Source organism: Halomonas sp. PAMB 3264 (assembly GCF_031954245.1).
GTDB lineage: Bacteria > Pseudomonadota > Gammaproteobacteria > Pseudomonadales > Halomonadaceae > Vreelandella.
On sequence record NZ_CP134866.1, the window covers coordinates 1,312,320 to 1,369,990 of the forward strand.

47 protein-coding genes (1 of these 47 only partly in view) are annotated in these 57,671 nt (G+C 61.4%); 32 read left to right on the forward strand and 15 right to left on the reverse strand.

Translation table 11 applies throughout. The annotated features are described in order from the left end of the window. The 3 genes from RN347_RS05900 to RN347_RS05910 form a co-directional block, all read left to right on the forward strand. On the forward strand, nt 1–1,948 hold the 3' portion of the coding sequence (locus tag RN347_RS05900; RefSeq protein ID WP_311960511.1) for a glycosyltransferase. Its footprint begins 1,463 nt before the window's first position; the window shows 1,948 of its 3,411 coding nt (coding positions 1,464–3,411); its start codon lies off the left edge, out of view; it ends in the stop codon at nt 1,946–1,948. A 73-nt stretch (nt 1,949–2,021) separates the two neighbouring features. Further along, complete coding sequence (gmd, locus tag RN347_RS05905) at nt 2,022–3,083, forward strand: GDP-mannose 4,6-dehydratase (RefSeq protein ID WP_311960512.1); 1,062 nt, start codon at nt 2,022–2,024, stop codon at nt 3,081–3,083. Nucleotides 3,084–3,115: 32 nt separating this feature from the next. Further along, nucleotides 3,116–4,036, forward strand: a complete 921-nt coding sequence (locus tag RN347_RS05910; protein ID WP_311960513.1) for an NAD-dependent epimerase/dehydratase family protein — start codon at nt 3,116–3,118, stop codon at nt 4,034–4,036. Between the two features lie 28 nt (nt 4,037–4,064). Here RN347_RS05910 and RN347_RS05915 read toward each other — a convergent pair whose 3' ends face one another. From RN347_RS05915 to RN347_RS05940, 6 genes are all read right to left on the reverse strand, one after another. Then, on the reverse strand, nt 4,065–4,988 hold the full coding sequence (locus RN347_RS05915; RefSeq protein WP_311960514.1) for a glycosyltransferase: 924 nt from the start codon (nt 4,986–4,988) through the stop codon (nt 4,065–4,067). 5 nt (nt 4,989–4,993) lie between these two features. Beyond that, complete coding sequence (locus tag RN347_RS05920; RefSeq protein WP_311960515.1) at nt 4,994–8,359, reverse strand: glycosyltransferase; 3,366 nt, start codon at nt 8,357–8,359, stop codon at nt 4,994–4,996. A gap of 25 nt (nt 8,360–8,384) precedes the next feature. Beyond that, nucleotides 8,385–9,311 carry a PIG-L deacetylase family protein gene (locus RN347_RS05925; RefSeq protein ID WP_311960516.1) on the reverse strand — a complete coding sequence of 309 codons (927 nt, stop codon included), beginning with the start codon at nt 9,309–9,311 and terminating at the stop codon, nt 8,385–8,387. 83 nt (nt 9,312–9,394) lie between these two features. Further along, a complete protein-coding gene (locus RN347_RS05930; protein WP_311960517.1) occupies nt 9,395–10,342 on the reverse strand; it encodes a GNAT family N-acetyltransferase in 948 nt (315 codons plus the stop codon). 3 nt (nt 10,343–10,345) lie between these two features. Further along, on the reverse strand, nt 10,346–11,626 hold the full coding sequence (locus RN347_RS05935; RefSeq protein WP_311960518.1) for an ABC transporter ATP-binding protein: 1,281 nt from the start codon (nt 11,624–11,626) through the stop codon (nt 10,346–10,348). Continuing rightward, on the reverse strand, nt 11,616–12,410 hold the full coding sequence (locus tag RN347_RS05940) for an ABC transporter permease (protein WP_311960519.1): 795 nt from the start codon (nt 12,408–12,410) through the stop codon (nt 11,616–11,618). The genes RN347_RS05935 and RN347_RS05940 overlap by 11 nt, the downstream gene beginning before the upstream one ends. Nucleotides 12,411–13,249: 839 nt before the next feature. Between RN347_RS05940 and RN347_RS05945 the strand changes: the two genes are divergently transcribed. The 4 genes from RN347_RS05945 (at nt 13,250) to RN347_RS05960 (ending at nt 20,599) form a co-directional block, all read left to right on the forward strand. Then, the gene (locus RN347_RS05945; RefSeq protein WP_311960520.1) at nt 13,250–15,175 is read left to right on the forward strand and encodes a hypothetical protein; all 1,926 of its coding nucleotides are present in this window, start codon (nt 13,250–13,252) and stop codon (nt 15,173–15,175) included. Nucleotides 15,176–15,357: 182 nt separating this feature from the next. Further along, nucleotides 15,358–16,140 carry a SapC family protein gene (locus RN347_RS05950; RefSeq protein ID WP_311960521.1) on the forward strand — a complete coding sequence of 261 codons (783 nt, stop codon included), beginning with the start codon at nt 15,358–15,360 and terminating at the stop codon, nt 16,138–16,140. Between the two features lie 367 nt (nt 16,141–16,507). After that, nucleotides 16,508–19,684 (forward strand): cadherin-like domain-containing protein, encoded by a 3,177-nt coding sequence (locus RN347_RS05955; RefSeq protein ID WP_311960522.1) that lies wholly within the window; start codon nt 16,508–16,510, stop codon nt 19,682–19,684. Between the two features lie 147 nt (nt 19,685–19,831). Further along, nucleotides 19,832–20,599 (forward strand): SapC family protein, encoded by a 768-nt coding sequence (locus tag RN347_RS05960; protein WP_311960523.1) that lies wholly within the window; start codon nt 19,832–19,834, stop codon nt 20,597–20,599. Between the two features lie 15 nt (nt 20,600–20,614). Here the strand turns inward: RN347_RS05960 and RN347_RS05965 are convergent, their stop codons facing one another. Together RN347_RS05965 and RN347_RS05970 are read right to left on the reverse strand one after the other, a co-directional pair. After that, nucleotides 20,615–21,241 carry a hypothetical protein gene (locus RN347_RS05965; protein ID WP_311960524.1) on the reverse strand — a complete coding sequence of 209 codons (627 nt, stop codon included), beginning with the start codon at nt 21,239–21,241 and terminating at the stop codon, nt 20,615–20,617. Between the two features lie 89 nt (nt 21,242–21,330). Continuing rightward, a complete protein-coding gene (locus RN347_RS05970) occupies nt 21,331–23,145 on the reverse strand; it encodes a beta-galactosidase (protein ID WP_311960525.1) in 1,815 nt (604 codons plus the stop codon). A 283-nt stretch (nt 23,146–23,428) separates the two neighbouring features. Here RN347_RS05970 and RN347_RS05975 point away from each other — a divergent pair, with 283 nt between their 5' ends. The 12 genes from RN347_RS05975 (at nt 23,429) to RN347_RS06030 (ending at nt 35,909) form a co-directional block, all read left to right on the forward strand. Continuing rightward, a complete protein-coding gene (locus tag RN347_RS05975; RefSeq protein ID WP_311960526.1) occupies nt 23,429–23,818 on the forward strand; it encodes a GtrA family protein in 390 nt (129 codons plus the stop codon). Nucleotides 23,819–23,864: 46 nt separating this feature from the next. Further along, entirely contained in the window at nt 23,865–25,214 is a 1,350-nt protein-coding gene (locus RN347_RS05980; RefSeq protein ID WP_311960527.1) for a DUF6056 family protein, read from the forward strand. Nucleotides 25,215–25,362: 148 nt separating this feature from the next. Then, a complete protein-coding gene (locus tag RN347_RS05985; protein WP_311960528.1) occupies nt 25,363–26,292 on the forward strand; it encodes a glycosyltransferase family 2 protein in 930 nt (309 codons plus the stop codon). Continuing rightward, entirely contained in the window at nt 26,285–27,628 is a 1,344-nt protein-coding gene (locus RN347_RS05990; RefSeq protein ID WP_311960529.1) for a hypothetical protein, read from the forward strand. The genes RN347_RS05985 and RN347_RS05990 overlap by 8 nt, the downstream gene beginning before the upstream one ends. A gap of 130 nt (nt 27,629–27,758) precedes the next feature. Next, nucleotides 27,759–28,817, forward strand: a complete 1,059-nt coding sequence (rfbB, locus tag RN347_RS05995) for a dTDP-glucose 4,6-dehydratase (protein ID WP_311960530.1) — start codon at nt 27,759–27,761, stop codon at nt 28,815–28,817. Between the two features lie 47 nt (nt 28,818–28,864). After that, nucleotides 28,865–29,761 (forward strand): dTDP-4-dehydrorhamnose reductase, encoded by an 897-nt coding sequence (gene rfbD / locus RN347_RS06000; RefSeq protein ID WP_311960531.1) that lies wholly within the window; start codon nt 28,865–28,867, stop codon nt 29,759–29,761. A 27-nt stretch (nt 29,762–29,788) separates the two neighbouring features. Continuing rightward, nucleotides 29,789–30,673, forward strand: coding sequence for a glucose-1-phosphate thymidylyltransferase RfbA (gene rfbA, locus RN347_RS06005; RefSeq protein ID WP_311960532.1), 885 nt, complete (start codon nt 29,789–29,791; stop codon nt 30,671–30,673). Next, nucleotides 30,673–31,224, forward strand: coding sequence for a dTDP-4-dehydrorhamnose 3,5-epimerase (rfbC, locus tag RN347_RS06010; protein WP_311960533.1), 552 nt, complete (start codon nt 30,673–30,675; stop codon nt 31,222–31,224). The genes rfbA and rfbC overlap by 1 nt, the downstream gene beginning before the upstream one ends. Nucleotides 31,225–31,366: 142 nt before the next feature. Further along, nucleotides 31,367–31,813, forward strand: a complete 447-nt coding sequence (locus RN347_RS06015; protein WP_311960534.1) for an MBL fold metallo-hydrolase — start codon at nt 31,367–31,369, stop codon at nt 31,811–31,813. Between the two features lie 9 nt (nt 31,814–31,822). Further along, nucleotides 31,823–32,806: an MBL fold metallo-hydrolase gene (locus tag RN347_RS06020; protein ID WP_311960535.1), complete on the forward strand. Its 984-nt coding sequence runs from the start codon at nt 31,823–31,825 to the stop codon at nt 32,804–32,806. Nucleotides 32,807–32,931: 125 nt separating this feature from the next. After that, a complete protein-coding gene (locus RN347_RS06025; protein ID WP_311960536.1) occupies nt 32,932–34,215 on the forward strand; it encodes an O-antigen ligase family protein in 1,284 nt (427 codons plus the stop codon). 185 nt (nt 34,216–34,400) lie between these two features. Beyond that, nucleotides 34,401–35,909 (forward strand): DUF4214 domain-containing protein, encoded by a 1,509-nt coding sequence (locus RN347_RS06030; RefSeq protein ID WP_311960537.1) that lies wholly within the window; start codon nt 34,401–34,403, stop codon nt 35,907–35,909. A 111-nt stretch (nt 35,910–36,020) separates the two neighbouring features. Here the strand turns inward: RN347_RS06030 and RN347_RS06035 are convergent, their stop codons facing one another. Both RN347_RS06035 and RN347_RS06040 read right to left on the reverse strand, forming a co-directional pair. After that, nucleotides 36,021–36,596 (reverse strand): FlgO family outer membrane protein, encoded by a 576-nt coding sequence (locus RN347_RS06035; protein ID WP_311960538.1) that lies wholly within the window; start codon nt 36,594–36,596, stop codon nt 36,021–36,023. A gap of 4 nt (nt 36,597–36,600) precedes the next feature. Continuing rightward, nucleotides 36,601–37,296 carry a hypothetical protein gene (locus RN347_RS06040; protein WP_311960539.1) on the reverse strand — a complete coding sequence of 232 codons (696 nt, stop codon included), beginning with the start codon at nt 37,294–37,296 and terminating at the stop codon, nt 36,601–36,603. A 136-nt stretch (nt 37,297–37,432) separates the two neighbouring features. Here RN347_RS06040 and RN347_RS06045 point away from each other — a divergent pair, with 136 nt between their 5' ends. Next, on the forward strand, nt 37,433–38,470 hold the full coding sequence (locus RN347_RS06045) for an OmpA family protein (RefSeq protein ID WP_311960540.1): 1,038 nt from the start codon (nt 37,433–37,435) through the stop codon (nt 38,468–38,470). A 69-nt stretch (nt 38,471–38,539) separates the two neighbouring features. Here the strand turns inward: RN347_RS06045 and RN347_RS06050 are convergent, their stop codons facing one another. Continuing rightward, nucleotides 38,540–38,968: a hypothetical protein gene (locus RN347_RS06050; RefSeq protein WP_311960541.1), complete on the reverse strand. Its 429-nt coding sequence runs from the start codon at nt 38,966–38,968 to the stop codon at nt 38,540–38,542. Here RN347_RS06050 and RN347_RS06055 point away from each other — a divergent pair. Continuing rightward, the gene (locus tag RN347_RS06055; RefSeq protein ID WP_311960542.1) at nt 38,967–39,902 is read left to right on the forward strand and encodes an HAD-IIB family hydrolase; all 936 of its coding nucleotides are present in this window, start codon (nt 38,967–38,969) and stop codon (nt 39,900–39,902) included. The two genes, RN347_RS06050 and RN347_RS06055, sit on opposite strands and share 2 nt — an antisense overlap. 47 nt (nt 39,903–39,949) lie before the next feature. Beyond that, on the forward strand, nt 39,950–41,170 hold the full coding sequence (locus RN347_RS06060) for a glycosyl transferase (protein WP_263584487.1): 1,221 nt from the start codon (nt 39,950–39,952) through the stop codon (nt 41,168–41,170). Nucleotides 41,171–41,220: 50 nt separating this feature from the next. Here RN347_RS06060 and RN347_RS06065 read toward each other — a convergent pair whose 3' ends face one another. From RN347_RS06065 to RN347_RS06080, 4 genes are all read right to left on the reverse strand, one after another. Continuing rightward, complete coding sequence (locus tag RN347_RS06065; protein WP_311960543.1) at nt 41,221–42,819, reverse strand: methyl-accepting chemotaxis protein; 1,599 nt, start codon at nt 42,817–42,819, stop codon at nt 41,221–41,223. Nucleotides 42,820–42,943: 124 nt separating this feature from the next. Next, nucleotides 42,944–43,717 (reverse strand): thiol:disulfide interchange protein DsbG, encoded by a 774-nt coding sequence (gene dsbG, locus RN347_RS06070; RefSeq protein ID WP_311960544.1) that lies wholly within the window; start codon nt 43,715–43,717, stop codon nt 42,944–42,946. Nucleotides 43,718–43,776: 59 nt separating this feature from the next. Next, on the reverse strand, nt 43,777–45,585 hold the full coding sequence (locus RN347_RS06075; protein WP_311960545.1) for a sugar phosphorylase: 1,809 nt from the start codon (nt 45,583–45,585) through the stop codon (nt 43,777–43,779). Nucleotides 45,586–45,726: 141 nt separating this feature from the next. After that, nucleotides 45,727–45,885 carry a hypothetical protein gene (locus tag RN347_RS06080; RefSeq protein ID WP_311960871.1) on the reverse strand — a complete coding sequence of 53 codons (159 nt, stop codon included), beginning with the start codon at nt 45,883–45,885 and terminating at the stop codon, nt 45,727–45,729. Here RN347_RS06080 and nrdR point away from each other — a divergent pair. The 10 genes from nrdR to RN347_RS06130 all read left to right on the forward strand — a co-directional run bounded on the left by nrdR (nt 45,859) and on the right by RN347_RS06130 (nt 57,666). Next, nucleotides 45,859–46,350 (forward strand): transcriptional regulator NrdR, encoded by a 492-nt coding sequence (gene nrdR / locus RN347_RS06085; protein WP_311960546.1) that lies wholly within the window; start codon nt 45,859–45,861, stop codon nt 46,348–46,350. The genes RN347_RS06080 and nrdR overlap by 27 nt on opposite strands. Beyond that, nucleotides 46,350–47,513: a bifunctional diaminohydroxyphosphoribosylaminopyrimidine deaminase/5-amino-6-(5-phosphoribosylamino)uracil reductase RibD gene (gene ribD, locus RN347_RS06090; RefSeq protein WP_311960547.1), complete on the forward strand. Its 1,164-nt coding sequence runs from the start codon at nt 46,350–46,352 to the stop codon at nt 47,511–47,513. Before nrdR ends, ribD begins: the two co-directional genes overlap by 1 nt. Nucleotides 47,514–47,643: 130 nt before the next feature. Continuing rightward, a complete protein-coding gene (ribBA, locus tag RN347_RS06095) occupies nt 47,644–48,801 on the forward strand; it encodes a bifunctional 3,4-dihydroxy-2-butanone-4-phosphate synthase/GTP cyclohydrolase II (RefSeq protein WP_311960548.1) in 1,158 nt (385 codons plus the stop codon). Between the two features lie 36 nt (nt 48,802–48,837). Continuing rightward, a complete protein-coding gene (ribE, locus tag RN347_RS06100) occupies nt 48,838–49,323 on the forward strand; it encodes a 6,7-dimethyl-8-ribityllumazine synthase (protein ID WP_252107316.1) in 486 nt (161 codons plus the stop codon). Next, nucleotides 49,320–49,823 (forward strand): transcription antitermination factor NusB, encoded by a 504-nt coding sequence (nusB, locus tag RN347_RS06105; protein ID WP_263584481.1) that lies wholly within the window; start codon nt 49,320–49,322, stop codon nt 49,821–49,823. The genes ribE and nusB overlap by 4 nt, the downstream gene beginning before the upstream one ends. 33 nt (nt 49,824–49,856) lie before the next feature. After that, the gene (gene thiL, locus RN347_RS06110) at nt 49,857–50,831 is read left to right on the forward strand and encodes a thiamine-phosphate kinase (RefSeq protein ID WP_311960549.1); all 975 of its coding nucleotides are present in this window, start codon (nt 49,857–49,859) and stop codon (nt 50,829–50,831) included. Beyond that, on the forward strand, nt 50,828–51,301 hold the full coding sequence (locus RN347_RS06115; protein WP_263584479.1) for a phosphatidylglycerophosphatase A: 474 nt from the start codon (nt 50,828–50,830) through the stop codon (nt 51,299–51,301). The genes thiL and RN347_RS06115 overlap by 4 nt, the downstream gene beginning before the upstream one ends. Nucleotides 51,302–51,546: 245 nt before the next feature. Beyond that, complete coding sequence (locus RN347_RS06120) at nt 51,547–52,803, forward strand: YdgA family protein (RefSeq protein ID WP_263584478.1); 1,257 nt, start codon at nt 51,547–51,549, stop codon at nt 52,801–52,803. Between the two features lie 139 nt (nt 52,804–52,942). After that, a complete protein-coding gene (gene lon, locus RN347_RS06125) occupies nt 52,943–55,411 on the forward strand; it encodes an endopeptidase La (protein ID WP_311960550.1) in 2,469 nt (822 codons plus the stop codon). A 149-nt stretch (nt 55,412–55,560) separates the two neighbouring features. Next, nucleotides 55,561–57,666 (forward strand): methyl-accepting chemotaxis protein, encoded by a 2,106-nt coding sequence (locus RN347_RS06130; protein WP_311960551.1) that lies wholly within the window; start codon nt 55,561–55,563, stop codon nt 57,664–57,666. Nucleotides 57,667–57,671: the final 5 nt, after the last annotated feature.

The window sequence follows — 57,671 nt, forward strand, 5'->3', positions numbered from 1 at the left end:
GTCCGCAGTGCCGGCGGACATGATCGACACGCTCAACCGCCACTATCACGGCGTGATCGTAACCGCCTGGTTCGTCAAGAAAGTGCTGATGGATAGCGGCTGTAGGTTGCCCATTCACGTCGTTACTCTGCCGCTGGTGGAAAACCCGTTGGCCGCCGAGAGCGAGGCGCTGGATCTGGAGCGGGCAAGCCAGGGGCGCCCGGTACACCTGCTGCACGTCTCCTCGGCCTTTCCGCGCAAGGGTGTAGACGTATTGCTGCAGGCCTTCGAGCGTCTGGCGGGCGAAGACTCGGCGCTTACCCTCACGCTCAAGAGCTTTCCCAACCCGCACAACCAGGTTGAGGCGCTGATCGAAACGCATGTGAGCAGCGCCCATCGCCCGCGGCTCACGCTCATCATGGAAGACTACAGCGCCGAGCAGATGGCCGCGCTGTATCAAAAGGCCGATATCGTGGTGCTGCCCACCCGCGGCGAGGGCCTTAACATGCCCGCGATCGAGGCCGGCGAGTTCTCCCGCGGGCTGGTCGTCACCGGCTTTGGCGCGCACACCGACTTCCTGAGCGCCGACACTACCGGCTTCATCGACTACTGCTTCGATCACGCCCAGTCGCACTTTCAAAACGACCAGGCACTGTGGGTCGAACCCGGCGCCGACAGCACCGTGGCCGAAATCACGCGCCAGGTGCAGGCACTTCGTTTGGGCGGTGAACATGCCTACGCGGCCCCAGTGGCGCTGAACGAGGCCATTCGCGCGCGCTTTTTCGCCCCCGGCGCGGTGGCGTCGATTTTGGCAGCGCTGGCCCGGCTCAAGGCGCTGACGAACACCGCAGCCCCTGCGCTTTCCGTCAGCCTGTTTTCCACCTGGCGCGAAGCCTGCGGCATCGCTCAGTACAGCGACCACCTGCTCGAGGCGCTTTCGCACGACGACGCCATCGCGCTCACCGTGCACGCCCCGACCGCGCCGCTGGATGGCACCGCTTATCCCGTTCGCGTTGTCGAAAAGAGCTGGCAAAAGGGCGCAAGTCCCGCGCTTTCTGGGGCCTCGGGCAACGTCGTCTGGCTGCAGCACCACTTTGCCTTTTTCGAGCTCGACACCGCCCTGGCGGGGGAAGTGGTGCGCTGTCGCGAGCAGGGCAAACGGGTTTACATCACCCTTCACACCACGCGCCCGTTGATCGATTTCGACACCGCCCGCCGCCGCGCGGCGGCTGCCACGCTGGCCGAGTTCGACCGCGTGTTCGTCCACACCCTGGACGATCTTAATCACTTGAAGCGCATCGGCCTGACCGACAACGTGACCCGCATGCCTCAGGGCGTGGCCCAGAGTTGTGAGGCCACCGTTGAAGCCACCCCCTCCAACGGCGCGCCGATCATCGGCTGTTTCGGCTTTTTGCTGCCTCATAAGGGCGTCAACACGTTGATCGAGGCCTTCGCCGCGCTGATAAAACGCCAGGCGCTGCCCGAAGGCGCCAGGCTACGCCTGGTAACCTCAGTACGCAACGAGCCCGCCTCCCAGGAAGAGCTTGCGCGCTGCCAGCGCACCGCCAAAAGGCTCGGTGTCGAGCGCTACCTCGAGTGGTACACCGATTTCATGCCTCTGGACGAGGTGCAGCGCCGCTTGGCCGAATGTAGCCTTGTGGTGCTGCCGTACCAGTACACCCAGGAGTCGAGCAGCGCTGCGGTGCGCACCGCCGTGGCGGCGTGCCCGGTGATTTTGACCACCCCAGCGCCCATTTTCGACGAAGTGGCGGGCGTGGTGTGGCAATCTGACGGCTTCGAGCCCGAGGCGATCGCCTCGGCGGTTGTTCACGTGCTCAGCGCAAACGAGCAGGAGCGGGCGGTTTACCGCCAGGCGCGCACCGACTGGCTCGAACAGCGCCGTTGGGCCACGCTTGCCCGGCGTTATCAAGCGCTGATGAACGCCGCGCTCGTTGACCAAAAACTGTAACACGCGGTGATTACACTCTGTTACCTTTAAGCGCCAGCAGCGGGCGCAACGGTTTGAGTGAGGCGAGCATAAAATGATGGGCGAGCATAAAAAGAGCGGCGCGTTGACCGCGATCGTCACGGGGATAACGGGGCAGGACGGCGCTTATCTGGCCGAGCTTTTGCTGGAGAAGGGCTACACAGTGTACGGCACGTTTCGGCGCACCAGCTCGGTGAATTTCTGGCGTATCGAAGAACTCGGACTCCAGGGGCATCCCAACCTGCACCTGGTCGAGTTCGACCTGACCGACCTGTCCGCCAGCATTCGCCTGCTGCAGCGCTGCCGGCCGCAGGAAGTCTACAACCTCGCGGCCCAGAGCTTCGTCGGGGTGTCGTTCGACCAGCCCATCACCACCGCCGAAATCACCGGGCTTGGCGTGGTCAATCTGCTGGAGGCCATTCGCATCGTCGACCCCGCCATTCGCTTTTACCAGGCCTCCACCTCCGAGATGTTTGGTAAGGTGCAGGAGGTGCCGCAAACCGAATCGACGCCGTTCTACCCCCGAAGCCCCTACGGCGTGGCCAAGCTCTATGCCCACTGGATGACGATCAACTACCGCGAATCCTATGGCCTGTTTGCCGCCTGCGGCATTCTGTTCAACCATGAATCGCCGCTGCGAGGGCGCGAGTTCGTCACGCGCAAGATCACCGACGGTGTGGCGCGTATCAAGCTTGGCCTGCAACCCCACTTGGCGCTGGGCAACCTGGACGCCAAGCGCGACTGGGGCTTTGCCCGCGAGTACGTCGAGGGCATGTGGCGTATGCTGCAGGCCGATGAGCCGGACACGTTCGTGCTGGCCACCCACCGCACCGAAACCGTGCGCGATTTCGTGACGCTCGCCTTCAAGGCAGCGAACATCGAGCTTCGCTGGGAAGGCGAGGGCGAAAACGAGATCGCCCAGGACGCGGCGACGGGCGAAACGCGGGTGGTGATCAACCCCGAGTTTTATCGTCCCGCTGAGGTCGAGCTTCTGATCGGCGACCCGGCCAAGGCCCACCGCGAGCTTGGCTGGAAGCCCGTGGTCCCGCTGGAGACGCTGTGCAAAAGGATGGTCGAGGCGGATCTGCTGCGCGTGCAACAAGGCGTCAGCGTCTGAGTCGCCCATCACCTTTTGGTAAGGGAGCCACCATGACCACGAGCCTGGTCACCGGCGCCAGCGGCTTTACTGGCCGCTACCTCGTCGCCCATTTGAAGCGCCAGGGCCACCGTGTGGTGGCCCTGGCAAGTACGCCCTGCGGCGCCGATGAAACGCATCACATTGATCTAAGCGATGCCGCGAACCTTTCCCGTCTCGTGCAGCAAAGCGCACCGGACCAGGTGTTTCACTTGGCGGCGCTGTCGTTTGTGGGCCACCCGACACCGCTCGATTTCTATCGCGTCAACGTGCTGGGCACCGAGAACCTGCTGGCCGCGCTGAGCGGGCTGGCCGCGCCGCCCAGGGTGCTGCTCGCCAGCAGCGCCAACGTCTACGGTGCCAACGGCCAGGCGGTTATCGATGAAAACGTGGCCCCCTTGCCGGTCAACCACTACGCCCACTCCAAGCTCGCCATGGAGCACGTTGCGCTTACCTACGCCCAAAAGCTCCCCTTGTTGATCGCGCGGCCGTTCAACTACACCGGCCCCGGCCAGGCGGGGCACTTTCTGGTCCCGAAAATCGTCGCTCACTTTCAGCGCCGCGAGGCGATCATCGAGCTTGGCAACACTCACGTCAGCCGCGACTTCTCGGATGTGCGCGACGTCGTGGCGATTTACGCGCGGCTTTTGGCGCACTGGCCGCAAGACGCCAGGAGCGCCAGCGTGGTCAACGTGGGCAGCGGCCAAGCGGTATCGCTGAAAGCGCTGATTCAAACGCTCGAGCGGCTGGCAGGTCACGCCATCGAGATTCGCGTCAATCCGGCGTTCGTGCGCGCCAACGAGATTCCCAAGCTCAAGGCGTGTACCCAGCGTTTGAACGCCTGGGTACCGGGACTCGAGCGAACCCCGATCGAGCAAACCCTGACGGCGATGCTGGAAAGTCAGATGATAAACGATGCCCGAGGCAAGCAGTGAACGCCAGGGTAGCGCATTGGCCCCAAACCTAGCCCCAAAACCGGCGGTGCATGGAAAGGCGGCGCTTCAGGCTCACGGGAAGGCGGTTTTCCGCCTTGCCCAGCCGGTATCCCAGGTACTTGAGGCAGGTTCTGAGCCCGGCCTCGGGCAGGCGCCAGGGAGCGTGACGCAGTAAATAGCGGATTTCCGAGCGCACGAAACGCCCGCCTTCGCCTTCCGCCTTGCCCAGCCACGCCAACAGCCAGCCCTCGCGGTGGTGCAGAACGCCGATATCGAAGTAGCGCTTGAACTCCTGGCCCAGCGAGTAGTTGTGCGAATGGTGAACGCACGCCTTGGCGCAGTAGGCGAGCTGCCAGCCGTTTTGTAAAAGCCGCGCACCGGCAATCATGTCCTCGCTCAGGATGGTGCCGGTGGGAAACCCGCCCGCCGCCAAAAGCGCCTCGCGCCGGTAAGCGGCAAACGAGTTGGATAAAAACGCCGTTTTGAGGCCAAGCGTTGGAATGTCGGCTTCGCTCACCACTCTCGATTCTTCCGGGTAGTTAAAAAGCCTTGCGTGGGCGGCGATGGGCGTGGCGTCGTCGTGCGGCAGCTGGCGACCAAAAACCGCGCCCACGTGGGGCGCCTTGAAAGCCTCATTCAGCGCTGTCAGCGCGTTTTCATCGGCCACCAGCGCGTCCTGGGTCAGAAACACCACCACGTCGCAGTCGGCCAGTAGCTCGAGCGCACGCTGGCGGGTGCCGCCGTGATCGAAGCTATCCCGCGCGATGGTCTCCACTTCCCAGCCGCGCTCGGCAGCCAGGCAAGCGGTGGCGTCACTGGAGCTTGAATCGATTACCAGCCGGCGGTGCGCCCCGGCCAGCGCCGGCTCGGCCCGATTCAGCCATTCAAGCCAGCTTGGCCCCGCGTTGAGCGTCGGCACGCACACTCCAAAACGTAGCGTCTGCAGCACCATGCCCGCTACGACTCCCGCAGCAAGCGGCTTTTCACCTTGCGCTGCCAGCCCGCCGGCACGTGCCGCGACAGCCCGCGCAGCAGCGGCCTTGCGCGCAGCCAGTAAAGTGTCGACACCATCGCCTTGCGCACGCGCATGGTGGTGGTGTCTTTTTGTGCCGCGTGTACCTGCCAGTGCGAGGGCAGTAGGGCAAGCTCGGCCTCGGGCCGCGCCGGGGCAATGGGCGTCACGTAGTGGTTGGCGTAGAAATCCGCCTGACCGTTGTCCCAATCGCCAAGGGCCGCGGTTTCGATAGTGTTGGCCGCCCGTGCAGGCAGCCCTTCGAACCATTCACACCACTGTTCGGCGGTGCTGTCCCAAGCCAGCAGCCAGGAACAGGGCCGCGCCTGAAGGCGTTCCGGCAGGGCGCCCAGGTTGCTTGCCACCACCGGCAGGCCCAGCTGTAAACAGGTGCTCAGCGTATAGCTGTAGGTTTCCGGCCAGATCGGCGGGAACCAGGCAACATGAGGCTGCCACGCGCTGACAAGGGCGGCCAGCTCGTCGTCGCGGTAGGCACCGGTGACGCTCAGGTTGGGTAGCGGCTTGAGCGAGCGGTAGGCGAATCCAAACAGCTTGAACTCGATGTTCAGCCCTTTTTTGCTGGCAAGCGCGGCCACGCTTTCGAGCACGTCCGCGCCCTTGATGATCGAAAGCGCGCCGATCACCGCCACGCGAAGCGGCTCGCCCTCCACGGGCGCCTGCCAGGCAGGCGCCGGGTAGCGAACGCCTTCCTGGTCCGGGTGAACCGCTACCTGAACCTCGAGTTCGGGAATGTAGCCCTTGAAGCGCTCGGCGGCGTCCTGGCTTGGCGAAATTACCCGGTCGCTTTTGAGCAGCCAGGCCGCGTGGCGCTCGCGCCACTGGGTAATGGTGCTGCCGTCCGGCGCCGGCTGCTCGGAAAGGCACTGTCGGCACTGCTCGACGCCTTTCTCACCGCAGTAGCGATGATCGATCGGCGTCAATGAAATTTGCGGGCACACGGCGTAGTAGTCGTGAAGCGTCACGTCCTGGGTGGCGCCCAGGGCGCCGGCGAGGTCGAGAATGCGCTTATCGAAGCCCAGCACGTGATGAAAATGCACGTGAGTCACGCCCAGCGCCTTGAGCATGTCGACCAGTTCGTCAAAGGCGTCCGGCAGCACGTAATCCAGCGCCATGGATTCGGCCTCATCGAGCATGGTCAGCCGCGCCCCACCCACCGGGCTTGGCCGCAGCATCAACCACTCCACTTCGCCTTTCAGCGTGGCCGCCAGCTCCTGGCAGTGGCGCTCGGTGCCGCCGCCACGCTGATGATTGACCATCAAAACGCGCGGTTTGGCGCTTTTTCGAAGCCGAGCCACGTCGATGTTCAGCCGCGCCTGGCGGGCCGGGTCCACCCCGATGAACGTGTGTACGCGAGATTCGTAGTCCGGGTGCAGCTCGTGCAGCACCTGCAGCGCCTTGGTCACGCGCTCCGGTTGGCTTTCGCCAAAGCTCACGCTGCCCTTGTGCCAGGCGAATACGTCGAGGGCGTGCAGGTGGCACCAGCCGGCTTTTAGCGTGCGCATGCAGAAGTCGTTCTCTTCGCCGTAGCCCTTGCCGAAGTTCTCGACATCGAAAAGGCCGACGTCATCGAGCGCTTCGCGGCGAATGTACATGCAAAAGCCAATACCGGTGGGAATCTCTACCGCCTGGCCCCGGTTGGTTTCTTCCACCAGCCGGTCGAGCTCGGAAAGCGTGAAGCCTTCCGGCAGGTGGTTGTCCTCGCAAAAGCGCGGGTAGCTGCAGATGGTTGCGTTGTTGGAAAACGGTGTCACGCTCGCCACCGGACGCGTGGTGGGGCGGTAGGCGGCGGCCACTAAACGGTCCAGCCAATCGTTGACCACCTCGGCGTCGCTATTGAGCAGTACCACGTCCGCGCTTTGCGAGTGGGCCATGCCGCGGTTCACCGTGCCCACGAACCCCAGGTTCTCCTCGTTTTCCAGCAGCAGCATCGGGCGGGTCTTCGCCGCCTCGCGAAGCCACTCGGTTAGCGCCGGCTCCGGACTTGCGTCGTTGATCACCACCAGCCGGTAGGCGTGCTGCGAGGTAGAGGCCCACACGCTCTCCAGGCAGTCGCGGGTTTCATCCAGGCCCTTGTAGACCGGCACGATGACATCCACCTCGCCCACGGGCTTTTTCTGTTTGGCAAGGGCGATCGGCAGGTCGTCGTCCGGTGAGGCGAAACGCTCCTTGAACGAGCCGTTTTTTAGCGCTCTGAGTTGTTCGGTCAGCCAGCGAAGCGGCGCGGTCAGGCGCATCGAGCGCGAGTGGCGCAGCGCGTGAAGTTCCTCGCCCAACAGATAAGCGCGGTGCTGGGCGTCGGCGTTCGCATTTTCCAGCGTTTGGAGTTGCTGGCGAAGCTGATGCTGCTCGCGTTCATGTGTTTGGGCCAGCGTGTCGAGCTTTTCCCAAACCCCGCCGTGAGCCTGGTGAAGCTCGCTGTGAAGGCTCTGAAGCTTCTCGTAATGCTCACGAAGCTCCAAAAGCTTGCCCTCGCGCTCGTGGTCGCGCTGATGAAGCGCCGCCTCGCTTGCGTGCAGCTGACGGGTGTCCCACTCCAGCTGCTCCAGCCGGTCGACCAGTGCGGCCAGCCCATTTTGTAGTAGCGTCTCGTCGACGTTAGGCAGCCACTTTTGCCATACCGCGCTGCGCGCCGCCTGAAAGGCGTCGATATCTCGTTGCTGCGAAAGCCCGGAATCGCCAAGCCCGAGCCGGTAGGTCGCGCTCGGCCCCGGTACGTGGATAAAGGCGCCATGTTGAGCCAGCGTGAGCCAGAAATCCCAATCCTCGAGCTGCTCGAACGCGGTATCGAAGCGGCAAGCGTTCTGTTGGACGACGTCGGTACGAAACAGCACCGCGTGGATCGGTAGCGTGTTGTGAACCAGTAGCTCGCCGGCCACCCAGGGCGCGTCCATGATGGACACTGCCTCGCCGTTGGTCTTTTCCAACCGCACGCCAGCGTAGGCGGCGGGCGCCTCGGGATGCGCGTTCAGCGCGTCGACCAGCCGAGCAATATGCAGCGGGTCGATCAGATCGTCGTCATCCAGGAATATCGCAAGCGGCGTCTCGACCGCGTCCAGCGCCGCGTTAGCCGCCTGGGCGCGCGGCAGGGGCTTATCGCTTTCGACCAGCCGGCACGCTACGTCGAGTTCGGGCAGGGCGCGGTGCGGCTCCCCCTTGGCATTGATGACCAGCACGTCGAGGTGCGGGTAGCGCTGAGCGTTCAGGGCATCGAGCGCCGCGTGCAGATGGTCACGGTCCATGCTGCGAATCAGTACGCTAACGCGCGGGAGAGTAGTGTTAGACGTTGACATAAACTTCCTGAATGAAAAACGCGCTTTAGCCGCGCCCTAATAGTGATTTTAGTCGCGAAAGCCAGCGCCAGCCGCGGGTGGCGTAAATGGTTTCAAGCATCTGCTCGGCGTGACGGCGGCGCTCTTCGCTCTGTGCAAGCGCCGTTTGAGTCTCTTGTTGGCGAGCCGAAAGCGCATCGAGCTTTTGATTTAGCGCTGATTGCGCCTGGGCGTGTTTCTCACGCATTTGTTCAAGTGCAGCCTCGCAGCGCCACAGCGCCTGATCCTGCACCGAGGGAAGCGTCAGATTCACCCCGTCCCGCGTGGCCTTGATGACGTGAAACGCCTCGGCCTGGGTGACGCCAAGCCCCAGCGTATAGCTGCGGTAGTGGTTGAGCCCGCCGATCTGATCCGCGTAGCGCTGCTCGCTAAGCTGCGAGTCAAAACACTGCATCGCGCGCGCCTTGCGTTCAAACACCGCGGAAATATCCACCAATTGGTTGGCGGGCAAGGGTACGCCGATCTCGTAAAGCGCAATCGATAAGGGTGTGTCTTGCGTGCTGGCATACCGCGCCCCGGCTTTCAGCGCCGCATCGCAGGCGGCGCGGTGGTCCGGGTGCATCTCGGTATTGGCAGGCGCGAGCAACAGATCCGGCTCGAAATCCAAAAGCGTGTTCAAAAGCCGCTCGGTCAGCGCCTCGATGGCCTGTTCAAGGCCGCGGTCGGCGAAATCCCAGTTGATTGGGGCGGGGTAGCCAAGAAGCGCGGCGGCCTCGGTCGATTCCGCCAGGCGCCGTTCGGCCCCCGCCCCCTGGGTGGCGATGATCACCTGAATCGTCGCGCCCTGGGCGGCCAGCTGGGCCAGCGCGCCGCCGCAGCCGAACACCTCGTCGTCCGGGTGGGGGGCCAGCACCAGCACGCGCTCGCCTTCCAAAGGCTGTGCCTGGTAGGGCACGTACCACGCTTCTCTCATCGCTTCATCCCTTTATCGATTGCGGGTATATCCGGGCGCTTGCTGTTCGTTGTCGATACGCGCTTGTCATAACGCCGCCGCTATCAGCGAAAATCCGTATCGCCGCCCGTTAGCCACCAGCGTTTTTCCACGTCCATGCCAAGCGCCAGGCCGTTGACCTGGCTTCCCGGCACCACCACGTCCGTTTCCTGCAAGGCGGGGCGCGTTTTGTTCAGGCGTTCGGCCACGGCGGGGGTCAGCCAGCCGATCAGCCGTTTGGCACCCATGCGCGCGGTCAAATGCTGCGCGCAGCGAACGGTCTCGGTGAGCTGCGCCTGCCCGGCGACGACGTCCAGAAGCTCAACGGTGTCGCTGTCGTGGGCGCGCAGCACGCACACCCCCAGCGCCCGGCCGGTCAGGCGCTCCCTGACCAGCCAGACCTGATAGCCGCGCGCCGGTGCCTCGATATAGCGGTGGGAAAGCCACGCCCAGTCGCGAACGCCTACTGCCTTGTCGCCAAGCCCCTGAGCCATGCGCGCCCATAGCGCATCCACCGTGGCGGCGTGCTCCGCGCTTACCTCACACGCCGTGGCACGCCAGTGGCGGGTGGGCAGGGCGGCCCACTCGGCCTCGAGAATACGGTCAGTTGAGCAGTAAAGCTTCAGGGCCTGGCCCAGGCGCGCGTGGCGGGCGTGGGGAAAGCCGAAAGCGAAGCGGTGAGCCAAATCCTGACCCACCTGCTCTTTGAAAAAGTCGTGAACCACCTGATAGAACGGCCCCTTGCGGGTCAGAATGCCGCGATAGGCCGGGTCGACCATCACATCGCCCATCTGCACCAGCGAACACGGCTCACCTTTCACCACGCCCCGGCGCGGCATGCCGCCGTTGAAGGCGATGATCGCATCATCATCCAGGCAGACCACGCCCGGCGACTCCGCCAGCCGGTACTTCCACCGCCAGGTGGCGGCGTCCATCGAATGGCCAAAGGCGCGCTCGAACAGCGCTAAAAGCGCCGGCTCGTCGGCCGGGGTGGCCCAGCGTGTTTGCCACATGGCTCAGCCCGCCTCCTGGTGTTTGCCAGAGCTTCCGGCCTGCCATTGGTGCGGCAGGCGCACCACGCCGCGGGCAACGCTTGACTGGGTCACGTGAAAGCTGCTGACCGGGTCGACCCACTCGTAGCTGTGCAGGCCGCGCTCGCAGAAAAGGTACGCCCCCACGTGGTACTCACCCTTGAGCAGCGCAAGCGCCTCGAAACGAATGGCGATACGCCCCTCACCGTGTTCGTTGCGCTCGGGCGTAACGCCTTCTTCCCAGCTGCCGGAGCTGGTGACGATCTGCCCCGCCGGGGTCGAAAGCGTAACCGCCACGCCCGGGCAGGCAAGGGCGGGGTCGCTGGCGAAGGCGATCTCGATGTCGAGCGTGCTTTCACCGCTGACCGCCGGGTAGCGAGCGTCCGGCGTTTTGCCATCGATCCGCACCTGCGTGCTGAGTAGCCGGGCGCTGCCCTGGGGGGCGGCGCGGCGCTGCTCCTCGGCGGCACTTTCGCGCACGCCGCGGCTCTGGTCGGTGTCGCCCATCAAAAACTGCTCGTAGCGCGGAATCACGATCGACGGGCTATCGTCGGCCAGCACTTCGCCGCCCTCGATCCACAGCGCCCGGTCGCACAGGTTCTCGACCTGGTAGAGCGAGTGCGAGCAGAACAGAATCGTCGCGCCGCGCTCGCGAAGCGCCATGATGCGATCGAACGACTTGCGCGCAAAGGCGCCGTCGCCGACCGACAGCGCCTCGTCGACCACCAGAATATCCGGCTCCACGCTCGTAGCGACCGCAAAGGCCAAGCGCACGTACATGCCGCTGGAGTAGGTTTTCACCGGCTGGTCGATGAAATCGCCAATGCCGGAAAACGCGTGAATCTCCTCGAACTTCTCATTTACCTGAGCGCGGCTAAGCCCGGCAATGGCCGCCGACATGTACACGTTCTCACGCCCGGTGAACTCCGGGTTGAAGCCCGAGCCCAGCTCCAGAAGCGCGGCGATCTTGCCGTTGACCACCACCTCGCCGGTCGACGGCGACAGCGTATTGCACACCAGCTGCAGGAGGGTGGATTTACCCGCGCCGTTGCGGCCCACCAGGCCCACGACCTCACCGCGCTTGACGGTCAAATCCATCGGTTTCAGGCCGCTGATGGTATCGAAGCGGGCGCGCTTGCTTAAGGATTTGAACTGCAATAACAGCCTGTCGAGCGGGCGCTCGTAGCGGTAGAACGTCTTGCTGACCCCGTTGAGCGCAATGGCGGTGTCGTCGTGCGCGGGGCGCTTTGTCGTATCAGAGCACATCGGCGAACCCTCCACGCAGTTTGTTGAACGCCCAGCGCCCGCTTACCAGCAGTACCAGCGCCACCACGATAAGCCCGCCTACAACGACCGGGCTTGGCCAGGCGCCCATGAAAATCACATCGCGAAGCTGGGTGATTAACAGCGCCAGCGGGTTCAAGAGATACACGCTCTGCCACTGTTCCGGCACGTTGGAAAGCGGGTAAAACACCGGCGAGAGAAACATCAAAACCGAGGTGCACAGCGCCATTAGCGGGCCGATATCGCGAAGGTAAACCCCCAGCGCCGAAAGCCACAGCGAAATGCCCACCAGCACGCCCGCAAACGGCAGGATCACCAGCGGAAGCGAAAGCCAGGTGATCTTAACCCCCACCAGAAGGGCGGTGATCAGCATTAAAAGCACCAGGCTCACCAGCGCTTGAAAGCTGGCCGCCAATACCGACGACACCGCTAAAAGCGGCAGCGGAAACACCACCTTGGTCACCAGGTTCGGTTGGCCGGTCACCAGCACGGGGCCGCGATTGACCACCTCGGCAAACCAGTTAAACGACAAAAGCCCGACGAACACCTGCAGCGCGAAATCCATCTGCGGGGTGCCGGTGGCCTCGACCGGCCATTTCAGATCGAAGAACCCGTAAAACACCAGGGTAAATGCGCCCAGCATTAAAAGCGGCGAGAGCAGCGTCCAGCCAAGGCCCAAAAGCGAGCCCCGGTAGCGGCCGGTAATGTCCCGTCGGGTAAACTGCCATAAAAGATGAAGATGGCGATGAAGGTTCAAAGCAGCCAAGGCGGGCTCCAGGGTCAAGACAAAGGCCGCTATCTTACCCTTACGACCCGGTGGTGCCAACCAAACGCCACCCCCGCGATCTGACGTAAATAAATGGTTTTTATTAAGAAATCAATTGAGAACAAGATGTTAAAGAACGTTGTTCTATAACCTGGGGCAGCGTTGCGCAAGGCATACCGCAAGGGGTGATCACGTGAACTTGCCAGCGCGATGCCGTGACAAGGCTTTAAGGCACCAACATCTAAAAGCCGGCTGCGGGTTTCAAAAGGCTTGGCTCAACGCGCTTGAGAGGGCGGGGCACACACAAAAAAGCACCCTTGAAAGGCCAAGCCGCTTTGCTACATAAGAGGGGCTGCATAAGGTGGGCTGAGTAAAAGGCCAGGCCCGGCGCGTGGCGAAGTAATAAGTAGTAAATGACTGGTTATAAAGTATTTGGCACTGGGTATGAGTAAGAATTATTAATCATACAATAAGGTATGAGAAACCCCGTTAATAGCGGCTTCGAGCGAAAATTCGAGTTCAAATGATTGATTTTCAAGGGTGTGAGCGCGCGGGGGAGTGCCCTAATAAAACGTTCGATGAAAAAGGGAACACTCAAGGAGGTTGCATCGATGGGGGAACGAAGGCATATTGCGTCCTGAGCGAGCAGGGACAGGTGGCGGTGCTCCAAGAGGTTAACCTGGTGCGCCATCAGTCGACCCATATAGGAAAAATGGGAGACGCTCAAGGCCCAATTGACGATATGGGCGAACTGTTCCATCATGCTTGGTGTACTTTCAAGCCTGGTTCTAAAGCTCAACCGACAACGTTGTCACGAAAAAGCAAGGAGTGGTACCTAAATGGCTATCAATGCACAACAGCAGCAGAACATCATCGCTCTGACCGTTGGTATGTTCAGCGCTGCCCCGGGCGCGCGTAATCTGTCCGATTTCGCCGCTAACTTCGAGTTCAACAACGGCTCTTACGTTGCTCTGGCCGACGCCCTGATCAACACTGGCGCGTACCAAAGCCAGTACGCCGGCATCGTCACTCTGGAAGGCCGCATCGATAAAGCGCTGGCTAACCTGGGTATCGACCAGGACTCCGACGGCTACGAAATCGCCCAAGCGCATTTCGCCGCTCGCGCCGAGCAGGGCTTCAGCGAAGCTGAAATCCTCGTCGAAGCGATCGAGTACCTGCTGGGTGACAACGCTGACGAAGCCTTCGCTGACGTTCAAGAGCAGCTGGCTAACCGCGTAGAAGTGGCTACCTACTTCAGCGTTGAGAAGCAACGTTCTTCCGACAGCTTGGAAGATCTGAAATCTGTCGTTGCCAACGTGACTTCTGACGACGCAACTGTTGAAACTGCCAAGCAAATCATCGACGACGGCGGATTCGACGCTGGCCAGCAAGGTCAGACGTTCACTCTAACTGCTGCAGTTGACGGCAGCGGCGGTGTTGATAACCTGGTAGGTACTGCTGGTAACGACACTTTCCGTGCTCTTGCTGAAGGCTCACTCGACAGCAGCGACATCATTGATGGTGGTGCAGGTCGCGACACGCTGAACATTAGTGATGGCGCGATTGCTACTACCGAAGATAGCACCGCAGCTCCGATCATTCGCAGCGTTGAGGTTATCAACAACCGTCATGCGACGACTCTGGACCTGAACGACGTAAGCGGTGCTCAGCGCATCAACTCGATTGGTACTGAAGCCGTAACCGTAGCTACAGCTTTCACTTACGAAAATGCTTCTGCCAGCACCGTTTTTGCTGCTAACAACCTTCAGGGTGTTGTAGCTTCCGGCGAAGACGAAGGTGACTCGCTCAACACTATCAACGTCAGCTACAGCGATGACGACTCCAACGACACCGCTAACCTGGCAGTTAACAACTCAGCCGTTAACTTTAACCTGGGTGATAGCAACAACATTGAAAACGTTGTTGTTAACGTTACTGGCAACAGCAACACCATCACACTGACTGACAATGACGGCACTGACAATGATGACGGCAACGACAACGTCGAAACCGTTACCATCACTGGTTCAGGTAATCTGAACGTTGCATTCGGCGAAGATCTGGACAATCTCGAGACTTTCGATGCGTCTGCAGCCACTGGTAACATCACTGCTACCTTTGGTATCGCCGGTGAAGGCAGCGAAGACGATAGCGAAATCACCGTTACTGGTGGCGCGGGTAACGACCTGCTCGCTTCCAACTTTGACAACGCTACGCTGATCGGTGGCGCAGGTAACGACATCCTCGGCGGTGGCGGTAGCAACCTGACCATGACCGGTGGCGAAGGTCGTGATGAATTCCATTTCAGCACGCTGAACGAAAACAGCACCATCACTGATTTCACCGCTGGTGAAGACGTGATTTCTCTGCTGCAAGATGCAGATGGTAACGGTTTGGCGTTTGCCAACTCTACCAACTCGGGCATCAACGGTGCTTCTGACCTGAACGCAGCTGATTTCAGCAAGTTTGCATCTTTTGCAAACCTGGATGCAGCCGCAGCAAATGGTCAGGTAGTTGTCTTCACCGAAGCCTTTGAAGACCAGGATGCGATTGAAACTGCATCTAACGCTTCTACCAACGCTTCTGGTACTGGTGAAGGTGTGAACGCTGAGTTCTTCTTCATGGCTTACAATGAAGAAGCAGGCAACGGTCAGCTTTACTACACCGACGGCGACGGTACCACTAACCTGGTAGCTGACGTTGAAGGCGTAGATCTGGCAGGCGTTCAAGCCCTGACTGCAGCTAACTTCGACGTCTACGTATAACGTAGCGCCGAACCGCTAGTACCGAACACTCGGTACGCGTCAAGCGAAAGGGAGCCTTCGGGCTCCCTTTTTCGTATGCCTCAAAGTGGGGGTTCGGTTTTAAGTAAATGATTTTTATGGAATCGCCGCACTTTTACCATGCCGGCGTTGTCCTACCCCGGTCACCCCACGGAGAAGATTTTATGACACGCTGGATCCCCGTTTCGACCACCGACCACGCCAAGGCCTACTACTGGCCGCGCCAGGGGTTGAGCTTTACCCGCGACGAGCAGGTCGTGCCGATTCTACTGGCTGAGCTGGGCAAGCTGCTGCCGCACTATACGCTGGGGTTTGTACAGCGCGACGGCGAGTACCAGCCGGTGGCGCTGCTCGGGCTGGGTCAGGGCAATCTGTACGTGACCCAGGGCGGCAAGTGGCTGGGCGGCTACGTACCCGCCGCGCTTCGCGGCTACCCGTTCAAGCTCGCTACCAACCCGGAAGGCCAGCAGGTGCTGTGCATTGCCGAAGAGCACCTGACCGACGACCCCTCCGCCTCGCCGCTGTTTAGTGAACAGGGTGAGCTAGCGGCCCCCATGCCCAAAATGGTCGAGTTCCTGAAGCAGAGCGAAAGCAACCGCCAGAAAACCCGCGCCTGCACCCAGGCACTGGCCAAGGAGAAGCTGATCAAGCCCTGGTCGCTGGAGTTCCCCCGCAAAGGCCACGAGCCGCTCAAAGTGGAAGGCTTTTACCGCATCGACGAAGCGGCGTTCAACCGCTTGAGCGCGATCTCGCTGCATCAGCTGCGCGGCGGGCCGCTGTCGCTGGCCTACGCGCAGATGTTCTCGACCCACCAGCTCAACCAGCTCACCGAGCGCGCCGAATTCCAAGCCAACTCGAAAAAGAGCCAGGCCGTACCGGAAAACCTCGACAGCGTCATCAACGGCGACGACGGCGAGTTCGACTTCGAGTTCGACTTCGATAGCTAAGCGGCTCTTGAACGTTTCAAGCGCTTTGGGTCGATACCGTTGGCTCTTGCTGCGCTTACGATTACAGCTCTTTAATAGAGCGCACTACGTTTGACTTCCCCCGGCCATGACCGGGGTTTTTTATCGGCATCCTTTCATCGGGTCGCCACTGGATAATCGACCGCCAGTGCTATCCAAAAAATGGTTGGATACAGGGTTTAATAAAGGCTTTTGGAACTATTTTATTCACTATTTTTTTGAAGCAAATAATTAGTTTTTTAAACTTCTGGGCGTATGATTGCCAAGCCAAGAGGCGCAATGCCGTTTGGCTAGAATGGGTTCTCAAAATAAGGCTTTTGCCCGTCACGGATCGGGCGAAGGGAGAAAAATGAACGAGTTTATTATTACCCGGCCCGGTCCCTTTCAGTACGAAGAATATGTTGATGGCGATGTGGATACCTATGCAGCGCGCACCGATGCACAAGGTACGCCTACACTCGCTGCGTGGCGTCTCGATAGTACTGGTCTCAACTCCTGGTATGGTGATTTGGATAGCCACACGGCTACTGATACGCGCGACAAATTCATATTCGAAGTGCCGCAGGACCGCGAGATAACAAGTATTTCGTTTTATTCGCCGTACATGCATGATCAGACGGGAACGTTCTCTTTTAGATCACTGGACGGTAGTTGGGGTTTCAAATCCTCAACTTATGGTTTCGCTCAGCCTGTGGACCTTTCAGCAGGCCAGTATGAACTCGTCATCGAGAGCGCCGCTGATTATTACATGCACTATTCGCTCTCTTTAGAAGTGAATGCTGTACATTCGAATAATGCGCCGACCTTCAGCGCCAAACCGCGCAACAGTATCGATCCGTACAACTCTTCTGCTCTGTTTTCTGACGTTTGGGCAAAAACCAATGACCCTGAACAGGTGTTTACTCAGTTAGAGCTGTTCGTTTCAGGCGTCAAGGATGGCACCGAGGAATTGCTGGTTCTGTCCGGTATGAGTATTCCTCTGGTCGCAGGTGCGCACGGGACGTTTCAGGCCGGCAGCTACCAGGTGTTTTACGATCTGGGCGGGCTGCGGGTTGAGCTCAACCAAATGGCCATGAGCGAAAACGATCTTGCTCATCTGGTGGCCGACGCGCGCTATCAGCATACCGGCAGCGCCCCGACCGGCGGTAGCCGCGAGGTGACGCTGGTATCGGTCACCGATAGCGGCAGTAATCACAATTTCACCCCGCTTGGCATTACCACGTCGTTTGATGTGGCGGGTGTAAACCAGCCGCCCGTGCTGCAGACGAGTTGGCTGCCGCTGACGTTCATCGAAAAGGGGTTGCCCCAGCCCATCGACCCCTTTTTGACACTCTCCGATGTCGACAGCCCGACGCTTGAAAGCGCCCGCGTGGCCATTGTAGGCGGTTTTGCACCGGGGGATACCTTAACGCTTACCGGCTTCAAGTCCACGCTCGCGAGTGATATCAAAGCGTTTTTCGATACCACGACCGGTGTGCTCACGCTGGGGGCTACCACAAAAGGCGTTACGGTCGAGCAGTGGCAGTCGGTGCTGCGCTCGGTCGTCTATGAAAACGCCTCGGCGAGCCTTGCGTCTGGCAAGCGCCTGTTCGAATTCAGCGTCAGCGACGGCCAGCAACAAAGCGTGCCGGTGTTCCAGACCATGAGCGTGACGGCGGTGAACGATGCGCCCAAGCTCGTCATCAATAGCGGCGCGTCGGTGCTGGCGGGCCAGAGCGTGGTGCTGGACCAGAAGATGCTGGGCGCGATCGACCCTGACGATGCGCCAAATGAGCTGACCTACACATTAAAGATCGCGCCCCAGGGCGGTACGCTGATGCTTGGCGGGCTGGCGCTGAAAGAGGGTGGCTCCTTTACCCAGGCTGATATCAACAGCGGCCTGGTGCGTTTCGACGCGGGTGGTAAAGCGGGCCAGCATGACATGGTGTTCAGCCTGGCCGATGGCGGTGAAGATGGCGCGCTGCCGATCACCGGACAGGTGTTTAGCTTTAATGTCTCGGGCCCGGCTGCTCCCGGCCCGTTACCTACGCCTGGCCCGGCACCCGCGCCCGGCCCGGCACCGGCGCCAAATGTACCGCCCGTGTCGGACTGGCTCGAGCCGATCACGCGCCAGCCTTCGCTCGATACCGCCTCGGGACAGCCGTCGCTTCGCGAGCTTATCGTCAATAGCGCCGGGCAGTCAGGAGCCGTGCGTCTCGTTGAGAACTCCGGCAGTGCGAACGTGGTGACCGCGACGCTTCCGGGTAAAGCCTCGCTGGTTCACGAAGGGTCGCGCAGCGCTACTACGCGCAGCGACGCATTGGCAGACCTGGTGGCGGCGGTGAATCAGAAAGCGCCGGCCAATCAAAGCGAGCAGGTCGAACTTGCCACACGATGGCTGTCGTCTCGCGAAGAGGCAGCGTTGATCGATCTGCGCACCCTGACGTTCAGCGCGCAAAGCGAGCTCGATGCCCCAATCAAGCTGGTCGGCGCACCGAGTAGCGTCTCAAGCGCGGCCAAGGCCTTTGTTATCGATGCCACGAACCTGGCCGGCGGTGGGCGCTTTGAAATCGCGCATATCGATTTCGTCAGCCTCAAGGGCAGCGCTCGTTTAGCCGCCGGCGCGGGCGAAAGCGTCATCGTTGCCGACGATGCGCCGGTGCAGGTCACTCTTGGTGAAGGCCAGGGCATCGTGATCGGCGGGGCGGGTGATGACCTGTTGATCGGCGGCGCGGCCAATAATTATCTGGAAGGCGGTACGGGCAGTAATCGCCTCTATACCAAGGGCGGTGACGACACCCTAGTGGGGGGGAACGGCGTGGACGCTGTGCGCTTCGATAGCGCGTTCGAGGCCGCCACGCTTACCCGCGACGACAATGGACAGCTAATCGTTTCGGCCGAGAGGGCAGGGCGCAATACGCTGGTTAATGTCGAGCTTTTACGCTTCGACGACCAGGTGGTGCTCGTGGATGCGCCGTCGCTTGCGAACACGGCGCTAGTGCTGTTCGACGAGGCGGTCTATCTGGCGCGCAACGCCGATGTGGCGCTGGCCGTTGAGCAGGGAACGTACGCCAGCGGCCGCGAGCACTTCGAACGCTTTGGCGTCTTCGAAGCGCGCCAAAGTGCTGATGAGCTCGATACCGCCAACATGGCGTTCGACGAGGCGTTCTATCTGGCGCACCATCCGGACGTCGCCGCCGCGGTGGCCGAAGGCCTTTTTTCAAGCGGGTTCGAACACTATCGACTGTTTGGCGAGCAGGAGGGCCGCAACCCCAACGTGTTGTTCGACGAGCGCGCCTACCGCACCACCAATGCGGATGTCGATGCGGCGATCGAGCAGGGCATTTTCGACAGTGCCTACATGCACTATCGCTTGGCCGGGGAGAGCGAAGGGCGTACTCCGTCTGCCTGGTTCGATCTGGCGGACTACAAGGAGGCGAACCCGGACGTGGTCGCGGCAGGCGTCGGCGTATTGGGCCACTACCTACAGTTCGGTATGACCGAGGGCCGGACGATTACCGCCGCCGATGACGCTCTTTGGGGCTGATACGCAAGACCTTGATGAACGCCCCCGTCTGTTGGCGGGGGCGTTTCTTTGAGTCCGGCGCTTGATAGCTTCGTTATGTTTATTTGCTGCGCTACTCTTCGCTGTATCGCTGGGTGAGTTGCGTGTTTAACCGAACCGGGAGTCATCATGGCTACTCCTTTAGCGCTTGGCCCTCGCGAATGCGAGGGCAAGACCTGGCACCCTCCGCAGGATGTGACGTTCGCCGCTTCTCGCGCCCTGATGCCGCTACATGGCGGCGAACTCTCCCGCGCGGCGGTGTCCATGCCGTTGGCGCTCATCCAACAGCGCGACCGCTGGCAGCTGGTGGGCGTGTGCGGTCTCACCTCTGGTCGCAATCTGTTCGTTCGCGAAGGCCAGTGGCTGGGTAACTATCGCCCGGAGTGGCTCGTGACCTGGCCCTTCGAGGTAGATGCTCAGGGCGATAGCCACCGCATTGTGTTTAACCGCGATAGCGGATTTGAAAGCTCGCGGGGGGCGGGCGAGCCGTTCTTCGATGACCGGGGTGGCATGTCGGCGGCAGTTACCAGCCGCGTTCAGGCGCTCAGGGAAACGTTTTCTCATCACTGCGTTACGCAAAATGCGTCAAGCGCGCTGGCGGCGGCCGGGGTAATAACGCCGTGGCCAGCCTCCTTGAAGCGCTGCTTCGGTATGACGCTGGAAGGGCTTTACATGATCGACGAGACGGCGCTTGCAGAACTCGACGAATCGTCGTTTTTGGCACTGCGTAAGGCCCGGGCCCTGCCTATCGCCTACGCGCTGAATCTTTCCCTTGCGCAAGTGCGCACGCTGGCGCAACTGGCGCGACTCAATCCAGTGCGTACGATCGCGCCGGAAAATCTGGACGCGCTATTCGAGGGTGAGGATGAAGAGATCAGTTTCGATTTCGACCGTTGACTGCTCGAAAGCTATTCACAGGTGGGCGCTGGCGTGTACCTCCGGGCGAAATCCCTGACAAAACAGGCGGACGATCGACGCCGGAGTTAGAACCACCACGCGGGTATCGCGTGAGGGAGACGCGGTAGGGGCGGTGTAGCCTTCGAAGCGCCAGGCAAGCAAGCCATGGTCGGCCACCAGGTGCGGTGTGCCGTCAAGGTCAATCAGGGTGCCAAACGGCAGCGTTTCAAGCGCGGCCTCGTGGGTGATCTTGTGGCCGCCGCGTTTAGCGCGTTCCTGATGAAGGATTTTGTCGATCGTTGCCAGGTTTGGGCGTTCGATTTCCGGCAGGGGGTTCGCTTTAAGCCAGCCGTGTTTGAATTCCCTGAAGCGTGCATGGCGGCACGAGCCGCAGGGGCGATGCCCGGCGGCAAAGGCAGTGGCTTCGTCCAGAAAGAAGAGCTGCGAGTAGCGGCCGGGTTCGAACACCGGGCGCTCGAAACCTGGGGCGTGCGTCACACAGGTGACCCACTGCTTATGAGCCCAGGGGCGCTTGATGACTTTATGTTCATCGTGAAGGATGCCGCGATTGCCCATCAGTTCGCCGCGGGCGCTGACACTGCAAAGGTGCCCGTAAGGGTCGATACGATTTTGTAACGCCATGAGATGAAAGCCCTCATTTAAAAGAAGCCGCTGCGCTTCATAGGCGCAGCGTGTGCGCTTACCTCTACGGTATCGATTCTCGGGCGGCGCTACGGGGTTGCGCCGTTCATTACCTGTTGAAGCGCCTTGAAGTACTGCGCCGAGCCGTACTCCGCGTTGTCTTCGCTCACCATGAAGCGGTCGTGCTCGGGGTCGCTTTCAAAGCGCCCGCCTTGAATCGACACGAAGTAGGGCGATAGAAACACCGCGCCGCTTTGGTGGTGGTGCTCGAGTGCCTGGGCAAGCTCCTCCGGGGCCATGTGGGTCATGGGGTGCATTTCGGGTACGCCGTAGCGTTCGTGGCCTTTTTCCTCGAGCCAGTCGAAGAAGTAGTCCGCGTAGATGATGCCGCCGTAGAGATTGATTCCCTGTGAGTAGTGCGGGTTGGCCTCGAGCGAGGCGCCTGCTGCAAAGAGCTGCGGATTCCAGGAGCCCTTGAATTCTGGCGCGATCTGGTGGGAGAACACCTGCTCGTCATCGAAACAGCTCTGGCGGATGATATCCGCGTAGGTTTCGATCTCGCTTTGTACCTGATGCTCGCGAAACTCGTTCCAGAGTGCGGCCAGCGGGTTGTAGTAAACCGCGGTTTGGTGAGCCGGGTAGTCCGGCCAGAAGTGCAGCGTTTCCGGCGGCTCTTCTTCGGTAGTCGCCGCCAATGGGTTGGCATTGATTTCTTGCGGTGCGTTTTGCTGGCGATCGATGACGGCAAGCGAGTAGCTCTGCAGCGGGCTCGTGCCGTGTTCGGTCACGAAACGCAGCTCCACGTTGTGTAACCCCGGTGGGAGCGCACTGAAGTCCAGATCGAACCGGTAGCCGACGTTGGAATCCTCTAGCCCATCAATGCCCTGGGCGACGTCCAGGCGGGTCAAATCGGTATCGGCTTCGCCGACGAATTGGCCGTTCAGGTACACGTAGATATCGAACGGCTCGCCGCTTTCATCATACGCCCAGCCGAAAAACGGAACCTCACCAATGGCATGCACATCGTAGTGCTCGAAGTAGTGATTGAGCGGCTCAGTGGCGATGTCTTTAGAGGGCGCGTCGATCTGATCGAAGCTCTCGAACGACGAGGAGAGCGTAGCATTGAGCCGCCCAATCGAGCCGAAGCGCTCTTCCAGCCACTGGCGAAACTGCGCCTGGGAGTGTTCGCTGTAATCGGTGACCTCGAATGGCCGGTCGTAGCCCATGCCGCCCATGAAATCGGTGAAGAAGTGGTGCGTTTCGCCAAGCGTGGTCACCGCGCGAATCTTGTCCAGATCCGTTTGGGGGAGCTGGCACACTTCGTCGAGCACGGCGTTCATGGCTTGGGTGCGCGCTTTCTGGTAGAGCGCTTCGTCATCGCCCAGCGCCCAGGGGTAGATGGATGACGAGAAGTAGTTATCGATGGGCAGGCTGCCGTCGGCTAGTGTCATCAGGCTGCGCGGGTCTTCGGCGCTGGCCGCCGCGGCCTGGGCCTGGTCGCCGGGTACGAAGTGGTTGCCAAAAAGATAAAACACCAGCGAACGGCTCGAGTCGCTGATCACGCGCAGGTCCTGACGAATGGTCTCGCGGTTGATGTGAATGCTCTTGTCGTCGTCGATGTGAACATAGGAGAGCAGGGGCATGCCGAGGGTATAGCCTAGCTCGAAGCGGCCGTCTTCACTCACCTGGGGGCCGATGTCGGAAAGGCTGGCTTCGATCAGGGAGGCGGCACTTTCATTGCGCTCGCGACAGGCCTGCCAGGCCTCGCCACCGTTGGTCACGCTTTCGTCGTTCAGGGCGCTTTCGCAGCCGCGCATGCCGTCAATCATGGGCGATATGAGCGTGGGCTGCGCGGCCAGGGCGTGACCGGAGAACAGGGTGGCGGTCAGTAAAAGACGTTTCATTTAAATATCCTGCAGGCGAGAAGCGACGCATTTGCTTCACGCTATGTGTTTCGAGTTATCTGTTTCAGGCTGTCTATTTCAAACGGACTATTTCAAACGGTCTATGGCAAATTTCGTTAATATTTCCGAGGCCATAAAACGCGAACCAACGCGTGTTTTCAAGTCATTCGCTTAAAGACTCTATAGAGAATAAAAAGCCGGGCGCGAGGAGGGCGCACTAAATGGGTGTGACTCGCCATACCCTGCGAATCCGGTTACCATGCCGGCTTTTTGCGAGACGGGCATGCAGAGACTGATCGAGTTGTTCAACCGGGACGTGTTTCAGCCGTTTCGGTTTCTGATCATGGGCGGTCTTGCCACGCTCACGCATATGCTGGTGGCGACCTTGCTGTTTGCCCTGTTGACTGAGCCTTCGCCTTATCTGGTCAACGTGATCGCATTTGCGCTGGCCTTTCTGGTCTCCTTTTTTGGGCATCGACACGTTACGTTCAAGACCCGCGGCTCGATGGGACGGTTTTTTCTCGTTGCGATCGCCGGGTTTGCCGCGAACAACGCTATTTTGACCGCGGGGCTTGCGCTGGGAGTGAACAATTTGGCCGCCGTGATCATCGCCACCGCCTGCGTGCCGGTGTTGACCTATCTGGCGTCGTCACTCTGGGCGTTTAAAAAATAAACAACATGGGGGGGCAACCCCGTGGCTGACGCAGGTGGTTAAATAAATGGATGTTCAATTCGTTAAGCGTGCAGGCGCACTGCTGGCGCTATTTTCAAGCGCGCTGCTGGTTCAAGTCGCTTCCGGTCCGGTACTGCGCGACGACGATACGTATTACGCCGGCATTGCACAGCAGGGAGATCTCATCAGCTGGTTGATCGAGCGGTATGCGCAGTGGTCATCAAGGGCCTTGATCGACCTGGTGACGGTCTGGATCGTGCCGCACGAAGGCCTGTGGATGGTGCTGAACGCGCTGTTCATCACGACCCTGTGTCTGACGATTTCTGCGCTTGCGAGCCGCCATAGCCTGGTGTGTTTCAACAAGTCGGCGTTGGCGCTTGCGTGCTTCTGGCTGATCCCCGTGAACATGATGCACTGGAGCGTATGGTGGCTAACCGGTTCTCTTAATTACCTATGGCCCGTTACTGCTGCGCTGATTTATTGGGCGGTGGTGAAGTACGAGCTGACCGTCACCAAAGCGCCCGTTTGGATCATCATGGCGGGTTTGGCCACGCTGCTGTTCAGTGTGTTCAGCGAACAGATCATGATCGTCAACTTGATCGTACACGGTTTTATGATAGGCAAATTGAGAAAGGGGTATTTTAATAATCGAACCCTCCTCATCGGTTTATTGATCACTCTTTTCGGGTTGGCGCTGTTTGTTTTAAGCGAGGGAAATAGCGTTCGCGCGGCGTTGTCGGCCCAGTATTATTTCCCCGAGTTTGCCGATTTCGGTGTGCTGGAAAAAGCGTACTTCGGCATCAGTTTGGGGCTTTATCAGTTCTTCTATATGGGGAGCTGGGTCAGCGTGGTGTTTTGTCTCGCGATTGCGCTTCGCTACCAAGCGCTTTATGCCAAATACATCGCTGTGGTTAGTCTCTTTTTCATCATGCTTACCTCGGGCTTTATGCTGGGCTACGCCACGAGCGAGTTTTCACGCTTGACAACCAACGTGGTCATGATCGGCGCCGTGTATAAAATCGAGTACCACCAGGCGTACACGCCGGCGTTTTATTGGGCCATGGGGTTGGGGCTTGCTTTGTCGCTGGCGCTGGCGGTGGCCCTGCTGGGGCGTCTTTCGTTTCTTGAGCGCGGCGTGAGCCTGCGTCAATCGTTTGAGACGATGTATCTCTACCGAGTTTTATTATTCGTCCTGTCGTTTTTGCCCACCTGCATGTTGGGGTTTTCGCCCACCATGTATGCGTCCGAGGAGAGGGTGATGTTCGCCTCGACGGCAATTTTGATCCTGCTGGTGGTGATGATCGTCGGCAAAACGCGCTTTAGCTGGCATGTTCTGGCGGCCACCACGGTCATGGCCTTTCTGAGCTACTGGGCAAGCACTCCCCTTGTTTTTTGAGTCGCGGTGCGCGCCTTTCGCTGGTTCGCCCTGGCAAGGCGCGCCTTGTAACATGCTCGACTTTTCTGAAGTTTACCGCTTTTATGCCGGTATCAGCGTATCGAGCGTCGTTACTTCGAGCTTTTAACAATTAAAGAGCACTATCACCATGGAAAGCACGATTTCCCTTATCGTTCCCGTTTTTAACGAACAAACGTCGATTACTCCCTTTTTGGAGGCCATCGACCGGGAGCTTGCAACGCTTCCGGCCGCGCTCGAGATTCTGTTCATCGACGATGGCTCGACCGATGAAACGGTGGCCGAAATCAAGCGCGCCCGGCAGCGCGATGGCCGGGTTCGTTACGTGACGCTGTCGCGCAATTTCGGCAAGGAGGCGGCCATGACCGCCGGGCTCGACTACGCCACGGGTGACGCGGTCATTCCCATGGATGTCGACCTGCAGGACCCGCCGCAGCTAATCCACGAGTTTTACACCTTATGGCAGCAGGGGTATGACGTGGTGTACGGCATGCGCAGTGATCGTTTGGAGGATACGCGCGGCAAGCGGGCCTCGGCGGGGCTTTTCTATCGTATATTCAACCGGCTTTCGATGACCGAAATACCCGCCAACACCGGTGACTACCGGCTGATGAGCCGCCGGGTGGTCGAGGCACTCAAGAAACTGCCCGAACGTAACCGGTTCATGAAGGGGCTGTTTGCTTGGCCCGGCTATCGCTCGGTAGGCGTATCCTACAGCCGTCCCGCGCGGCACACCGGATATACCAAGTGGAACGCCTGGAAGCTTTGGAACTTCGCCCTCGATGGGCTAACGGGTTTTTCGACCTGGCCGCTGCGCGTTTGGTCCTACGTCGGCGTCTGTATTGCGGCGGTTTGCCTTGCATACATGTTCTTTATCATTGTTCGCACGCTGATGTTCGGGGTGGAGTGGCCAGGTTACGCGTCAATAATGTCAGCGATTTTGTTTCTGGGCTCGGTTCAACTGATATCGATCGGCATATTGGGCGAGTACGTTGGACGGCTTTATATCGAAAGCAAGCAGCGCCCCGTTTATCTGGTGGATGAGCAAGATGATGAGTAGCGCGTTAAAACCTATCGGCCTGTTGCTGGTGCTATTTTCAAGCGTCTTACTGGTTCAGCTGGCGAATGGCCCCGTGCTGGGATCAGATGATGAAATGTATGCCGCGGTGGCTCAAAGCGGCGATATCATCGGTTGGCTGATCGAGCGCTACGCCGTCTGGTCGTCGCGTTCGCTGATCGATCTAGCGACTATCTTACTAGTCACCCATGAAAACCTTTGGATGCTGCTCAACGCGGTGGTCATTACGGGAATGAGTCTTGCGGTCTCGATATTGGCTAATCCCCGGGGCGAGATTTGCTTTACTCGTTCGGCCTTGGCGCTGGCGTGCTTTTGGCTCATTCCGGCGAGCACGATGTATTACAGTGTGTGGTGGCTCACCGGCGCCATGAACTACCTGTGGCCCGTGGCCGCGTCGCTTATGTATTGGGCGGTAGTCAAGTACGAGGCGGTCACCTCCCGTACTCGCGTTTGGTTGCTGGTGGCGGGCCTTTCACTCTTACTGTTCAGCGCTTTTAGTGAGCAGATGATGGTGGTTAATTTCATCGTGCACGGCTTTTTGCTTTGCCGGTTGAAAAGGGCGTATTTCAAAAACCGCGCAGCGTTGATCGGGGTGTTCATCAACACCATCGGTTTTTTGTTTTTTATCCTTGGTGAAGGCAATACGGCCCGCATGCTGCTCTCCATCGATATGTATTTCCCCGAGTTTGCGCATATGGGCGTGGTGGAAAAGGCCTATTTCGGTATCAGCCTTGGGCTTTACCAGTTTTTCTATATGGGAAGCTGGATCAGCATCCTGTTATGTCTTGCCATTGTGCTTCGCGGTGAGACCAGACTGGCTCGATATATCGCCGCGGCCGCTGCATTTTTCATCATGCTCACCTCGGGCTATCTGTTGGGCTATACCGGGTCGGCGTTTTCACGACTTATCGAGAATGTCGGTTTCATCGAAAACATCTACCCGATCGAGTACCCGCAGGCTTACACGTCCGCGTTCTATCTGGCGATGGTTCTGGGAACGGTGTTCGCGGTGGGGCTGGCGTTTGCGCTACTGGGTGACCTGAGGCCGCTTACGCGTCAAGGGTGGTCGGCGCTACTCGAAAGCGCACACGTGAATCGCGCGCTGCTGCTCGTTTTGTCGTTTATACCCGCCTGCATGTTGGGGTTTTCGCCCACCATGTACGTTTCGCGCGAGCGCATACTGTTCGCCTCGACCGCGATCGTACTGTTGCTGGTGGTCATGATGGTCGGTAAAACGCGCTATAGCTGGCACTTTCTAGCGGCCATGACAGTGGTGGCCTTATTTACTTATTGGCATCCAGCCATGCCAGGCGCGTGAGCGCGGCATGACTCCTGGCCTGAGTGACTCCTGGCGTTTGCATGTTATCCTTATTCGTTAAATAGCTATCCCCAGCAGCCTGGTATCCAGGCTGTTCAAACGTCTATTGGGTACGAATAAGGCATTTATCATGAAGCTTTTAGTCACGGGTGGGGCAGGGTTCATCGGCTCGGCCGTTGTGCGGTATTTGATTTCCGAGACCGACCATGAGGTCGTCAATGTCGATGCCCTGACCTACGCGGGCAACCTGGAATCATTAGCTGACGTCGAAGACAGCGCTCGCTACGCCTTCGAGCACGCCAACATCAACGACGCCGCCCAAATGCAGGCGGTGTTCGAACGTCATCAGCCCGATACGGTGATGCACCTGGCGGCGGAGTCTCATGTGGACCGCTCGATCGACGGCCCGGCGGCGTTCATTGAGACCAATATCGTGGGTACCTATACGCTGTTGGAAGCGGCGCGCCAGTACTGGAAGGCTTTGCAGGCAAGCGCTCCAGAAAAGGCGGCGGCGTTTCGCTTTCATCACGTCTCCACCGATGAAGTTTACGGCGACCTGGAAGGTCCGGAAGATCTTTTCACCGAAGAGACGCCCTACGCGCCGAGTTCGCCGTACTCCGCGAGTAAGGCAAGTTCCGATCACCTGGTACGGGCTTGGTATCGCACGTTTGGGCTGCCGGTGCTGCTCACCAACTGCTCCAACAACTATGGGCCGTACCACTTTCCGGAAAAGCTCATTCCGCTGATGATTCTGAACGCCCTGGCGGGCAAGCCGCTGCCGGTTTATGGCGACGGCCAGCAGGTGCGCGACTGGCTGTTCGTTGAAGACCACGCCCGGGCGCTGGTGAAAGTAGTGACCGAGGGCAAGGTGGGCGAGACCTACAACATCGGTGGCCACAATGAAAAGGCGAACCTGGAAGTGGTCGAGACGCTTTGCGACCTGCTTCAGGAGCTGGTGCCCGCCGAGAAAAGCTATCGCGAGCTGATCACGTTCGTGGCCGACCGCCCGGGCCACGACGTGCGCTACGCGATCGACGCCGACAAGATCGAGCGCGAGCTGGGCTGGCGCCCGGAGGAAACCTTTGAGACCGGCCTGCGTAAAACCGTGCAGTGGTACTTGGATAACCGGCAGTGGTGGCAGCGCGTGCAGGATGGCAGCTACCAGGGCGAGCGGCTGGGCAGCTTGTAGTATTTACAACAACAGCGACGGATCGTGGCGAATAAAAAGGGGGAACCATGAATATCCTGATTACCGGTGGTAACGGGCAGGTGGGTTTTGAGCTTAAACGCCAGCTGGCGACTCTGGGTAAGCTGCTGGCCCCTTCGCGCCAGGCGCTGGACTTGGCCGATGCCGAGGCGGTCGAGGCGTATCTTGCCACGCATCAACCGGACGTCATCGTCAACGCGGCGGCCTATACGGCGGTGGACCAGGCGGAATCCGACGAGGCGGGGGCCACGCGCCTGAACGCCTCGCTACCCGCACAGCTTGCCGCTCACTGCGCGGCGAACAACGCGCTGCTGGTGCACTACTCCTCGGACTATGTTTACACCGGTGATGGCGATACGCCCTGGCAGGAGAGCGCCCCGGTCGGGCCGCGTAACGTCTATGGCGAAACCAAGCTTGCCGGCGATGAGGCGGTGTGTGACAGCGGCTGCCGGCATCTGATCTTTCGTACCAGCTGGGTTTACAGTGCTTTTGGCAAGAGCTTTTTGGCCACCATGCTGCGTTTGGGCGCCGAGCGCGAAAGCCTCAATATCATCGACGATCAGGTGGGCGCGCCGACCCCCGCTCGCTTGATTGCGCTGGTAACCCAGCAGGCGCTGACCAAATGGCTGAGCCCGGATGGCAGCGACCTGAAAAACGGGGTGTATCACCTGGCGCCGCGCGGGTACACCAGCTGGCACGGTTTTGCGCGCGAGATATTCCACCAGGCACGCGAAAGCGGCTTAACGCTTGAGGTGGTCGATGAAAGGATCGGCGCCATCCCCACGAGCGACTACCCGACACCGGCGACTCGGCCGCTGAATTCGCGCCTTGATGTGGGTAAACTGGAAAAAGCGCTGGGGATCACGCTGCCGGATTGGCAAAGCCAGGTCGCGCTCACCGTGCAAGAAATCGCAAGCTCGCGTTAAGGCGAGCCTTGAGCAAGGAAGGACACCATGCAACGTAAAGGTATTATTCTGGCCGGGGGCAGCGGCACGCGCCTGCATCCCATCACCCGCGGCGTCTCCAAGCAGCTGCTGCCCATTTACGACAAGCCGATGATCTATTATCCGATCTCGGTGCTGATGCTGGCCGGCATCCGCGAGATTCTGATCATCTCGACCCCGGAGGATCTGCCGCAGTACGAAAACCTGTTAGGCGACGGTAGCGCCTTCGGCGTGCGTTTCGAATACGCCGTGCAGCCTAGCCCTGACGGTCTGGCCCAGGCGTTTATCATCGGTGAAGAGTTCATCGGCGAATCCCCGGTGTGTCTGGTGCTGGGTGACAACATCTTCCACGGCCAGCACTTCTCCGAGCAGCTCAAGCGCGCAAGCGAGCAGCCCAGTGGCGCTACCGTGTTTGGGTACCTGGTGAAGGACCCGGAGCGCTTTGGCGTGGTGGCGTTCGACGAGAGCGGCACCGCCGTTTCCATCGAGGAGAAGCCGGCCAAGCCGAAGTCGCCCTACGCGGTGACCGGCCTCTATTTCTACGACAACGACGTGGTCGAGATCGCTAAACAGGTAGAGCCTTCCGAGCGCGGCGAGCTTGAGATTACCAGCATCAACAATGCGTATCTGGAGCGCGGCGACCTGCGCGTCGAACGTCTGGGCCGCGGCTTTGCATGGCTCGATACCGGCACCCACGATAGCCTGTTGGAAGCCAGCCAGTACGTGCAAACCATCGAGCACCGCCAGGGGCTGAAGGTGGCGTGCCTGGAAGAGATCGCTTGGCACCAAGGCTGGCTGAGCGATGAAGCGCTTCGCGAAAGCGCCAGCGCGCTGTCCAAAACCGGATACGGTCAGTATTTGCTGGCGCGCCTCGATAGCAAGGGAGTTCACTAATGCAGGTCGAACAAACCTCTCTTCCGGGTGTGGTGATTCTGACGCCGAAGGTGTTCGGCGATGAGCGCGGCTTTTTCATGGAAAGCTTCAATCAAAAGGCGTTCGAAGAGGCCACCGGCTGTACACGTGAATTCGTGCAGGACAACCACTCGCGCTCGCGTCAGGGGGTGCTTCGCGGCATTCACTACCAGCTCGAGCAACCCCAGGGCAAACTCGTTCGCGTCACCCAGGGAAGCGTCTTCGACGTGGCGGTCGACCTTCGCCGCGATTCCAGCCACTTCGGCCAGTGGGTGGGCGTCGAGCTTTCCGCCGAGAACAACCGCCAGCTCTGGGTGCCGGAGGGCTTTGGCCATGGTTTTGTGGTGATGTCGGACGCCGCGGACTTTCTCTACAAGACCACTGATTACTATCACCCGGCCTCCGAGCGCAGCATTCGCTTCGATGACCCCGAGCTTGGTATCGAGTGGCCCACGCTTCCCGTCGAGTTCGCGCTTTCCGAGAAGGACCAGGCCGGTAGCAACTTCGCCGCCGCCGACGTGTTCGAGCGCTAAGCGCCGCCCATCGAAAGCCATGAGCGCCCACCGCAGCCACGCTGAGGTGGGCGTTTTTTTATGCAGAAGCCTAATTTTACTTTTGGTTGCGAGTGGGGGTAGGGTAGTGGCCACGACCGCTTGATGATCCAAAGGGGGCGAAATGGTAAATCACGGGGGAAAACCAGCGCTTTCCACGCTCGTTCACCGGGGCGGGGCTAATGGGGTGACCGGGAGCTGCCATCAGCTTTATGCTCGTGCCGGGCCGTCACTGCTGATCGACTGCGGCTTGTTTCAGGGCCAGGACGCCGACCCGGCGCGTTTCGATCAAATGACGGTCGATTTCGACGTCGACTCGATCAAGGCCGTGGTCATTACTCACGTGCATATCGACCACGTGGGCCGCTTGCCCTACCTGCTGGCGGCGGGCTTCGATGGCCCGGTCATCTGCTCGATTCCTTCCGCTCGGCTGTTGCCGCTGGTGATCGAAGACGCGCTCAAGATCGGCTTTACCCGCGACCGCGCGCTGATCGAGCGCTTTCTGGAGCGGCTGGAGCAGCAAGTGGTGGCGCTTGAGTACGACCGCTGGCACTCGGTCGTCAATAACTAGGATCTGGTCATGCGCGTCAAGCTGCGCCGGGCGGGGCATATTCTGGGCTCGAGCTTCGTCGAGGTTGGTTTACGCGAGCCTGAAACCGGCCAGCGCGAGCGTGTGGTGTTCTCCGGCGATCTGGGCGCGGCCAACTCACCGCTGCTGCCGGCGCCCACATCGCCGGCCAAGGCCGATGTGCTGGTGCTGGAGGCCACCTATGGCGGTCGCCGCCACGAACGACGCGAAGGCCGAACCCAAGCGCTCAAAAAAGCGATCGACGCTGCGCTCGACCACCAGGGGACCGTGATTATTCCCGCGTTCAGCATTGGCCGCACCCAGGAGCTTTTGTACGCGCTGGAGGGCATCGTTCACCGGGCGGCGGGCCGAGGGCGGTGGGGAGCGCTCGAGATTATCGTCGACTCTCCCCTGGCGGCGCGCTTTACCCGGGTGTATCGCACACTCAAATCCTACTGGGACGCCGAGGCCCAAACGCGCGTGCGCGCCGGCCGCCACCCGCTCGATTTTGAATCGCTCTATACCGTGGATAGTCACGAGGCGCATCTGCGTACGGTGACGTATTTGGCCCAAAGTGGACGGCCTGCCGTCGTCATTGCCGCCAGCGGCATGTGCGCGGGCGGGCGCGTGGTCAACTATTTGAAGGCGATGCTCGAAGATACCCGCCATCAGGTGCTGTTCGTGGGATATCAGGGTGAGGGCACGCCGGGCCGCGATATTCAGCGCTATGGGCCGGCGGGCGGCTGGGTTGAGCTTGAGGGCGAGCGTTTCACCATTCGCGCCGGCGTGACGTCGATCAGCGGCTACTCCGCCCACGCCGATGAAGGCGGGCTGTTGCGCTTTGTGGCCGGCATGCGCCGCTGGCCGCGCGAAGTGCGCCTGGTGCACGGCGACTCAACGGCGCGCCTGGCGCTGAAATCGGCGCTGGAAGCGTTGGCGCAAAAAAAGGGCAAAGCGCTGACGGTTACGCTCCCCGATAATCAGCCGTGTGATTGAGGCCGCGAGCCTGCGCGCGAGCTGTGCTACTATCCGAGCTTTTTACGCGTTACACGTAACCATCTACAAGTAACCACTTTAAAGTAGCAATGAGTAAAGGCACCAGGGCCGGAGCATGGCGCATCATGGACATTAGCACGACAAGGGAAGCCACACTGCCTGCGGGCCCGTTAGCGCGTTATGTGAGCGTGTGCGTATTTCTAATGGGGGCGCTGGCGCTGGTGGTGCCTTCGGGCTACTCCATTGGCGCCGCGCTGTTGCTTCTGGCAAGCGTTTGCCTGCTTTCTCGCCGCGTGGGAATGGCAACGCTTACGCGTCAGGATCGATGGCTCATCGCGGCACTGTGCCTTTATGGTTTGGCGGTCGGAGTGCTTTCGACCATTGAGTTGGGCGCGCGCGGCTTTGATCGGCCATCGAGATTTCTGTTGGCCGTACCGGTGCTTTTGCTGGTGCTGCGCTGCCCGCCGCGGCTTTCATGGCTCTGGAGCGGGCTGGCGCTTGGTGCCATTGGCTCCGGGAGCTGGGCGCTCTGGCAAAACCTGGCGCTGGATAGGGCGCGCGCCGACGGCTTCGTGTACGTGATTCAGTTTGGCAACCTGAGCATGCTGATGGGCGTTTTATGTTTGGCCGGGCTTGGCTGGGCGTTCGCTCAAAGGCGCAGGGCGTTTTGGCTTTTGCTTCTGCTGCTGCTGGGGGCGTTTCTGGGCATGCTGGGCTCGCTGTTATCGGGCAGCCGCGGCGGATGGATTGGCCTTCCGTTCATCGCATTCGTGCTGTATCGCGGCTACGGTCGCGGGCTTTCGCTAAAGGTCAAAGCGGCGGCGGTGGCGCTAATGCTGGCCGTTGTCGTGATCATGTACGCCACGCCGCAAACCGGGGTACAGCAGCGCGTTCACGCCGGGATCAATGATGTGGCTCAGTATATCGGTGGGGGCGAGCGCGATACGTCGCTCGGGCTTCGTTTTCAGATGTGGCGCGGCGCCGGGCTTTTGATTGCCGAGCGTCCATTGCTTGGATGGGGCGAGCAGGGCTACGTCGATGCCATGCAGGCCCTGGCCGAGCGCGGGGTCATCAACCCGGCAGCAGCCGGATTCGACCACGCCCATAATGAGTTCATCGATGCCACCGCCAAGCGCGGCGTGGTGGGGCTCGCTATTTTGCTGGCGCTTTATCTCGTGCCGATGCGGTTGTTTGCCTCAGGGTTTTCGCATGCCGACTTGCGCGTTCGTTCGCTGGCGGTGGCGGGCACGCTACTACCCGTGGCCTATATCGATTTCGGTCTCTCGCAAACGTTCATGGCACACAACAGCGGCGCCATGTTCTACGCCTTCTGGCTGGCGGTATGGTGGGGGGCGTATAGCGCTTATCGGCGCCAATCAGCCGCCGTTGCCGCATCGTTCACACGCTGAGCGCTGCTCTCATCAAAAAGCCGGGCCTGGCTTAACGTGGCGGGATGCGTTATAGCTAAAAGGCGGCGGCCGGGCGAGGGAGTCGTTGTTATCGCAAAGCGGGCCAAAGAGCCCGTATTGGCCGCTCGAGCGCGACAAGAAGCAGGGAAAACGAGCTGCAACAATAATGCTGAGAGGCAAGACCGATGCTGACACCGACTCAATACATACAATCCTACTATCTGGCGCTTTTTGGCCGCGCCGCCGACCCGGCGGGGCTTGCGTACTGGCAGGAACAGATGGATGCCGGTGCCCTTGAGTCGCAGGATGTGCTGTTTTACATGCTGCAGTCCGATGAGTTCGTGGCCGGCCGCCAGGCGCTTTCAGCGCTTCCTGGTAACGGCTGGGTCAACGAGATCTACCAGCGCCTGTTCGCGCGCGATGCCGAGCAGGCGGCGGTCGATTACTGGGGAGCGCAGGCCGATAGTGGCGTTTCGGATCAGGTATTGATCGAATCCATCTTGGCTTCGGCCAGCAAAACGGATCTGGAGGCGCTCGATGCCTATACGTCGGTAGCCCAGTTCTATTCCCAAAACGTGAGTGACGAGAACTACGACGCCGACCAGCCGCTGGTGCAGGACGGTTTTCGCAGCAACGAACAGCTTTATGCCGACCTGCAGGCCCTCGATGCGCGTTTTGACACGCTGTCGCTGACTCAGGCCGGCGAGTCGATCGAAGGGCGCCCGCTCTTTGCTGCAAGCGTCGGTGACGGGCCGCGCAAGCTGATGATCGTTACCCAGCAGCACGGCGACGAGCCGGTGGGTACCGAAGCCGCCATGCATTTTCTCGAGTGGCTGAGTGGCGATAGCGAAGGGGCTATCGCGCTTCGCGAGCAGGTGAGTGTGACCGTGATGCCGCGGGTCAATCCGGACGGTTTCGCGCGTTGGGAACAGTTGGTGGCGGGGGAACTCGACCCGGAAACGACGCTGGACCCGCGCCGCAACGCCGCCGATATCGATTTGAACCGCACCTGGGACTCCTCCCAGCCGCTGGATGCCACCCAAGCGCCGGAAACTGCAGCGATTCGCGCCGTGCTGGCCGCGTTCCAGCCCGATATGCTGCTCGATTATCATAACCAGAATAACTATTTGAACGCCGCTGGCGAGCTGGAAACCCAGTCGGTTCTATGGCCGACCAATGAAAACGTCGCGCCGGGTATCACCGCTACTGCGCAGCAGGCGGCTCTGGCACTTGCCCAGGGGCTCGAGGCATTCGACTACGGCTATCTGTCGCTTTTCCCCGGCGGCGACGCGGCGGATATCGGCCGTAACGGAATCGGTCTCGACGGCACGCCGGTGTTGCTGGTCGAGCAACGCGGGCTTGAGGAGTTCGAACTGAAAGCGCTGGAAGGGCTGACGCTGGATTTCGACGCGGTGGCAAGCGCTCTGACCCTTGAAGGCGTATTGGGCATGTTGGGTATCGCCCGGGCGCTTGGCCTTGATGGCTTTGCCGGCCTCGACCCGGCGCTGGCGCTCCAGATTCCCGAGCGCGGCGAACGCACGCCGTTCGAGGAACTTTACGGCGAAGAGATCGAGTGGGCGTTTGACGTGGCGAGTATGGGCACACCCGCAATGGCGGCAATGAACGAGCCGGTGACGCCGCTGATGCTGACCGGCGTGGCGGACACTTCAATGGCGGATTATCAGGTAGCCTGAAACGTTTTATCAGGTTGAATGGTCTGTCACATCAATGAAAAAGCGGCGCGCTACCCGGTAGCGCGCCGCTTTTTTTGGCCCCAGAAAAGCCAGTATTAAACCCCGACTACGCTACCAGCCGCCCTGGGCTTCCAACAAACTCAGCGTGTTGTTATTGATCGGCAGTTTGAAGTCGGCGGTGGCCAGCACCATGGCGTCGCCGGCGCGCACCACGCGAGTGCTCACATAGATATAGTTCTGCCCCTGGGCATAGGTGCCCATCAGAATCGAGCGGGCGTTGCTTTGGGCGCCAAGGCGTTGTACCTGGCGGGACAGGATCAGCTCGCCGACGTTCTCCTCGACGAACATGCTGTCGCGCATCTTGACCTCGCGCACCTGCATGCCCTGCTGGGCCAAGGCGGATGCCATGATCTCCGAGCTGATGCGCCCAAACGTGGAGGACTGGGTCAGGTTATCGATGCTCACGAACGTGGCGGCGATCATCGGGCTGTAGCGGGTCATGTCCGGGTTGTGGGCGACCATGCGCGCCGCCGCTTCGTGGGCGAGTTCGGAAAGATCCGGCTCTGGCGGGGCGGGTTTAGGGCCGCGCTGGTTCAGGCCCGCGCACCCGGCAAGCATCAACACGCCGAGTATGAGCAGGGCGCGACGCAGATGAATGAGCAGTGAGGTCGAAGTGAGTGCGGGCATGGCCTTACCAGGTATCGGTGAGCGGAATGGCGGGGTCCGGGTAGTGCACCCGCTGTGGCGCATACTGGCGCCGGTCACCGCCGTTGATGTAGTAGATGTTCGACGACGAGTAGAGAATGCGGTCGCCATCGACGACCTGCGTGGTGATGATGATCTCTTCGTTGCCGGTATATGTCCAGCTACCGCTGAAGACGTCCGCGGCGATACCGGCAGGAATCAGTCCCAACGCCGGCTCGGCCCAATGATTGATGGGTATGGTCGCCACGGCGATGCCCGCGGTCAGCGCGGTGAACGCGCCGGTCGGCGGGCGAATGAACCCACGGTCGCGGTGCTCGACGATTTCGACGTCCACGATCACGTCGACGCTGTTGGCCCCGGCAGCGGTGGTCACGTTGGCGCCACGGGTCACCAGCTCGCTGGTCAAGAAGGTGCGAAAGCCGCGGTCGAACTCGCCGCCGCTATAGGGGATGTAGCCGTCCGGGTGCGGATTTTTGATGTGCAGGTCGCGAAAGCGCACCCGCTCGCGCTGGAGGATCTGGCTGGCCTCGTGGCGGGCGAGTATCTCCCAGTGGTGCGCAGCCTGCATGCGCTGCTGCTCCGAGTAGGGATAGGTCGTCGCAATCGGGGCCTGGGAGGTGTTGGCGTAGAAGCAGCCGCTCAGAGCAAGACTCAAAAGCCCCACGCCGAGTGCGCCTGCCACGCGCGTCGTTCCAGCTAAAAGACGGGTATACAACGGCTAGTTCCTTCTCTTCGCAAAAGGGGTTTTTGATAAACTGGCTTGCCATACGAGTACTTATCGGCCAATCGCTCGAACACTTGAATGAGTAATCACGCCCATGCTTGAAGATCACCGCGGCGGCTCGCGCCACGACACGCTTTTGTCCGCGTATCCGGCTGAGGACGGCAACAGCGGCTGGATGATCAGCTATCTCGATATCATGACGCTGCTGGTCGCGCTGTTCGTCGTCATCATCGCGGCGGCCAATATACGCCCGGGCTTCTCGAGCGACGAGCCGCTAGAGCTTTCCAGTTTCGACGGGCCTATCGTGCTGGAATCAATCCTCGATGTGCCGCTGCCCGCACCGCTGACCCGCGCCGCCACGGCGCTTCCCATCCCGAACGCGGGTGAGCTGAGCCCGATGGCGATCAGCGCCGCGCTGGGCGTGGCGGGGCTGCCGGGTAGCCGGATCGTGCCGCCGGCTCCGGCCACTATGGCGCCGCCTGCGCTTTTGGCTCACACGCCTGCGCCCGTGGAGCTTGAGGAGGTGCCCGCGGCGCCCGCCTTCGAGTGGCTGCTGCCCGCGCCGCTATTTGCCGAACGCGCAAGCCAAGCGCTTAGGCCCGTAGGTGCGGCGCCGCTTGCCGACTACATGGTGATTCTGACCGATGAGCCGCCGGTCAACGCGGTGCCCATCAGTGAAGAAGCGGTACGCGGCGCGGTCAGCGTGGCCGAGCGTTTGAACGAGTCGCTCTATTTGCCGAGCCTTGACGGGGTGGAAGTCGCGCGCGTGGCCGAAGGCATCAGCCTGCGCGTGCAGGACCGGCTGCTGTTTCCTTCCGCCACGGCAGAGCTGACCGATGACGGCGCCTCGCTGGTGGGAAGCCTTTTGGAGACCATTCAGCGCTTCGATGGTGAGGTGTCGGTCGAAGGCCACTCGGATAGCCAGTCGATCAACACGCCGGAGTACTCCTCGAACTGGGCTCTATCCAGCGCCCGGGCGATCGCCATCGTCGAGGCGCTGCAGGCCGCGGGCGTCGATGCCTCAAGGCTTCGCGCGGTGGGGCTTGCCGCGACGCGCCCGCTGGCGGATAACTCGACCGTCGAGGGGCGCGCGCGCAATCGCCGCGTCGAGGTCGTCATTCATGTTGAATAGAAAGCGGGTTCAAAACGGTTTCAACGAAATGCCGGCCAAAAAAAGACCCGCCGGGGGTGGGCGGGTCAGCTAGGGCTTGGCTCGGTGTAGTCTACTGGCGTCAGGTGAGGGGTGTACAAGGCCGCCAGCAGGTACAATTTGAGTATAGACATTTTCGTGCTTCTGCCAAGAGTTTTTTTCAATTTTTTTATACGCCGATTCAAGGCTTGTCCAACTTTGCCCTTTCGTGGCGTTCGCCACGCTTAAAAAAACGCACTTTTTCTGCACCAAAATAGAGCTTTGGGAGTGCGCTCTTCTAGTGCTTTCTGCCTTTATATGGTTCATTCGCTTTGCAATGCACTGATTGAAAAAGTGTTTTATCGAGTGGCACACAATCTGCTTGGATGAGAGACAAGCCAATGAGCCGGGATGGATCAAGGCTTTTTGAAGGCCATCGCCTCGTTGGCTTGCGCGCCGTTCAACCTGAAGCAGCGTTTGACCTAAAGTAGGTAATGCCATGACGGAACATGCCTCTTCGAGCAAGCCAACGCACCCCCGTGAAACGTCAACGGCAGACACGCCGGCGCTGGAGCTCGCTTTAACGCCGCGCCTGGTGGTCACCGACCTGGACGGCTCGTTGCTCGATCACGACAGCTACGATTTCTCGCCTGCCCGCGCCACGCTGGCAAGGCTTCGCGTGCTCGGCGTGCCGGTCATCCCCGTGACCAGCAAAACCCGCGCCGAGCTCATCGCGCTTCGCCAGGCGCTGGATCTCACTGCAACGCCCTTTGTCGCCGAAAACGGCGCGGTCATCGGTTTACCCCCGGGCTGGTGTCACCCGAGCCTTGACCGCCCCGGTACCGCCCGCGACAGCCTCGTCATCAAACATACCGGTGTGGATAGCCGCTTCATTCGCGCGCGCTTGAACGTGTGGCGCGAGCGTCTGGGCGTTCGCTTTACCCGAATGGGGGAGATGTCCATCGAGGAGCTGATGGCGCTGACCGGGCTCGATGAGCCGCGCGCGCTCGCCGCGCGCCAGCGCGAAGGCAGCGAGCCGCTCGTGTGGGAGGATAACGACATCGCCCTCGACGCCTTTCGCCTGGCGCTGGAAAGCGACGGGCTGACGTTGGCCCAGGGCGGACGGTTTTATCACGTGATGGGGACGTCTTCGAACAAGGGGAGCGCCGTGGAGTGGCTGGTCAAGCGCTTTAGCGCCCTGAGAGGCAGCCGCCCACTGACCCTGGGGCTGGGCGACGGCCCCAACGACATCGCCATGCTCGAAGCGGTGGATCAGGCGGTGGTCATCAAGGGGCGTCACGACTTGAATGTTGAGCCCCAAAGCGCCGCGCTTTATCGCACCGACGCCTTTGGCCCCGCTGGCTGGGTCGAAGGTCTTACGCACTGGTGGGGCGGCCAGGATGAACGGCCAGGCCTTGATACCGACACGCCCTGACCGAACGCGAACAAACTAAAACGTAGGCGCTACGCCAGAGAGGGCATATGAGCGATTTTCATCAGAATGGATTGATCACGGACTTTCATAACCTGACCCGCCGCCCCGTCGCGGAGCTGGAGGCGGATCTATGCCGGTTCGCCGAGCGCCGCCCCATGGGATTGATTCTGCCGTCGCTGTTTTCCGAGCTCGAGGGGCCGGCGCTGTCGGCGATCATCGATGAGCTCAAGGACGTACCTTATTTGGGCGAAATCGTGATTGGCCTGGATCGCGCCGACCGCGAGCAGTTTCTCTATGCCCGGGAGTTCTTTTCACGCCTGCCCCAGCATACCCGCATTCTCTGGAACGACGGCCCGCGCTTGACCGCGCTACACGACGAGCTCGAAGACCACGGCCTGGGGGCGGTGGAGCCGGGCAAGGGGCGTAACGTCTGGTACTGTTCGGGCTACCTGCTGGCGTCGAACCGCTCGAAAGTGGTGGGGCTGCACGACTGCGATATTCTGACCTACGATCGGGGGCTTCTGGCGCGCCTGATGTACCCGCTGGCCCACCCGCGCTTCAACTACAGCTTCTGCAAGGGCTACTACCCGCGTATTGCCGAGGGCAAGCTCAACGGGCGCGTTTCACGGCTGATGGTGACGCCGCTTCTGCGCGCGCTGAAAACCGTCTGCGGGCCGCTGCCGTATCTGGATTATCTGGACAGTTTTCGCTACCCGCTTTCCGGCGAGTTCGCCATGCGCAGCGAAGTGCTGGAAGGCATTCGTATTCCGGCGGACTGGGGCCTTGAAATTGGCGTGCTGTCGGAGCTTCAGCGCAACTACTCGATGCGCCAGATTTGCCAGGTCGATATCGCCGACACCTACGATCACAAGCACCAGCCGGTCAGCGAAGAGGACGCTTCCGGCGGGCTCAACCGCATGAGCCTCGATATCGCCAAGGCGCTCTATCGCAAGCTCGCCACCCAGGGCGTGAGTTTCAGTAGCGAGGATTTTCGCACCCTGAAGGCGACCTACTACCGGCTGGCGCTGGATCTGATCGAAGCCTACGACCACGACGCCACCATGAATGGCCTGAGCTTGGATCGCCACAGCGAAGAGCAGGCCGTCGAGCTTTTCGCCAGCAACCTGCTGGAGGCGGGCAACCTGTTTCTGGACAACCCGCGCGAGCGCCCCTTCATTCCCAGCTGGAGCCGCGTACAGGCCGCCATTCCCGATCTGCTCCCGCGCATGCACGAGGCCGTGGAGCTTGATAACCAGGGCAAGGTATGAACGGGCGTTGAAAACGCCGCGCCCGGTCGACGAATCGACCGGGCGGCGGGTTAGAAAGCGGCGAGGGCGGGGGTGGAGCTCAAGGACGCAGGCGTGGGCGAAGGCTCACTGGCGTTGATACGAAAGTTGGCGACCGCCTGGCGCAGCTGATGGCTGAGTTCGGAAAGCTGCTGGGCGGTGTGGTTGCTCTGCTGCACCAGCCCGGCGTTTTGCTGGGTCATTTGATCCATCTGGGTCACGGCATCGTTGACCTGCTCGATCCCGCTACTCTGCTCGATGGTCGCGGCGGCGATCTCCTGCACGAGCGTGCTGAGTTCGCGAATGTCGCCAACCACGCGATCGATGACCTCGCCGGTGCTGCGCACCTGCTGGCTGCCGTCGGCGACCTTCGTGCCGGAGTCCTCGATCAGCTGTTTGATCTCTTGGGCGGCGGCGGCGGAGCGGCTGGCCAGCTGGCGCACTTCGTTTGCCACCACGGCAAACCCACGGCCCTGCTCGCCGGCCCGCGCCGCCTCGACGGAGGCATTGAGCGCGAGAATGTTGGTTTGAAAGGCGATGGTATCGATGGTGTTGACGATGCTGCTCATCTGGCTCGAGCTTTCGCTGATGGCCTCCATCATGCTGACGACGCTGAGCATGGCGCTGCTGCCGCGCTGGGCGTTTTCCGCGGTCGAGGAGGCGAGCTTGCGCGCATGGTCGGCGTGTTCGGCGTTTTGTTTCACCGTGGCGGTCAGCTCTTCCATGCTGGAAGCGGTTTCGGCAAGCGACGCCGCCTGCTGCTCGGTGCGCGTGGAGAGCTCTTCGTTGACCCCCGCAATTTGCACGACGCTGCCGTTGACCTCATCGGCGCCCTGATGAATCTCGCCGATGGTGTTGGCCAGGCTTTCTCGCATTCGGTTGATGTCGAATAGCAAGCTTTGCTGGTCCGTACGGGCAAGCCGGGTACTGACGGTCAGATCACCATCGGCGATGTGGCGAACGACGCCGGCGGCGTAGCGAGGATCGCCGCCCAGGCGTTTGGCGATATCGCGAATCACCCAGCCCATGAGCAGCGTCATGGGTAGCCCCAGTAGCAGCAGTGCCAGCGCGGCCTTGATCAGGCTATCGATAAACGCCGCGTTGATGTCATCGATATAGACGCCGGTGGCGATGCCCCAGCCCCATTCGGGGACGTAGGCGACGTAGCTCATCTTGGGAATCTGCTCGTCTTCACCGAGGCGGGTGGTGGCGTAGTAAACGTGCCCGCCGCCGTTCTGGGCGGCCTCGAGCAGATCCGCGTAGAGCCGCACGCCGTTGGCGTCTTCGTAGCCACTCATATCGGTGCCGGTGTCCCGCGTCGGGTGTGAAATGACGCGAAGCTGATCGTCGAAGGCGAACAGGTATTCGCCGTCGTTGTAACGGAGATTCGAGATGAGTTCGACGGCGCGTCGCTGCGCCTCCTGCTGATCGAACTCGCCCTGGCTTGCCCTCGCCTGCAGCGCTTCTACCTGGCTTTGGACGCCGGTCACGATATAGCGGATGCTGGCCTGTCGTTCGTCGGTGAGCGTTTGGCGGTTATCCCAGGCCAGCCACCCCACGAGAAGCAGCATCGATACCCAAATCACCGCCAGTGTGCCCCAAAGCTTTTGTGTCGTTGTTAAACGCTTCATGGAAGATCCTTTTATTATTGATATGTCTTTTATCGGCCTCCTTGAGGGGCGCATTAGAAGTGAGTGGGTACTCTTTAGTCGTAGTGGAATCGGCTTCGGTGCGCCTGAAAGTGTATCGGGCGGCTTAGGGCGCCTCACCACCCATCATCTCGATCAGACGCTCTTCGCTCGGCAAGCCCTCGATACGATCCAGGCGTGTATGCCCCTCTTCGGTTTGGCGCTGAAAGGCGGTCGTGGGCGTGGCGACCAGGCCCAGCCCTTCGAAGAGCTGGTTGTTGGCGTAGACCTGCTCCTCGATCTCGATGGCCTGGGCGCCGGGTTCGAGCGGCTCGCCTTCGCTGTGGGCCGTCAGTGCGGCGGTGGGATCCTCGGCGGCCAGTATCGTGGCCGCAAGCGCCGGGCTCGTGGGTGCCAGAATGCCGACCATGATATGACGAATCTGCACCTGACCGGCCTCGACCCAGGGGCGCGTTTGGCGCCACAGCCGCTTGCAGTAGGTGCAGTTGGCATCGGTGAACATGTAGAGCGTGCGCGGGGCGTCGACATCGCCGTCCTGAATCCAGTGGCTCTGCGCCAGGCGCTGCCAGGTCTGCGCCTCCAGCGGCACCCGAACCGCGGCCTCGAGCTGCGCCTCGGTCAGGTTCTCGCCGCTTGAGTCGAAAAGCGTGCCGACCACGGCGTGCTCGCCATCCGGCGTCAGGTAGACGATCATCTCCTGGCCCTGGCGGCTCGCGCCAAAGCCCGTCAGCCCGCCGGGCGCGTCGATGCGCTCGTGAATGGCGATGCCTTGCGCCTTGAGCGCCTCGATCGGGGCGGGCAGCGGCGCGGCGCCGACGGGGGTGGCGAGAACGGCAAGCGTTAGCGCGGCGATTGAGGCGGTCTTGCTAAAAGTCGCCATGGTGAGTCTCTTGTGTGAGTGGAAAAGCGGGCGGGTTCATCGTCTCGATCCATATCACCTCAACCGCCGTCGCTCACCAGCCAGCGAACGGCGTAGGGCGGCAGGGCGTTTTCCGGCGTCCAGGGCGTGGCATCGGCCAATAAGCGCCATTGGTGCGCGTCGAGCGCTTGCGCGAGCTCTGCACCGCCGTCACTCAGCGGGGCGGGCTGGTCGGTCACGTTGAACAGCGCCAGCAGCGTGCGGCCATCCTCGAGCGGGCCGCGTTTGATCGCCAGCAGGTTGTCGCTAGTGGCCAGCACCTGCTGGGCCGCCGCCGGGTGAAAACAGGGCTCAATGCGGCGCTGGCGCAGAAATTCTTGCAGCGCGAAGAATATATCATGGGTCGGCGTGGTCGGGCTTTCGAGCAGCAGGTCGAGCTCATCGAGCGACCAGCGGTGGCGGTTGATCGAGCGCAGCCGCCCGCTTCGCTCGACGCCCTCATGATCGTTGAGCGAGCCGGTCAGCGTGTGAATGTAAAGCGCGGGAATGCCCTGGAGCGTGAGCATGATCGCCTGGCTGCAAAGAAAGCGAGCGATCTGCCAGGGGTCTGGTCCGCGCCGGGTGCCGCGCATCGCCTCGAACCAGGTGATGTTGATTTCGTAGGCGGTGTCGGTGCCGTCCGGGTTGCTGCGCATACTGACGAAGCCGCCAAAGCGGTGCATCAGCTCCAACAGCGCGTCGCGCTCGTGATCCGGCAGCAAACCTTCCAGCGGTCGCACGCCGATGCCGTCGTGGCTGGCGGTGAAGTTCAGGTAGGTGCAGTTATCGGGCAGCGGCGGCAGACTCGCAAGCCAGGCCTGCATGGTCGCGGTTTCGCCGCGGGTCAGGGTGTGAAGTAGAAGCGGCGGCAGGGCGAACTGGTAGACCATGTGCGCTTCGTCTGCGGCGCTTGCGCGCTCCGGAGCGTGGGGCGCCAACCGGTCGAGGCCGAAGTAACTGATGTTCTCTGCGTGAGGTACGTTGGTTTCGGTGATGAGTAGCGTTCCCGGCGCAATTTCATCGACGATCGCACGCAATAGCCGCACGACCGTATGGGTTTCAGGAAGATGAATGCAGTTCGTGCCCAGACGTTTCCACAGAAAGGCCACCGCGTCGAGGCGAATGATGCGGATGCCCTGCAGCAGGTAAAAAAGCAGAATACCGACGAATTCGAGCAGCACGTCCGGGTTCTCAAAATTAAGGTCGATCTGGTCATCGGAAAACGTGGCCCATAGATGGCGCGTACCCCGGCGGGTGGCCACGGGCACCAACAGCGGACTGCTACGCGGGCGGGTCACCTGGGAGACATCGGTTTCCGGGTCGACCTCGATGAAAAAGTCGCGCCCGGGGAGGCTGCCGGTCAGGTAGTCGACGAACCAGAGCGACTCGCGGGAAACGTGGTTGAGCACCAGGTCCCCCATCAGGTCGAAGTGGCTGGCAAGCTCGCGAATGTGCGACCAGTCGCCGAGCGCCGGGTTGACCTCACGATAATGGATGACCGAAAAGCCGTCGTCGCTACTCCAGGGAAAAAATGGCAGCACGTGAACGCCGCTGATGCAGTCGCCTAACCGTGCGCGCAGAAAATCGCTCAGCACGGTCAGCGGCGCCGTATCACCTTGAACGATCGAGTCGCCGTAGCTGATCACCCACTGATCCTTTTCGCTCCAAAGTGGTGCGTCGGCGGGCGTGCTGGTCACGCGGGCAACCGGCGTGCCGTCCTGGCTTTCGCCGCGCTCACGTGCGTTTCGATAGTATTCCAGGTGCTGCTTGATGCGCCGCGTGACTTCGCTGGCGCGGTGGCCGTACAGGTGGGTCAGGTAGCGGTGAAGTGTCTGTTCGAAAAGCGTCATGGCGCCTCCTCCGGGTAAACTGTCACAAACGCTGCAGCTTGTGTGCCAAATCGTTACAATGCTAGGTTATGCCCGCGCCTGTCAGCGCGGCTTTATAGCGCCCGTGATTAAAAAAGCGCGTCAGGCAGCGCGCTTTTTTAATCATGCATCGGTACCGACGCGCAGGCTCCGGTGCGCGTTGACCTTAATAGGTGCGTCTTTTACTGCTTTAACCATTACTGTTTTAACCATAGCTGCTGCTTCAACCGCTGCTTCAACCATAGGTGAACGGCCATGCATTGCCCTTTTTGTGGTGCTCATGATACGCGGGTGTCCGATTCGCGCCTGGTGGCCGACGGCGACCAGGTGCGCCGGCGCCGCCAGTGTGCCAACTGCCAGGAGCGCTTCACGACCTACGAAACCGCCGAGCTGATCATGCCGCGGGTGGTGAAGTCCGACGGCTCGCGGGAGAGCTTCGACGAGGTCAAGCTGCGCGCCGGCATGCTGCGTGCGCTCGAGAAGCGCCCGGTCAGCGCCGAGGCGATCGAGGCGGCGGTCGAGCGCATTCGCCAGCAGCTGCGCGCCCGGGGTGATCGTGAAGTCAACGCCCGCGATATCGGTGAGGCGGTCATGAACGCGCTCAGCGGGCTCGATCAGGTGGCCTATATCCGCTTCGCCTCGGTCTATCGAAAATTTCAGGATCTCGACGAGTTTCGCGCCGAGATCGACCGCCTGGCGCCTCAGGGGCCCAAGAGCGACGCCGGCAAGCCCCGCGAGGAGAGCTGATGGACGCGCCGTTTTCCAACGCCGACCACGTGCAAATGGCCCGCGCCATTACGCTGGCCAAAAAGGGGCTTTACACCACCGACCCCAACCCGCGGGTCGGCTGCGTGATCGTTCAAAACGATGAAGGGGGCGGGCACGGCCTCGTCGTCGGCGAGGGCTTTCACGAGCGCGCCGGCGAACCCCACGCCGAGGTGCACGCGCTTAACGCCGCCGGCGACAACGCGCGCGGCGCGACAGCGTTCGTATCGCTCGAGCCCTGTTCGCATACCGGGCGCACCGGGCCTTGCGCCGAGGCGCTGGTCGAGGCCGGCGTGGCGCGCGTGGTCGTGGCCATGGTTGACCCCAACCCGAAAGTGGCCGGGCGCGGTATCGAGCGCTTGAAAGCCGCGGGTATTCGGGTCGATGTGGGGCTTTTGGAGGCGGACGCCCGCGCGCTCAACCCGGGGTTCGTCTCACGCATGCAGCGCGGTGTGCCCTTCGTGCGCCTGAAAATGGCGATGAGCCTGGATGGGCGCACCGCCATGGGCTCCGGCGAGTCGCAGTGGATCACCGGGCCCGAGGCCCGGCGCCAGGTACAGCGACTGCGCGCGCGTTCGAGCGCCATTTTGAGCGGCGTCGAGTCGATCATTCTGGACGACGCTCGCCTGACGGTTCGCGCCGAGCAGCTGGGCCTGGAGAACGCCGAGACGGTCGTGGCCCGCCAGCCGCTTCGCGTGATCATGGACTCCACGCTTCGCCTGCCGCTGGCCGCGGCCTGCCTGCAGGAGCCGGGCCAGACGCTGGTGATCACGACCGACGCGCATAGTGAAGAGAAGCGCCAAAAACTCGAAGCGGCGGGGGCGCGCATTCACGTCATGCCCGCCGTGAAGGCGGGGCGGGTGTCGCTTTCTGATATGCTCGGCTTTTTATCGAGCGAGTATGATGTCAACGAAGTGCTGGTCGAAACCGGCGCGACCCTGGCAGGCTCCCTGCTCGATGCAGGGCTCATCGACGAGCTGCAGCTATTTGTCGCGCCGACGCTCCTCGGGGGCGAGGCGCGACCGCTTTTCGCCCTCCAGGGGTTGAGCGAAATGGCGGACCAAAAGCGCCTCGATATTCAGGATATTCGTGCCGTCGGCAATGATTGGCGCATTATCGCCACGCCCCGCGCGGTGGCGCCTTGAAAGAACGTTTTCGATGATCGTGACACGCGCAGGCCAGGCCTTGCGCGCGCTAAATCTGGCGCGGCGGGGCCAGCCACGGTACCCTGCGCGCAACATCGCACGACGGTGCGGCTACTTTACGGGAGTTTCCATGGTGCAACCCTCTTTTGATGGTTTGTCCCCGATCAGCGAGCTGGTCGAGGATATCCGCCAGGGCAAGATGGTGATCCTCATGGACGATGAGGATCGCGAAAACGAAGGCGATATCATCATGGCGGCCGAGAAGGTTCAGGCCGAGCATATCAACTTCATGGCACGCCACGCCTGTGGTTTGATCTGCATGCCGATGACGCGCGAGCGCTGCGAGCGGCTGAACCTGCCGCTGATGGTGGGCAACAATGGCTCAGGCTTTGGCACCAAGTTCACGCTCTCGATCGAGGCGCGCGAAGGGGTCACCACCGGGATCTCGGCCGCCGACCGCGCGCGCACCGTGCAGGCCGCCGCCGCACCCAACGCCCGCGCGGCGGATATCGTTCAGCCTGGCCACATCTTTCCGCTGATGGCCGAGCCAGGAGGCGTGCTGCGCCGAGCGGGCCACACCGAAGCCGCTTGCGATCTGGCCGCCCTTGCCGGGTGCGACCCGAGTGGGGTGATCTGCGAGATCATGAACGATGACGGCAGCATGGCGCGCCGCCCGGAACTCGAGGTGTTCGCCAGGGCGCACGGGATCAAAATGGGCACCATCGCCGAGCTCATTCATTACCGTATGGTCAACGAGCAGACCGTCGATCTGATCGAAACCACTCAGGTGGCGACCGCACACGGCCCGCTTGCGCTGCACGTGTTTCGCGACCGGCTGCAGGGCGGCCACCACCTGGCGCTGGTGAAGGGGCGGCCGTCGCCGGACACCACGACGACGGTGCGCGTTCACCTGGAGGACACGCTCAGAGACGTGCTGGGGCTCAAGCACGAGGCGTCATCGCGCTGGCACGCCCATCGGGCGCTCGAGGAGATCGCAGCGGCAGAGGCCGGCGTGCTGGTGCTGATCGATGAGGGTCACCCGGCCCAGGATTTGAAGGATCAGTTGGATATCTTTTTGGGACGCGTGCAGCCGCCGCGCACCAGCGACTCCGACGGCTCCGGCAACTATTTGACCATCGGCACCGGGTCGCAGATTCTGCGCCATCTGGGCGTGGGCAAAATGCGCCTTCTGAGCTCGCCGTGGAAGTTTTCAGCGCTGTCGGGGTTCGACCTGGAAGTGGTCGAGCTGGTGAGCCCCGACAACGGCACCGATTCAGCGTCCGTGTGAGACGTTCTGATACGCTTATTGAGTAGGATGAAAGAGATGCAATCCCTTATGCAAGTTGAAGGCAGCTTCGTCGATGTCGACGGGCGCTACGTAATCGTCGTTGGGCGGTTCAACCATCACGTGGTCGATAGCCTCGTCGAAGGCGCGGTCGATAGCCTGACGCGTCACGGCGTCGATGCCGACAATATTCATATCGTCCACGTGCCCGGCGCCTGGGAGCTTCCGCTGGCGGTCAAGCGCGTGCTCAAGACCATGAAGCCCGAGGCGGTCATTGCGCTGGGCGCGGTGATTCGCGGCGGCACGCCGCACTTCGAGTACGTGGCCGGCGGCTGCAATACGGCCATCAACCACCTGCAGCTCGAATTCGATACGCCGGTGGCCAACGGGGTATTGACCGTGGAGTCCATCGAGCAGGCGATCGAGCGCGCCGGCACCAAGGCGGGCAACAAGGGCACCGAGGCTGCGATGGCCGCCATGGAAATGGTCTCGCTCTTGCGTGCCCTGCCCGGAGACGACTCATGAGCGAGCGTCCGGAGCGTAAGCAAAGCGCCGCCCAACAGGCTCGTCGCGCCGCGCGCGAACTGACCGTTCAAGCGCTCTATCAGTGGGACATGACCGGCAAGTCCGCCACCACCGTCGAGGCGGAATTTAGAAGCCAGCTCGCCGACGATGACCTGGAAGACCACGAAAACTGGGTCAAGGTGATGGAGATTGCCGACAAGGCACTGTTCCATACGCTGTTGCACGAAACCGTGCGCCACAAGAGTGAGCTCGACCGCGAAATCGCGCCGCTTCTGGATCGTCGCCTCGAGGATCTCGACGCGGTGGAGCTGGCCATTTTGCGCCTGGGCGCTTATGAGCTCGCCAAGCGCCCGGAAGTGCCTTACCGCGTGGCGATCAACGAAGGCGTGGAGCTGGCTAAATCCTTCGGCGCGACCGATGGCCACAAGTACGTCAACGGCATCCTCGATAAGCTGGCGAATCGCTTACGCAGTGCCGAGGTCAGCGCTCGCCGCCTGTAAGGCGCAGCGCTTGAATTGCGTTAAGGGGCCATTGTGTTTGGCGAATTCGAACTCATTGAACGGTTTCTAAAGCCCGCGCCCGCCGCGCTCGATCGCGGCGTGGCGCTGGGCGGCGGCGACGATGCGGCGCTTTTGATCCCGCAGGCGGGCTTTGAACTCGCGGTAAGTGTGGACACCTCGAACGCGGACGTTCATTTTCCATCCGATGCCCCCGCAAAGGCCATCGGCCATCGCGCGCTGGCGGTGGCCTTGAGCGATCTGGCCGCGATGGGCGCGCGTTCGCGCTGGTGTTTGATGGCGCTGACAACGCCTGGCGGTGCGTTTGAAGACGAAGCCGCCGCCGCGTGCTGGCTCGAAGGCTTTGGCCGGGGGTTCCACGCGCTTTGCGATCGCCACCAAACGGTGCTGGCAGGCGGGGACGTGACCCGCGGGCCGCTTGGCATCAGCGTGACCGTGATGGGCGAGGTGCCCAAAGGACAAGCGCTCACCCGCGCTGGCGCCCGCCCGAGCGATTTGATCGCCGTGACCGGGGCGCTTGGCGGCGGCGCCGGAGGGCTTGCGCTTTGGCAGCGCGGCGAGCGCGATCTGGCGCACCCGCTGTTAAAGCGCTACCTGCTGCCCGAGCCCCGGCTCGAGGCAGGTATTGCGCTGCGCGGCATCGCCAGTGCCGCACTTGATATCTCCGATGGGCTGCTGGCCGATCTCGGCCATTTGCGCCAGGCGTCGAACGTGGGCGCCGAGCTCGATATGGATGCGCTGCCCACCGCCGAGGGCCTGATCGAGGCGCTGGGCGAGGAGCAGGCGCAGGCCGCCATGCTCGGCGGCGGCGACGACTACGAGCTGCTGGTGACGCTGGCACCCGGTGAGCTTGAAAAGGCCCAAAAGGCGCTGGCGGAGATAGGGCTCGCGCTTTCTGTGATCGGGCGCTGCTGCGAGGCGCCGGGCGTTTATGGCGTGCCGGCGGACGCGGCGCCAGGCTGGCAGCATTTTCATCGGGGGCGGCCATGATCAAGGCTCCATCAAGCGTCTGGCGACGCCCCACGCACTTTTTCGCCTTCGGCCTGGGTAGCGGCATGGTGCCCTGGGCGCCGGGTACCTTTGGCACGCTGGCGGCCATTCCGTTTTACTGGATCATGGCGGATCTGCCGCTGGGCTGGTATTTGAGCGTGGTGCTGGTCGCCTTCATCGTGGGCGTGTGGCTGTGCGACAAGACCTCCCACGATCTGGGCGTTCACGACCATTCGGGCATCGTCTGGGACGAGTTCGTCGGCTACTGGATCACCATGGCGGCGGTACCGTTCTCCTGGGAGGCGGCGCTTTGGGGGTTCATCGTGTTTCGCATCTTCGATGTTTTCAAACCCTGGCCGATCCGCTGGGCCGACCGGCGGGTCGCCGGCGGCTTTGGCATCATGATCGACGATGTCATGGCGGGCATCTATGCCTGGAGCACCATGCACCTGTGGTTCTGGCTGCACTAGGCCAGAACCGGGTCTTTCATGCCGGTGTCACGGGGCGGTATTACGCTTTAAAGCGTCGTGTTCAGGGTGATGCGTTTGGCCTTAGCGTGTAAAAGCAATAAGGTGATTATCCATATACGTGGCTAAAGCAGCGCGTAACCCAGGCAATACGCAACACAAGCAATACGCAACAAAAGCAGCACGGTCACGCAGCGGCCCGGCACGTTGGAAGAGGGCGCCTGATTTCGGCTATCCAGGGAGATGGCATGCGCAAGGAACGTCTTATAGTCCCGATCATCGTCGTGGCGTCGCTCGTTTGGGCCGTCGCGCAGTTGATCTCGAGCGTTCTGTTCGAGCGCAGCCTGAGCCAGGCGCTGGAGGATCTGGAAGCGCGCGGCGAGTGGCGCGTCAGCCGCCCGGAGAGTCGCCCCGGCTGGCTCTCGTCTCAGGGACGGCTTTTGCTATCGCCGCTGCTGGGCAGGCCCTGGCAGTTGGAAGTCACCTACGATGCCCGCCACGGGCTTTTGAGTACCGACGTTCAGGGCACGCTGGTGCCGCGCCTGGGAAGCGCTTTGCAAAAGGCAGTGGGCGAGGTGTCGGCGCTGTCGCTGCCGCGCTGGCAGGGGCGCTACCATACGCTGAGCGGCAAGAGCGAACTGCGCCTGGCGCTGGCGCCGTTCGTCATTCAGCAAAGCGGGCGCGAGCTCGATGTGCGCGGCGCGCGCCTGCGGCTGGAGGGCGTATTCGGCGACTGGCGCCTTCGCGCGCTGTTCGATCAGCTCACGCTAAGCGATGGGCCGGCCTACCTGCGCTTTGGCCCGACGGTACTGGAAAGCCGCTACACCTATATCGAAGACGCCTACCACTTCGCCCAGCGCGACCATCTTACCGTCGAATCCACCACGCTCTTTTATCCGGGATACGAGATCACCGTTGCCCCGACTGAAGTGCAAAGCCAGATGGTCCTGGATGAAAGCGAGCTGCGTCTGAAAGGGCGGCTGGCGCTGGGGGATGTGCACGTACCCAGCGAAGCGCCGGATACGCCGCTTGTGAGCGGCGAGATCGAGGCGGAGCTTTCAAGGCTCAACGCCGACGCGGTGCGTCAGATCATTCGCCGCCTGCGCCAGGAAGCCGCCTGGGGCGACCCGGAGCGGCCGATGGCCGAAGGCGTCATGGCGCGCATCGAGCCGGAGGTGCTGCAGCTTCTAAGCGACTCTCCACGCCTTGACGTGACCCGCATCCAGCTCGAGAGCCCGCTGCTGGGTATCGATGTCGCCGCCGACGGCGCGCTTTTTTTCGACGGCCGCCGCCTCGATGCGCTCCGCCTCGAGGATCTGAACGACGCCAAAACCCGCTGGCGCTGGCGCGACCGGCTCGACGGGGACTTCGTCTGGTACGACGCGCCCACGGTCGCCGCGCTCTGGCTGGGCCTGCCGTTGGGCACCCAGGAGCTGCAGTTCGACGTCATTCGCGGCAGCTGGCGGGTCAACGGACGGCCGCTGCCCGAGCTATTGCCCCAGTAACTCGCTGTTCGCTGACCGGTGCGGGGCACCCCTGGCGCGATACGGTTATCTGCCCAAGGGTTGAAGTTTCATCGCGCTGCCCACATTCCATTGAACATGCCAGACGGCGTGGCCGTCAGTCTCAGTCGATGGAGGGCGCATGAGCGACCAGGATCATGAACACGATAACGATTCACCCGTTTGGTTGACCGACGAAGACGTCGGCGATGACGATACCGCTCAGGACGACGAGCATCGCGCCGACGAACATCGCTCCGATGGCGAGCGGGTTCACTCGCTCGTCTCGGCCAGCGATATGCTCCCGGAGCGTATCTACCTGCTCCCGATCCACAATCGCCCCTTCTTTCCCGCCCAGGTGCAGCCGCTGGTCATCAATAAGGATCGCTGGGAAGAGACCATGCGCCGGGTCGGCAATACCCCGCACCACACGTTGGGTGTCGCCTTCGTGGGCGAGCAGGGCATCGATTCACTTCATGAGGGCGACTTTCCCGCCATCGGCACCGCGGTCAAGGTCCATAAGCTCAAAAGCGAAGACCAGCAGATCCAGTTCATCGCCCAGGGCGTGCGCCGCTTCAAGATTCAGCGCTGGCTCTCGAAAGAGCCGCCGTATCTGGTCGAAGTGAGCTACCCCAAGGAGCCGGTCGATGCCGAGGACGAAGAGACCCGCGCGTATGCCATGGCGATCATCAACGGCATCAAGGAACTGTTGCCGATCAACCCGCTTTACGGCGAGGAGCTCAAGCACTATCTCAACCGCTTTAGCCCCAATCAGCCCGGCCCGCTGACCGACTTCGCCGCAGCGATCACCTCGGCCAAGGGCCCGGAGCTACAGGACGCGTTGGCGACCCTGCCGGTGGCGGATCGCATGCACAAGGTGCTGCCGCTTTTGCGCAAGGAGATCGATGTCGCCAGGCTGCAAAGCGAGATCAGCGAGCAGGTCAACGCGCAGATGCAGGAGCGCCAGCGCGAGTTCTTCTTGCGTGAGCAGCTCAAGGTCATCCAGCGCGAGCTGGGGATTTCCAAGGGCGATCGGGAAAACGATGTCGACACCTTCCGCGAACGCTTGAAAGCGCTCCAGGTGCCCGAGCGCGTTCAGGGCCGCATCGATGACGAACTCGAAAAGCTCAGCGTGCTGGAAACCGGCTCGCCGGAGTACGGCACCACCCGTAACTACCTCGACTGGCTGACGTCGCTGCCCTGGGGCATCACCAGTGAAGACAAGCTGGACTTGAACCACGCCCGCCAGGTGCTCGATCGCGACCATGATGGGCTTGGGGACGTGAAGGAGCGCATCGTCGAATTTCTCGCCGAAGGTACCTTCAAGGGCGATGTCGGTGGTTCGATCGTGCTGCTGGTCGGCCCCCCCGGGGTGGGCAAGACCTCCGTGGGCCGCTCGATCGCCGAGGCCTTGGGGCGCAAGTTCTACCGCTTCTCGGTGGGCGGCATGCGCGACGAGGCCGAGATCAAGGGCCACCGGCGCACCTACGTCGGCGCGATGCCGGGCAAGCTCGTCCAGGCCTTCAAGGAGGTCGAGGTCGAAAACCCGGTGATCATGCTCGACGAGATCGACAAGCTCGGCCAGTCCTTCCAGGGAGACCCGGCCTCGGCGCTTCTGGAAGTGCTCGACCCGGAGCAGAACGTCGATTTTCTCGATCATTACCTCGACGTGCGTATGGATCTCTCGAAAGTGCTGTTCGTCTGCACCGCCAATACGCTGGACTCGATTCCGGGGCCGCTGCTGGATCGCATGGAGCAGATTCGCCTGTCCGGCTATATCGCCGAAGAGAAGATGGACATTGCCAAGCATCACCTGTGGCCGAAGCTTCTCGAGCGCAACAAACTGCCGAAAAAGCGCATCAACCTGACCGACGCCGCGCTCAAGCAGGTCATCGAAGGTTACGCCCGCGAAGCCGGGGTGCGTCAGCTCGAAAAGCAGCTTCACCGCATCGTGCGTAAGTCGACGGTGAAACTTCTGGAGTCGCCGGAAGAGACGGTGAAAATTTCGGTCAAAAACCTCGAGGAGTTTCTCGGCGCGCCGCTGTTCCGTAAGGAGAAGGTGCTCAAGGGCCAGGGCGTGGTGACGGGCCTTGCCTGGACCTCGATGGGCGGGGCGACGCTTCCCATCGAGGCGGGCAAGGTGCATTCGCTGGACCGCGGCTTCAAGCTGACCGGAAAGCTTGGCGATGTGATGCAAGAGTCTGCCAACATCGCTTACAGCTACACGCTGGGGCACTTGAAGGAGTACGGCGCCGACCCCGAGTTCTTCGACAAGGCGTTCGTGCACCTGCACGTACCGGAAGGCGCCACACCCAAGGATGGGCCTTCTGCCGGCGTGACCATGACCACGGCGCTGTTATCGCTGGCGATCAACAAGGCGATCGACCGGCCTTTGGCGATGACCGGCGAGCTCACGCTGACCGGTCAGGTGCTGCCGGTGGGCGGCATTCGCGAGAAGGTCATCGCCGCGCGGCGCAGCGATATCTTCGAGGTGATTCTGCCCGAGCCCAACCGCCGCGATTACGATGAGCTGCCGGATTACCTGAAAGAGGGCATGACCGTTCACTTCGCCAACCGCTATAAGGACGTGGCCAATATCGTGTTCAAGTAAATAGCGCTAAAACGTTAGACTGATAACTTTAATACGCCACTCTCATTAAAAAGAGTGGCTTTTTTTATGCCTATTCGGCGAATTAAACCTTGGGAGGATCAGGATAATGCCTCAAACCCAACTTTAATAATTGTTGACGGGAATCCAAGGTGCGAAACAATCAACCTGTGACTCAAAAAGAGTACGTGCTCGGCGACGAGACCGTTTTGATTTCCCGTTCGGATCTGGAGGGAAACGTCACCTACGCCAGTGCCGCGTTCGTCGAGGTCAGCGGCTATTCCCGTGACGAGCTGATGGGCTCGCCCCATAACATGATTCGTCACCCAGACATGCCCGAGGCGGCGTTCAAGGATTTCTGGCACACCATCAAGGCAGGCAACACCTGGCAGGGCCACGTCAAGAACCGGCGCAAGAATGGCGACCACTACTGGGTGAACGCCACGGTCGCCGCGCTTCGCGATGGCGACCGTATCGTTGGCTACACCTCGGTGCGACGCAAGGCGCAGCCTGAGGCCATCGCGCTGGCGGAAAACGTCTATTCGGAGCTTCGCGAAAAGGGCGCCTCGAGACGCTACCGCGTGAGCGGGGGCGCCATACAGCGCAAGGGCGTGATGGGCCTGCTTGGCCGCTTTCAGCTTGGAAGCCTTAGAGCGCGACTGACCGGCATGGTGGTCGTGGCGATGGTGCTGCTGGGGCTTGCCGGGGCGCTTGGTGTATACGGGCTGGTCAACGCCGGCGATCGTTTGGCACGGCTCGACGACGGCGGACTTCAGTCGATCGCTAATCTACAAAGCATCGAGCGGCGGGTGAGTGAAACCGTGCAGCAGGTGGAGCCTGCCGTGCGCAACCCCCGAGGGGCCGACATTGCGGCCATCACGGCGAGCGCCCAGCAGCAGCTGGTTGAAATCGACACCCGGTGGAGCGCGTACCTGGCCGCCGAGGACGCCGCGGACACGGTCATACAAGCCTTCGATGGCACGCTGAGACAGTGGAGCGCCGCGCTGAATCAGACGATGGCAGCACTTGGCGCCGGCAGCAATTTTGCCGCTTTTGAGGCGTTCAACGATACCGCCTTGCCGGCTACCGGCACGCTTCGAGAGCTTTCGGATCAGCTCGTCGAGCAGGAACGTGCCGACGCCCAGGCGCTGGTCCAGGAGGCGCACCGCGACCGTGAGCAGATGCTCGTTGCCCAGCTGGTACTGATCGTCGTGGGGCTTTTGGCCCTGGTGGGGCTCAGCATCGTGATTCTACGCTCGATCTTCAAGGGGCTGGAAGGCGCCCGCCACATGACCTTTCAGGTGGCGGCCGGCAACCTGGCCGCGCGCGCCCAAAAGCAGGGAAGCGACGAGCTTGGCAATCTGCTCTACTCGCTGGATACGATGCGCTTTAGCCTGGCGGCGGTGGTAGGCGAGGTCGAAAGCCGCGTTTCTGTAGTGACGCCGGCGGTCGAGCAGATCGCCGAAGAGAACGACGTGCTTTCCCAACGCACCGGCCAGCAGGCGAGTTCGCTGGCGGAGACTGCCTCCAGCATGGTGCAGATGACGGCGACCGTGGCGCAAAACACCGAAAACGCCCGTCAGGCAAGCGACCTTGCCGAGCAAAACGCCACCAGCACCCGCGACACGCGCAAACAGATGGAGCAGCTCGTCGAGCGCATGCAGCGTATCGCCGACAGCGCCGACAAGATGACCGAAATGATCGGCGTGATCGACGGTATTGCCTTCCAGACCAACATTCTCGCGCTCAACGCCTCCGTCGAGGCGGCGCGCGCCGGCGAGCACGGTCGCGGCTTCGCGGTGGTGGCAAGCGAGGTGCGAAGTCTTGCCGGACGCTCCGCCGACGCCGCCCAGGAGATTCGCCGTATGATCGACAGCGCCACCGAGGAAGTCGACGGCGGGCGCACCGCGGTGCAGCAGGCGGAAAAATCGATCGAAAATGTCATGCGCCAGGTGAGTCAGGTCAGCGAGCTGATGGCGTCCATCACCAGCGCCTCCGATGAGCAGAGTAGTGGGATCAGCCAGATCAACGGCGCGATCGCCGAAATGGACAGCACGACCCAGCAAAACGCCCACAAGGTGCAGATGATCGCCGACTCCGCTGACAACCTCACCGTCGAAGTATTCGAGCTTGCCAACGTGGTCGATGCGTTCCGTTTGAAGGGCGCTCAGGAGGAGAACATCCAGGCCTCGCTCGAGAAACTTGCGCGGGTCAACCAGTCGCTGAAAAGATCGAGCCCCGCGCTTCCCGCTTACTAGACGGG

Coding starts and splice junctions, on each gene's coding strand:
- RN347_RS05980 (WP_311960527.1), top strand. CDS start 23,865: ATGGATGTTCAATTCGTTAAGCGTGCAGGCGCACTGCTGGCGCTATTT.
- RN347_RS05970 (WP_311960525.1), bottom strand. CDS start 23,145: ATGAAACGTCTTTTACTGACCGCCACCCTGTTCTCCGGTCACGCCCTG.
- gmd (WP_311960512.1), top strand. CDS start 2,022: ATGATGGGCGAGCATAAAAAGAGCGGCGCGTTGACCGCGATCGTCACG.
- RN347_RS05975 (WP_311960526.1), top strand. CDS start 23,429: ATGCAGAGACTGATCGAGTTGTTCAACCGGGACGTGTTTCAGCCGTTT.
- RN347_RS05945 (WP_311960520.1), top strand. CDS start 13,250: ATGGCTATCAATGCACAACAGCAGCAGAACATCATCGCTCTGACCGTT.
- nrdR (WP_311960546.1), top strand. CDS start 45,859: ATGCATTGCCCTTTTTGTGGTGCTCATGATACGCGGGTGTCCGATTCG.
- RN347_RS05960 (WP_311960523.1), top strand. CDS start 19,832: ATGGCTACTCCTTTAGCGCTTGGCCCTCGCGAATGCGAGGGCAAGACC.
- RN347_RS06115 (WP_263584479.1), top strand. CDS start 50,828: ATGATCAAGGCTCCATCAAGCGTCTGGCGACGCCCCACGCACTTTTTC.
- rfbA (WP_311960532.1), top strand. CDS start 29,789: ATGCAACGTAAAGGTATTATTCTGGCCGGGGGCAGCGGCACGCGCCTG.
- RN347_RS06045 (WP_311960540.1), top strand. CDS start 37,433: ATGCTTGAAGATCACCGCGGCGGCTCGCGCCACGACACGCTTTTGTCC.
- RN347_RS05985 (WP_311960528.1), top strand. CDS start 25,363: ATGGAAAGCACGATTTCCCTTATCGTTCCCGTTTTTAACGAACAAACG.
- RN347_RS06080 (WP_311960871.1), bottom strand. CDS start 45,885: ATGAGCACCACAAAAAGGGCAATGCATGGCCGTTCACCTATGGTTGAA.
- RN347_RS06025 (WP_311960536.1), top strand. CDS start 32,932: ATGGACATTAGCACGACAAGGGAAGCCACACTGCCTGCGGGCCCGTTA.
- RN347_RS05990 (WP_311960529.1), top strand. CDS start 26,285: ATGAGTAGCGCGTTAAAACCTATCGGCCTGTTGCTGGTGCTATTTTCA.
- ribD (WP_311960547.1), top strand. CDS start 46,350: ATGGACGCGCCGTTTTCCAACGCCGACCACGTGCAAATGGCCCGCGCC.
- RN347_RS05935 (WP_311960518.1), bottom strand. CDS start 11,626: ATGTGCTCTGATACGACAAAGCGCCCCGCGCACGACGACACCGCCATT.
- RN347_RS06065 (WP_311960543.1), bottom strand. CDS start 42,819: ATGAAGCGTTTAACAACGACACAAAAGCTTTGGGGCACACTGGCGGTG.
- RN347_RS06015 (WP_311960534.1), top strand. CDS start 31,367: ATGGTAAATCACGGGGGAAAACCAGCGCTTTCCACGCTCGTTCACCGG.
- RN347_RS06050 (WP_311960541.1), bottom strand. CDS start 38,968: ATGGCATTACCTACTTTAGGTCAAACGCTGCTTCAGGTTGAACGGCGC.
- RN347_RS05965 (WP_311960524.1), bottom strand. CDS start 21,241: ATGGCGTTACAAAATCGTATCGACCCTTACGGGCACCTTTGCAGTGTC.
- nusB (WP_263584481.1), top strand. CDS start 49,320: ATGAGCGAGCGTCCGGAGCGTAAGCAAAGCGCCGCCCAACAGGCTCGT.
- RN347_RS06075 (WP_311960545.1), bottom strand. CDS start 45,585: ATGACGCTTTTCGAACAGACACTTCACCGCTACCTGACCCACCTGTAC.
- rfbC (WP_311960533.1), top strand. CDS start 30,673: ATGCAGGTCGAACAAACCTCTCTTCCGGGTGTGGTGATTCTGACGCCG.
- RN347_RS06120 (WP_263584478.1), top strand. CDS start 51,547: ATGCGCAAGGAACGTCTTATAGTCCCGATCATCGTCGTGGCGTCGCTC.
- ribBA (WP_311960548.1), top strand. CDS start 47,644: ATGGTGCAACCCTCTTTTGATGGTTTGTCCCCGATCAGCGAGCTGGTC.
- RN347_RS05910 (WP_311960513.1), top strand. CDS start 3,116: ATGACCACGAGCCTGGTCACCGGCGCCAGCGGCTTTACTGGCCGCTAC.
- RN347_RS05950 (WP_311960521.1), top strand. CDS start 15,358: ATGACACGCTGGATCCCCGTTTCGACCACCGACCACGCCAAGGCCTAC.
- RN347_RS05955 (WP_311960522.1), top strand. CDS start 16,508: ATGAACGAGTTTATTATTACCCGGCCCGGTCCCTTTCAGTACGAAGAA.
- RN347_RS05930 (WP_311960517.1), bottom strand. CDS start 10,342: ATGTGGCAAACACGCTGGGCCACCCCGGCCGACGAGCCGGCGCTTTTA.
- RN347_RS06055 (WP_311960542.1), top strand. CDS start 38,967: ATGACGGAACATGCCTCTTCGAGCAAGCCAACGCACCCCCGTGAAACG.
- ribE (WP_252107316.1), top strand. CDS start 48,838: ATGCAATCCCTTATGCAAGTTGAAGGCAGCTTCGTCGATGTCGACGGG.
- rfbD (WP_311960531.1), top strand. CDS start 28,865: ATGAATATCCTGATTACCGGTGGTAACGGGCAGGTGGGTTTTGAGCTT.
- dsbG (WP_311960544.1), bottom strand. CDS start 43,717: ATGGCGACTTTTAGCAAGACCGCCTCAATCGCCGCGCTAACGCTTGCC.
- rfbB (WP_311960530.1), top strand. CDS start 27,759: ATGAAGCTTTTAGTCACGGGTGGGGCAGGGTTCATCGGCTCGGCCGTT.
- lon (WP_311960550.1), top strand. CDS start 52,943: ATGAGCGACCAGGATCATGAACACGATAACGATTCACCCGTTTGGTTG.
- RN347_RS06060 (WP_263584487.1), top strand. CDS start 39,950: ATGAGCGATTTTCATCAGAATGGATTGATCACGGACTTTCATAACCTG.
- RN347_RS06035 (WP_311960538.1), bottom strand. CDS start 36,596: ATGCCCGCACTCACTTCGACCTCACTGCTCATTCATCTGCGTCGCGCC.
- RN347_RS05925 (WP_311960516.1), bottom strand. CDS start 9,311: ATGAGAGAAGCGTGGTACGTGCCCTACCAGGCACAGCCTTTGGAAGGC.
- RN347_RS05920 (WP_311960515.1), bottom strand. CDS start 8,359: ATGTCAACGTCTAACACTACTCTCCCGCGCGTTAGCGTACTGATTCGC.
- RN347_RS06030 (WP_311960537.1), top strand. CDS start 34,401: ATGCTGACACCGACTCAATACATACAATCCTACTATCTGGCGCTTTTT.
- RN347_RS06020 (WP_311960535.1), top strand. CDS start 31,823: ATGCGCGTCAAGCTGCGCCGGGCGGGGCATATTCTGGGCTCGAGCTTC.
- RN347_RS05915 (WP_311960514.1), bottom strand. CDS start 4,988: ATGGTGCTGCAGACGCTACGTTTTGGAGTGTGCGTGCCGACGCTCAAC.